This window comes from Vagococcus humatus, assembly GCF_003950325.1.
GTDB lineage: Bacteria > Bacillota > Bacilli > Lactobacillales > Vagococcaceae > Vagococcus_C > Vagococcus_C humatus.
Map to the genome: position 1 here is coordinate 288,358 of NZ_PXZH01000002.1, position 57,671 is coordinate 346,028.

Annotated in this window: 48 protein-coding genes (1 of these 48 running past the window's edge); 36 read left to right on the forward strand and 12 right to left on the reverse strand. The window is 34.6% G+C overall.

From position 1 onward, the window contains the following. Positions 1 to 103 precede the first annotated feature (103 nt). The 12 genes from C7P63_RS06415 to C7P63_RS06470 all read left to right on the forward strand — a co-directional run bounded on the left by C7P63_RS06415 (position 104) and on the right by C7P63_RS06470 (position 12,021). The gene (locus tag C7P63_RS06415; protein ID WP_125943333.1) at positions 104 to 1,300 is read left to right on the forward strand and encodes a quaternary amine ABC transporter ATP-binding protein; all 1,197 of its coding nucleotides are present in this window, start codon (positions 104 to 106) and stop codon (positions 1,298 to 1,300) included. Then, on the forward strand, positions 1,293 to 3,008 hold the full coding sequence (locus tag C7P63_RS06420) for an ABC transporter permease/substrate binding protein (protein ID WP_207852993.1): 1,716 nt from the start codon (positions 1,293 to 1,295) through the stop codon (positions 3,006 to 3,008). The genes C7P63_RS06415 and C7P63_RS06420 overlap by 8 nt, the downstream gene beginning before the upstream one ends. 138 nt (positions 3,009 to 3,146) lie before the next feature. Next, a complete protein-coding gene (locus C7P63_RS06425; protein WP_125943334.1) occupies positions 3,147 to 4,322 on the forward strand; it encodes a hydroxymethylglutaryl-CoA synthase in 1,176 nt (391 codons plus the stop codon). Beyond that, positions 4,323 to 5,489, forward strand: coding sequence for a thiolase family protein (locus tag C7P63_RS10360; protein ID WP_125943335.1), 1,167 nt, complete (start codon positions 4,323 to 4,325; stop codon positions 5,487 to 5,489). Positions 5,490 to 5,514: 25 nt separating this feature from the next. Continuing rightward, entirely contained in the window at positions 5,515 to 6,810 is a 1,296-nt protein-coding gene (locus C7P63_RS10365; protein ID WP_125943336.1) for a hydroxymethylglutaryl-CoA reductase, degradative, read from the forward strand. 317 nt (positions 6,811 to 7,127) lie between these two features. Continuing rightward, positions 7,128 to 7,691 (forward strand): GTP cyclohydrolase I FolE, encoded by a 564-nt coding sequence (gene folE, locus C7P63_RS06440; protein ID WP_125943337.1) that lies wholly within the window; start codon positions 7,128 to 7,130, stop codon positions 7,689 to 7,691. Beyond that, positions 7,692 to 8,522 carry a dihydropteroate synthase gene (folP, locus tag C7P63_RS06445; protein WP_125943338.1) on the forward strand — a complete coding sequence of 277 codons (831 nt, stop codon included), beginning with the start codon at positions 7,692 to 7,694 and terminating at the stop codon, positions 8,520 to 8,522. A 1-nt stretch (position 8,523) separates the two neighbouring features. Continuing rightward, positions 8,524 to 8,895, forward strand: a complete 372-nt coding sequence (gene folB / locus C7P63_RS06450; RefSeq protein ID WP_125943339.1) for a dihydroneopterin aldolase — start codon at positions 8,524 to 8,526, stop codon at positions 8,893 to 8,895. A gap of 35 nt (positions 8,896 to 8,930) precedes the next feature. After that, the gene (gene folK / locus C7P63_RS06455; protein ID WP_125943340.1) at positions 8,931 to 9,419 is read left to right on the forward strand and encodes a 2-amino-4-hydroxy-6-hydroxymethyldihydropteridine diphosphokinase; all 489 of its coding nucleotides are present in this window, start codon (positions 8,931 to 8,933) and stop codon (positions 9,417 to 9,419) included. Between the two features lie 19 nt (positions 9,420 to 9,438). Then, positions 9,439 to 10,032 (forward strand): anthranilate synthase component II, encoded by a 594-nt coding sequence (locus C7P63_RS06460; RefSeq protein WP_125943341.1) that lies wholly within the window; start codon positions 9,439 to 9,441, stop codon positions 10,030 to 10,032. Beyond that, a complete protein-coding gene (gene pabB / locus C7P63_RS06465; protein ID WP_165863790.1) occupies positions 10,022 to 11,353 on the forward strand; it encodes an aminodeoxychorismate synthase component I in 1,332 nt (443 codons plus the stop codon). Before C7P63_RS06460 ends, pabB begins: the two co-directional genes overlap by 11 nt. Further along, positions 11,347 to 12,021, forward strand: a complete 675-nt coding sequence (locus tag C7P63_RS06470; RefSeq protein ID WP_125943343.1) for an aminotransferase class IV — start codon at positions 11,347 to 11,349, stop codon at positions 12,019 to 12,021. Before pabB ends, C7P63_RS06470 begins: the two co-directional genes overlap by 7 nt. Before the next feature lie 38 nt (positions 12,022 to 12,059). Here the strand turns inward: C7P63_RS06470 and C7P63_RS06475 are convergent, their stop codons facing one another. Further along, positions 12,060 to 12,821 (reverse strand): LytR/AlgR family response regulator transcription factor, encoded by a 762-nt coding sequence (locus C7P63_RS06475; protein WP_125943344.1) that lies wholly within the window; start codon positions 12,819 to 12,821, stop codon positions 12,060 to 12,062. Next, complete coding sequence (locus C7P63_RS06480; protein WP_125943345.1) at positions 12,818 to 14,572, reverse strand: sensor histidine kinase; 1,755 nt, start codon at positions 14,570 to 14,572, stop codon at positions 12,818 to 12,820. Before C7P63_RS06480 ends, C7P63_RS06475 begins: the two co-directional genes overlap by 4 nt. A 221-nt stretch (positions 14,573 to 14,793) precedes the next feature. Here C7P63_RS06480 and lrgA point away from each other — a divergent pair, with 221 nt between their 5' ends. The 4 genes from lrgA to C7P63_RS06500 all read left to right on the forward strand — a co-directional run bounded on the left by lrgA (position 14,794) and on the right by C7P63_RS06500 (position 19,073). Continuing rightward, positions 14,794 to 15,231 carry an antiholin-like murein hydrolase modulator LrgA gene (gene lrgA / locus C7P63_RS06485; protein ID WP_125943346.1) on the forward strand — a complete coding sequence of 146 codons (438 nt, stop codon included), beginning with the start codon at positions 14,794 to 14,796 and terminating at the stop codon, positions 15,229 to 15,231. A gap of 3 nt (positions 15,232 to 15,234) precedes the next feature. After that, complete coding sequence (gene lrgB / locus C7P63_RS06490) at positions 15,235 to 15,945, forward strand: antiholin-like protein LrgB (protein ID WP_125943347.1); 711 nt, start codon at positions 15,235 to 15,237, stop codon at positions 15,943 to 15,945. A gap of 112 nt (positions 15,946 to 16,057) precedes the next feature. Then, on the forward strand, positions 16,058 to 18,304 hold the full coding sequence (gene pflB / locus C7P63_RS06495; RefSeq protein ID WP_125943348.1) for a formate C-acetyltransferase: 2,247 nt from the start codon (positions 16,058 to 16,060) through the stop codon (positions 18,302 to 18,304). Positions 18,305 to 18,473: 169 nt separating this feature from the next. Beyond that, positions 18,474 to 19,073, forward strand: a complete 600-nt coding sequence (locus C7P63_RS06500) for a nitroreductase family protein (protein WP_125943349.1) — start codon at positions 18,474 to 18,476, stop codon at positions 19,071 to 19,073. Between the two features lie 75 nt (positions 19,074 to 19,148). Here C7P63_RS06500 and C7P63_RS06505 read toward each other — a convergent pair whose 3' ends face one another. Then, entirely contained in the window at positions 19,149 to 20,564 is a 1,416-nt protein-coding gene (locus C7P63_RS06505; RefSeq protein ID WP_125943350.1) for a C69 family dipeptidase, read from the reverse strand. A 182-nt stretch (positions 20,565 to 20,746) separates the two neighbouring features. Here C7P63_RS06505 and C7P63_RS06510 point away from each other — a divergent pair, with 182 nt between their 5' ends. After that, entirely contained in the window at positions 20,747 to 21,499 is a 753-nt protein-coding gene (locus tag C7P63_RS06510) for a tyrosine-protein phosphatase (protein ID WP_165863791.1), read from the forward strand. 85 nt (positions 21,500 to 21,584) lie between these two features. Here the strand turns inward: C7P63_RS06510 and C7P63_RS06515 are convergent, their stop codons facing one another. After that, on the reverse strand, positions 21,585 to 23,621 hold the full coding sequence (locus C7P63_RS06515) for a urocanate hydratase (protein ID WP_125943352.1): 2,037 nt from the start codon (positions 23,619 to 23,621) through the stop codon (positions 21,585 to 21,587). A 346-nt stretch (positions 23,622 to 23,967) separates the two neighbouring features. Here C7P63_RS06515 and hutI point away from each other — a divergent pair, with 346 nt between their 5' ends. The 3 genes from hutI (at position 23,968) to C7P63_RS06530 (ending at position 29,244) form a co-directional block, all read left to right on the forward strand. Next, entirely contained in the window at positions 23,968 to 25,236 is a 1,269-nt protein-coding gene (gene hutI / locus C7P63_RS06520) for an imidazolonepropionase (protein WP_125943444.1), read from the forward strand. 114 nt (positions 25,237 to 25,350) lie between these two features. After that, the gene (locus C7P63_RS06525; RefSeq protein WP_165863792.1) at positions 25,351 to 26,025 is read left to right on the forward strand and encodes a HutD family protein; all 675 of its coding nucleotides are present in this window, start codon (positions 25,351 to 25,353) and stop codon (positions 26,023 to 26,025) included. A 159-nt stretch (positions 26,026 to 26,184) separates the two neighbouring features. Continuing rightward, positions 26,185 to 29,244 carry an AAA family ATPase gene (locus C7P63_RS06530; protein ID WP_125943354.1) on the forward strand — a complete coding sequence of 1,020 codons (3,060 nt, stop codon included), beginning with the start codon at positions 26,185 to 26,187 and terminating at the stop codon, positions 29,242 to 29,244. 38 nt (positions 29,245 to 29,282) lie between these two features. Here C7P63_RS06530 and glmL read toward each other — a convergent pair whose 3' ends face one another. Further along, positions 29,283 to 30,683 (reverse strand): methylaspartate mutase accessory protein GlmL, encoded by a 1,401-nt coding sequence (gene glmL, locus C7P63_RS06535; protein WP_125943355.1) that lies wholly within the window; start codon positions 30,681 to 30,683, stop codon positions 29,283 to 29,285. A gap of 891 nt (positions 30,684 to 31,574) precedes the next feature. Between glmL and ftcD the strand changes: the two genes are divergently transcribed. The 9 genes from ftcD (at position 31,575) to gltS (ending at position 41,518) form a co-directional block, all read left to right on the forward strand. Beyond that, the gene (gene ftcD / locus C7P63_RS06540) at positions 31,575 to 32,474 is read left to right on the forward strand and encodes a glutamate formimidoyltransferase (protein ID WP_125943356.1); all 900 of its coding nucleotides are present in this window, start codon (positions 31,575 to 31,577) and stop codon (positions 32,472 to 32,474) included. 12 nt (positions 32,475 to 32,486) lie between these two features. After that, entirely contained in the window at positions 32,487 to 33,113 is a 627-nt protein-coding gene (locus tag C7P63_RS06545) for a cyclodeaminase/cyclohydrolase family protein (protein ID WP_125943357.1), read from the forward strand. Between the two features lie 125 nt (positions 33,114 to 33,238). After that, positions 33,239 to 34,915: a formate--tetrahydrofolate ligase gene (locus C7P63_RS06550; RefSeq protein ID WP_125943358.1), complete on the forward strand. Its 1,677-nt coding sequence runs from the start codon at positions 33,239 to 33,241 to the stop codon at positions 34,913 to 34,915. 18 nt (positions 34,916 to 34,933) lie between these two features. Continuing rightward, the gene (locus tag C7P63_RS06555; RefSeq protein ID WP_125943359.1) at positions 34,934 to 35,542 is read left to right on the forward strand and encodes a HutD/Ves family protein; all 609 of its coding nucleotides are present in this window, start codon (positions 34,934 to 34,936) and stop codon (positions 35,540 to 35,542) included. A 309-nt stretch (positions 35,543 to 35,851) separates the two neighbouring features. Beyond that, positions 35,852 to 37,189 (forward strand): APC family permease, encoded by a 1,338-nt coding sequence (locus tag C7P63_RS06560; RefSeq protein ID WP_125943360.1) that lies wholly within the window; start codon positions 35,852 to 35,854, stop codon positions 37,187 to 37,189. Positions 37,190 to 37,253: 64 nt separating this feature from the next. Beyond that, positions 37,254 to 38,795 (forward strand): histidine ammonia-lyase, encoded by a 1,542-nt coding sequence (gene hutH, locus C7P63_RS06565; RefSeq protein ID WP_125943361.1) that lies wholly within the window; start codon positions 37,254 to 37,256, stop codon positions 38,793 to 38,795. 146 nt (positions 38,796 to 38,941) lie between these two features. Then, positions 38,942 to 39,793: a YitT family protein gene (locus C7P63_RS06570; RefSeq protein ID WP_125943445.1), complete on the forward strand. Its 852-nt coding sequence runs from the start codon at positions 38,942 to 38,944 to the stop codon at positions 39,791 to 39,793. Between the two features lie 24 nt (positions 39,794 to 39,817). Further along, entirely contained in the window at positions 39,818 to 40,150 is a 333-nt protein-coding gene (locus tag C7P63_RS06575) for a nitrous oxide-stimulated promoter family protein (protein ID WP_125943362.1), read from the forward strand. Between the two features lie 132 nt (positions 40,151 to 40,282). Then, positions 40,283 to 41,518, forward strand: coding sequence for a sodium/glutamate symporter (gene gltS, locus C7P63_RS06580; protein WP_125943363.1), 1,236 nt, complete (start codon positions 40,283 to 40,285; stop codon positions 41,516 to 41,518). Between the two features lie 94 nt (positions 41,519 to 41,612). Here the strand turns inward: gltS and brnQ are convergent, their stop codons facing one another. Beyond that, on the reverse strand, positions 41,613 to 42,962 hold the full coding sequence (brnQ, locus tag C7P63_RS06585) for a branched-chain amino acid transport system II carrier protein (protein ID WP_207852996.1): 1,350 nt from the start codon (positions 42,960 to 42,962) through the stop codon (positions 41,613 to 41,615). Positions 42,963 to 43,127: 165 nt separating this feature from the next. On the opposite strand from brnQ, the gene C7P63_RS06590 reads away from it, so the two are divergent. The 4 genes from C7P63_RS06590 to dhaS all read left to right on the forward strand — a co-directional run bounded on the left by C7P63_RS06590 (position 43,128) and on the right by dhaS (position 48,034). Further along, on the forward strand, positions 43,128 to 43,826 hold the full coding sequence (locus C7P63_RS06590) for a TetR/AcrR family transcriptional regulator (protein WP_125943364.1): 699 nt from the start codon (positions 43,128 to 43,130) through the stop codon (positions 43,824 to 43,826). Then, positions 43,811 to 45,532 carry an ABC transporter ATP-binding protein gene (locus tag C7P63_RS06595; protein ID WP_125943365.1) on the forward strand — a complete coding sequence of 574 codons (1,722 nt, stop codon included), beginning with the start codon at positions 43,811 to 43,813 and terminating at the stop codon, positions 45,530 to 45,532. Before C7P63_RS06590 ends, C7P63_RS06595 begins: the two co-directional genes overlap by 16 nt. Continuing rightward, positions 45,529 to 47,364, forward strand: a complete 1,836-nt coding sequence (locus C7P63_RS06600) for an ABC transporter ATP-binding protein (protein ID WP_125943366.1) — start codon at positions 45,529 to 45,531, stop codon at positions 47,362 to 47,364. The genes C7P63_RS06595 and C7P63_RS06600 overlap by 4 nt, the downstream gene beginning before the upstream one ends. A 103-nt stretch (positions 47,365 to 47,467) precedes the next feature. Next, positions 47,468 to 48,034 (forward strand): dihydroxyacetone kinase transcriptional activator DhaS, encoded by a 567-nt coding sequence (gene dhaS, locus C7P63_RS06605; protein ID WP_125943367.1) that lies wholly within the window; start codon positions 47,468 to 47,470, stop codon positions 48,032 to 48,034. A 39-nt stretch (positions 48,035 to 48,073) separates the two neighbouring features. On the opposite strand, the gene dhaQ is transcribed toward dhaS, so the two are convergent. The 5 genes from dhaQ to dhaK all read right to left on the reverse strand — a co-directional run bounded on the left by dhaQ (position 48,074) and on the right by dhaK (position 52,501). Continuing rightward, positions 48,074 to 49,066, reverse strand: coding sequence for a DhaKLM operon coactivator DhaQ (dhaQ, locus tag C7P63_RS06610; protein WP_125943368.1), 993 nt, complete (start codon positions 49,064 to 49,066; stop codon positions 48,074 to 48,076). A 241-nt stretch (positions 49,067 to 49,307) separates the two neighbouring features. Further along, positions 49,308 to 50,444, reverse strand: a complete 1,137-nt coding sequence (locus C7P63_RS06615) for a glycerol dehydrogenase (RefSeq protein WP_125943369.1) — start codon at positions 50,442 to 50,444, stop codon at positions 49,308 to 49,310. Between the two features lie 100 nt (positions 50,445 to 50,544). After that, on the reverse strand, positions 50,545 to 50,916 hold the full coding sequence (gene dhaM / locus C7P63_RS06620) for a dihydroxyacetone kinase phosphoryl donor subunit DhaM (RefSeq protein ID WP_125943370.1): 372 nt from the start codon (positions 50,914 to 50,916) through the stop codon (positions 50,545 to 50,547). Beyond that, on the reverse strand, positions 50,909 to 51,493 hold the full coding sequence (gene dhaL, locus C7P63_RS06625) for a dihydroxyacetone kinase subunit DhaL (RefSeq protein ID WP_125943371.1): 585 nt from the start codon (positions 51,491 to 51,493) through the stop codon (positions 50,909 to 50,911). Before dhaL ends, dhaM begins: the two co-directional genes overlap by 8 nt. Positions 51,494 to 51,511: 18 nt before the next feature. After that, positions 51,512 to 52,501: a dihydroxyacetone kinase subunit DhaK gene (dhaK, locus tag C7P63_RS06630; RefSeq protein ID WP_125943372.1), complete on the reverse strand. Its 990-nt coding sequence runs from the start codon at positions 52,499 to 52,501 to the stop codon at positions 51,512 to 51,514. Between the two features lie 292 nt (positions 52,502 to 52,793). Between dhaK and C7P63_RS06635 the strand changes: the two genes are divergently transcribed. The 3 genes from C7P63_RS06635 to C7P63_RS06645 all read left to right on the forward strand — a co-directional run bounded on the left by C7P63_RS06635 (position 52,794) and on the right by C7P63_RS06645 (position 55,713). Beyond that, a complete protein-coding gene (locus tag C7P63_RS06635; RefSeq protein ID WP_125943373.1) occupies positions 52,794 to 54,059 on the forward strand; it encodes a UDP-N-acetylglucosamine 1-carboxyvinyltransferase in 1,266 nt (421 codons plus the stop codon). Between the two features lie 16 nt (positions 54,060 to 54,075). Beyond that, positions 54,076 to 55,371, forward strand: coding sequence for a transcription termination factor Rho (gene rho / locus C7P63_RS06640; protein WP_125943374.1), 1,296 nt, complete (start codon positions 54,076 to 54,078; stop codon positions 55,369 to 55,371). Positions 55,372 to 55,461: 90 nt separating this feature from the next. Beyond that, positions 55,462 to 55,713, forward strand: a complete 252-nt coding sequence (locus tag C7P63_RS06645) for a type B 50S ribosomal protein L31 (RefSeq protein WP_125943375.1) — start codon at positions 55,462 to 55,464, stop codon at positions 55,711 to 55,713. Between the two features lie 46 nt (positions 55,714 to 55,759). Here C7P63_RS06645 and C7P63_RS06650 read toward each other — a convergent pair whose 3' ends face one another. Continuing rightward, on the reverse strand, positions 55,760 to 57,671 hold the 3' portion of the coding sequence (locus C7P63_RS06650) for a fructose-1,6-bisphosphatase (protein WP_243640809.1). The gene runs 38 nt beyond the window's last position; the window shows 1,912 of its 1,950 coding nt (coding positions 39-1,950); its start codon lies beyond the right edge, outside the window — the gene reads right to left on this strand; it ends in the stop codon at positions 55,760 to 55,762.

Below are 57,671 nucleotides of genomic sequence, written 5' to 3' on the forward strand. Positions count from 1 at the left end.
TGACTGTGAATGATCTATTTTTTTAAATAAAGTGACCATTCTTTTTATTATAGAGTGGTCAGTTTATTTTAAATGAAATATGGAAAACAGAAAGGGGAATTGGATGACAAAAGTTCAAGTCAAACATTTAACTAAAATTTTTGGTAAAAAAACTCAACAGGCACTGGAGTTAGTTCAACGTCATGAATCTAAAACAGATATTTTAAAAAGAACAGGGGCGACTGTAGGAGTTTATGATGCCAATTTTGAAGTTAAAGAAGGCGAAATTTTTGTAATTATGGGTCTTTCTGGTAGCGGAAAGTCGACGTTAATTCGTTTATTAAATCGATTGATTGAACCAACTTTTGGTGAAATCTATATAGATGGTTTAAATATTAGTGAATTGGATGCTAAGGAGTTAAGAGAAGTTAGACGGGAAAAAATGAGTATGGTGTTTCAAAATTTTGGTTTATTCCCACATCGCACTATTTTAGAAAATACTGAATATGGTTTAGAGATTAAAGGGATTGAAAAAGAAGAACGAACCAAATTGGCAGAAAAAGCGTTAGAAAATTCTGGTTTGTTGTCCTTTAAGGATCAATATCCTAATCAATTATCTGGAGGTATGCAGCAACGAGTTGGCTTAGCTAGAGCCTTAGCTAATAATCCAGAGATACTATTAATGGATGAGGCATTTTCAGCTTTAGATCCATTAATCAGAAGACAAATGCAAGATGAGTTGCTTGATTTACAGGCTAACTTGAAAAAAACCATTATCTTTATTACCCATGATTTAAATGAAGCATTAAGATTAGGAGACCGAATTGCTTTAATGAAAGACGGTCATATTATGCAAATTGGTACAGGTGAAGAAATTTTAACTAACCCTGCCAATGATTATGTTAAAACATTTGTTGAAGATGTAGACCGGTCAAAAGTGTTAACAGCTGAAAATATTATGATTCCAGCTATTACTACTAATGTAGAAGTAGATGGCCCAAACGTTGCGTTGACTAAAATGCGACAAGAACGTGTCAGTATGTTGTTAGCAGTAAATAAACAACGTGAGCTGGAAGGGATTATTACAGCGGATCAAGCCTTAAATGCTCGGAGAAAAGGACAGAAATTAACAGAATGTGTGGAAAAAAATGTCGTCACTATTCCTAAAGATTTATTGATAAGCGATATTTTTCCTCTAATTCATGATGCTAAAACGCCTTTAGCAGTTACAGATGAAGATAAACTATTAGGGGTAGTGATTAGAGGAAGTGTTCTAGAAGCCTTAGCAGACTCTACAGAGCAGGAGGTAACTTATGCCTAAGATATTAACGACACAATTACCTGTAGCAGACTGGGTTGAAAGCGGAACGGATTGGTTGACTAATCATTTTAGTCGTGGTTTTCATGGGTTACAAGTAGGTGGACAGGCTATAATGGATAGTTTAACTAGTGTATTATTACTAGTACCAGGACTTATTTGGATTGGTTTACTAACAGTAGCCGCTTATAATTTATCCCGAAAAAAAAGCTTAACTTTATTTACTTTCTTTGGGTTATTATTTATTTACAATCAAGGGCTATGGCCAGAGCTGATGAATACTGTGACATTAGTATTTATTGCTAGTTTTTTATCGATTATTATAGGAATTCCTTTAGGGATTTTAATGGCTAAAAGTCAAAAAGCTCAAAGTATCATTACCCCTATTTTAGACTTTATGCAAACTATGCCTGGATTTGTTTACTTGATTCCAGCAGTTGCCTTTTTTGGTATTGGAATGGTGCCAGGTGTGTTTGCCTCAATTATTTTTGCATTACCTCCTATTGTTCGGTTTACGAATTTAGGAATTAGACAAGTACCAAAAGAATTAGTAGAAACCTCTGATTCTTTTGGGGGAACAGCGTGGCAAAAACTAATTAAGTTAGAACTTCCTTTAGCGAAAAAAACTATTTTAGCTGGTATGAACCAAACCACTATGTTAGCCTTATCTATGGTCGTGATTGCTTCGATGATTGGAGCACCTGGTCTAGGTAGAGGAGTGCTTTCTTCTTTACAACGGGCACAAGTAGGAAATGGTTTTGTTAATGGTTTAGCTTTAGTTATTTTAGCCATTATTATGGACCGATTTACCCAAAGTTTAAACCGAGAACCTAGTCACACGCCTAGTCGTTTTTCATGGAAACAAAAAGTAAGTATGAGTTTGTTAGTGATAGCTGTTTTATTTGGGGGAACATTTGGTTACCGCTATATTGCTAAAGAAGAAGCCAAAGGCGAAGTTAATTTGGCTTATGTGGAATGGGATACAGAAGTTGCTTCTACTCATGTGGTAGGTGAGGTATTAAAAGAATTAGGCTATCATGTAAATGTTACGCCACTTGATAATGCGATTATGTGGCAATCGGTAGCCAAAGGTGAAAGTGACGGAATGGTAGCAGCTTGGTTACCTAATACCCATGAAGCACAGTTTAAAAAGTATCAACATCAAGTCGATCATTTAGGTAGAAATTTAAAAGGAGCTAAGGTTGGATTAGCAGTTCCTAGCTATATGAAAGTTAATAGTATTGCTGATTTAAAACAAGAAGCGAATCAAAAAATAATTGGGATTGAGCCAGGAGCTGGTGTAGTAGCAGCTGCAGAGAGAACGTTAAAAGCTTATCCTAATTTAAAAGATTGGCAATTAGAAACTTCTTCATCTGGCGCTATGACAGTGGCTGTAGATAAAGCAATCAAAGAAAAGAAACCCATTGTTTTTACAGGCTGGTCTCCTCATTGGATGTTTGCTAAATATGAGTTGAAATACTTAGAAGATCCTAAACAAGCAATGGGTAGTGGTGAAGAAATTCATACGATTGCAAGAAAAGGATTAAAAGAAGAATTGCCAGAAGTTTACCAAGTGTTAAAGAAATTTAACTGGTCAAAAGGTGATATGGAAAGTGTCATGTTAGAGATTAATCAAGGGAAAGATCCTAAACAGGCAGCAAAAGAATGGATATCCCAACATCCAAAACAAGTGGATAAATGGATAGAGTAACGAAAGAAACACGCTAAAAATTCATTAGCGTGTTTTTTGTTTTAAATAAGTCTAAAAAAAAGAAAAATAACTGCTTAATTAAATAAGGATATGTTACTATTTAGTTACTAAAATTAGATAGAAAGTAGACGTGTGTATATGACAATCGGAATTGATAAATTAAATTTTTATACCCCTAATGTATATGTAGATCAAGTAAAACTAGCACTGGCTCGTCAGGAAGATCCTGCTAAATTTACAATCGGGATTGGTCAAGAAAAAATGGCTATAAACCCGCTAAGTCAAGATATTGTCAGTATGGGAGCTAATGCAGCTTATCCTATTTTAGAAGAGACAGATTTAAATCAAATTGATTTAGTTATTTTAGCAACAGAGTCAGGTATGGATGCTTCTAAATCTGGGGCAACAACTATCCACCACTTATTAAATATTCAACCTTTTGCACGTGCCATTGAAATCAAGCAAGCTTGTTATAGTGCAACAGCTGGTATTATGATGGCTAGAGATTATGTAGCCGCTCATCCAGGCAGAAAAGCTTTGGTTATTGGTTCTGATATTGCTCGTTATGGACTAAATACTCCAGGTGAGGTAACTCAGGGAGCAGGAGCAGTTGCTATGTTAATTAGCGAACAACCAAGAATTTTAGCTTTAGAACAAGCTAGTACTATGTACACTTCTGATATTTATGATTTTTGGCGACCGGTTTATTCAGATACTGCTTTTGTAGATGGAAAATATTCTAATCAAGCCTATGTTCATGTCTTTGAACAGGTTTATCAGAAATATTGTGAGGATCATCAAAGAACTTTGGCAGATTTCTCTGCAATATGTTTCCATTTACCTTATTCTAAAATGGGGAAAAAAGCGTTAAAAGTAATTTTAGAAGAAGTTTCTGAAGCCAAACAAGCTAGTCTTTTAGCTCGCTATGAAGAAAGTATTCAATATACTAAACAAATTGGTAATATTTATACTGGCTCCTTGTATTTAGGACTATGTTCTTTATTAGACAATAGTTCTCAGTTAAAAGCAGGAGATAAACTAGGATTCTTTAGTTATGGTTCAGGTGCAGTAGGAGAGTTTTTTGTAGGAAAACTGCAAGATGGCTACACAAATCATTTAATGACTAACCAGCAGCAAGAGTTACTAGCCAGTCGCCATGAACTAAGTATCCCTGTATATGAGGAGTTATTTGAAACAGCTTTAGTCACAGATGGTTCTCATCAATCCGTTCATTCTGAATTAGATAAAGGGACTTTTCAACTAGATTATTTAGACAATCATCAACGTTTTTATAAAAAGATGGAGGCTGAGTAAATGCCAAAGGAAGTTGTTATTTTAAGTGCCAAGCGCACACCTATTGGCAAGTATCGAGGAGCTTTTAAAGAAGTGTCAGCAGTTGACTTAGGTGTAGTAGCAACACAAGCTGCACTAGCAGAAGCCAAACTTGACCCAAAAGAAGTAGATCAAGTGATTTTTGGACAAGGGTTGCAAGCTGGCTTAGGACAAAATCCTGCTAGACAAGTTCAACTTGCAGTTAATATACCCCAAACCGCTCCTTCTATGACAATAAATGAAGTGTGTGGATCTGGTCTTAAAGCGATTATTTTAGGTCAACAAGTGATTCAGTTAGGAAAAGCTCAAGTAGTGGTAGTAGGAGGAATGGAGAATATGACTCAAACCCCTCTTTATTACCCAAAGGCTTTAAAAAAAGCGGATTTTCAAGCTGATCAATTAGTAGACGGTATGATTCAAGATGGTTTAACTGATGCATTTAATCAGAAACATATGGGATTAACTGCTGAGTTATTAGCAGAGACCTATCATATTTCTAGAGAAGAGCAAGATCAGCATGCTTTAAATTCCCATCAAAAAGCATTCAAAGCACAACAACAAGGTCAGTTTGAACAAGAAATTGCCCCAGTTTTATTACCAGATGGGACTTATTTAAAAGCGGATGAGACGGTAAAAAAACAGTTAACCTATACAGAGTTAGCTGACCTACCGCCAGTGTTTAAAAAAGATGGCTCAGTCACAGCAGGTAATGCTTCTAGTTTAAATGACGGAGCAGCGGTACTAATTTTGGCAGATAAGGAATATGCCCTTAAACAAGGGTGGGATTTTATAGCCAGTTTAGGCGATTATAGCGAAATTGGGAATGACCCTAACTTTATGGGCTATTCTCCAGTTATCGCAATTAAAGAGTTGTTACAGACTACCCAGAAAAAAATAGAAGATATTAACTTATTTGAAATAAATGAAGCTTTTTCAGTACAATCCTTAACGGTTAATCAAGCTTTAGAATTACCGGTAGAAAAAGTGAATATACATGGTGGGGCGGTGGCGTTAGGTCATCCAATTGGGGCTTCAGGAGCTCGGATTATGACTACGTTAATCCATAGTTTAAAAGCTAATCAAACAGGCATTGCCTCAACGTGTATTGGCGGTGGTTTAGGCATTGCCTTAGAGGTGAAAAAAGCCTAAGAACAACAGAGAGAGAGGGAGATAGGTGAAGTCATCACAGATTTCTAAATTTTATCAGTTAAACCGTTTGGAGCGACTGAATTTACTGAAACAACATCAATTTTTAACAGATAAAATTTATAAGTATTTAGAAGAAGTTCAGCTATTAGACTCAGATGTGGCAGAGCATTTGATTGAAAATCAAATTACTCAGTACCCATTACCTGAAGGGGTGGCCTTAAATTTTTTGATTGACGGAAAAGACTATGTGATTCCTATGGTAACAGAAGAACCTTCTGTTATTGCAGCTTGTAGTTACGGAGCTAAACTGGCGAGAGACTTAGGTGGATTTCAGACGGTCAATCAAAAGCGTCACATGATTGGTCAATTGGTATTCCAAGAAGTAGTCGATTGGCAAACATCATTAAAAGCTATTGAGGAACAAAAAGAGGCGTTAATTCAATACGGTAATACGTGTCATCCTTCCATTGTTAAACGAGGTGGCGGTGTGATTGATTTATCTGCTAAATTGCTTGAAAATGAACAGGGGAATGTAGAATTTTTAACAGTCTATGTCACAATCGATGTAAAAGAAGCGATGGGTGCTAATATTATTAATACTATTTTAGAAGGAATGTCTGCTAAAATTAGCTCTCTTGTTTCAGGAGATAATTTACTAGCTATATTAAGTAACTATAGTACAGAATCTTTAGTGACAGTAACGACTCAGATTCCTTTTGAAAGTTTGAAGACGAATGATTTATCTGGTCAACAAGTTGCTTGTCGAATTGAACAGGCGACTAAATATGCTCATCTAGATCCTTACCGAGCAGTTACTCATAATAAAGGCATTTTAAATGGAGTCGACGGGGTGGTATTGGCTACAGGCAATGATTGGCGGGCAGTTGAAGCTGGAGTTCATGCTTATGCCAGTCGTTTAGGTCGCTACCAAAGTTTAACAGATTGGCAAGGAGATGAAACTAATCAGTGCTTAATAGGTAGCTTAACTCTTCCTCTTCATTTAGGAACTGTTGGCGGGGCCATTAGTGTGTTACCTGGGGCTCAAGCTAATTTAGCTTTATTAGGGAATCCTACTGGTGAAAAGTTAGCTAGTATAGTAGCTTCTGTTGGATTAGCTCAAAATTTAGCTGCCTTAAAAGCATTAGTTTCTGAAGGAATTCAAAAAGGTCATATGGGCCTTCAAGCTCGTTCATTAGCTATTTCCGTTGGAGCGAAAGAAGAGGAAATTGAAGCAGTAGCAAAAGAATTACGTCAAGTTAAACAAATGAATGTACAAACAGCTGAAGAGTTGTTAACTAAAATTAGATGTGATAAAAAATAAAAAAGATACTTACTATTTTGCGTAAAATTTAGCAGAATGGTGAGTGCTTTTTTTTGTTCAAAATAAAGTGAAAAAAAATATTTGATAAAAAATGATTAGTTATCTATTAAGTTTGATTAGCAATCAAATAAAAGAATAAAATAGTTTTTTTAATTAAAATATGTTTTTTAATAAAAATGTATTCGGTTTCTTAAAATGTTCAAAATGCTATTGATATAATATAAAATTCGTTGTATTGTTAAATCAAGTACTTCGATAAATAAAGATATGATTGGGTTATTTTAATAAGATGATAAGAAGGTTATGGAGGGTTTACAATGGATTTAGAACGAATTGAAGCGGCAGTAAAAGAAATATTGATTGCAGTGGGTGAAGATCCAGAGCGAACTGGCTTACAAGAAACACCTAAACGTGTTGCACGGATGTATCAAGAAGTGTTTGCAGGTCTTGAAAATGACCCAACAGTACATTTGAAAGTATTTGATGAAGGCCAAGATGAAGAGATGGTTATCGTAAGAGATATTCCACTTCATTCCATGTGCGAACATCATTTATTACCATTTGTAGGAAAAGCACATATTGCTTATATACCTAGAAATGGCAAAATTATAGGTTTATCTAAATTTGCTCGGATTGTAGATCATTTTTCAAAACGACCACAAGTCCAAGAGCGATTAACTTCACAAATTGCTGACTTTTTAGATGAAAACTTAGATCCAGTTGGTGTGGCAGTAGTGATTGAAGCAGAGCATATGTGTATGACAATGAGAGGAGCTAAAGCTGCTGGTTCAGGTACTTTAACTTCTGCTTTACGAGGTTCTATGCGCTCTGATGCCAAAACACGAGCTGAAGTTATGTCATTGTTGAGAGGACGGATATAAATGACTTCTTTTAAAGCAGGAAGTGTTACTTATTCTTTAGAAGAAAAAACGTTAGTAATGGGAATTTTAAATGTAACTCCAGATTCATTTTCAGATGGAGGTAAGTATATGAACCCTGATGTAGCTCTTAAACATGCCAAAGAGATGATCGAAGAGGGAGCAGATATTATTGATATTGGTGCCCAGTCTACAAGACCGGGCTATACTCCGATTTCTTTTGAGGAAGAATGGGAACGTTTAGCTCCTGTGCTAGAAAAGTTGTTACCTACATTAGAAGGAACCAAAATCAGTGTTTCAGTAGATACTTTTTATCCTGAAGTGGCTGAAAAAGCTTTGGCTTTAGGAGTTCATATCATTAATGATGTATCAGGATTTACTCCTAAGATGTGGGAGGTAGTCGCTAAATCTGATTGTGGATGTATTGTCATGCATCCAAGAAGAGAATGGGATTATGAAGATCCAGTTCAGGAAGTCCATGAGTTTTTCTTAAGCAAACAAAAAGAAGCTCATCAATACGGTATTCCTAATGAACGGTTATGTTTTGATCCAGGTATTGGCTTTAAAAAAACATTTGAAGAGAACTTATCTCTGATTACTAATATTGAACAAACTAAAATTTCTACTTGTGCTTACCTAATGGCTACATCAAGAAAACGGGTCGTAGGAGAAGTATGTGGCAATCCACCTTTTGAAAAACGATTAGGGGGAACTATTGCAGCAGATACTTTAGCCATTAATCACGGAGCGAATATGATACGGGTTCATGATGTATACGATAGTGTACAAGCAGCTAGAATGACAGAAGCATTAATGAAAGTTCGGAGGAAATAACATGGATAAAATTCAACTAGTTGGGTTAGAAGTATTTGCCTATCACGGAGTCAATCCAGAAGAAAAACGAGATGGACAAACTTTTATTTTAGATGTGACGTTAAAAACTGATATTTCTAAACCAGGTGCCAGTGATGATTTAAATGAGACAATTAATTATGCTAAAGTGCGTAAAACTATTACTCGTGTGATGACAGAAGAAACTTATGATTTAATTGAAAAAGCAGCTAGTGAAGTGGCTAAAGCTATTTTAACAGAATATCCAGCTGTCAAAAAAGTCAATGTTACATTGAAAAAGCCTGAAGCACCAATGAATGCTACCTTTGATTATGTAGCCGTGTCAATTAGTCGTGAACGTTCAGATTTTGAATAAAGATTAGGAGGGAAAGGGCGAGTTTTCGTGAAAACTTGCCCTATTTTAATATGAAACAAGCAATTATTGCAGTAGGAACAAATATTGGAGACTGTCAGCAAAATATTCAACAAGCAGTTCAAGCGATTAATTTATTACCTATGAATACACAAGTGTTAAAAGAGGCAGCAATTTATGAAACAGAACCTTTTGATGTGCCAGATCAACAGCAAAACTATTTCAATACTTGTTTATTAATTGAAACAGATTTTTCACCTGAAGCGTTATTAGGGGCTTGTCTAGGGATTGAAGTAGGTTTAGGCAGAGTGCGTAAAGTTTGGCATGGTGAGAGAATTATTGATTTAGATCTGATTTTTTACGAAGGAGAAGTAAGAGAAACAAAAGAATTAGTCTTGCCTCATCCTGGATATCAGGAACGCCTATTTGTTTTAGAGCCTATGATGGATTTATGTCCGTCAGGTATTTTTTCTGAGTGGAATTTTTTAAGTGAGTACCAAGAATTAAAAGCCTTAGAGAATCGGTAAGAAGTAGGAGGTACAAGGGATGCGTTTAGTAATGATTGATAACAAAGATTCATTTGTCTATAATTTGGTTGCTTATTTAAACGAACTAAACCAAGAAGTTTTAGTGTTAGATAGTCAAGACTGTTCTTTTGAAAAACTTAATCAGCTGAAACCAGACGGAATTATTATTTCACCAGGTCCTGGTAGTCCAGAAACAAGTTTTTTATCAAAAGAACTCATTTTACATCTATCTAAAAAATGGCCCACACTAGGGGTATGTCTAGGTCATCAATTATTAGCTTATGGATATGGTGGGCAAGTAATATGCGGGGAAAAACCTATTCACGGAAAATTATCTAAGATTAACACCAATCAAACAGGAATATTTAAAGATTTACCAGAAGAGTTTGAGGTAGTTAGGTACCATTCCTTAATAGTAGACCCTGAAACTCTTCCTGAAGAAATTCAAATAGACGGGGTAACAGATGAAGGAGTGATTATGGGGTTAAGTCATAAAACTTATCCTTGGTATAGTGTGCAATTTCATCCGGAAGCCTTATTAACACAATATGGTCACGAAATGTTACAAAATTTTGTGGCAATATGTCAGGAGTGTCAAACTTATGCGAGTTAAGTCTTTAGATTCAAGTATTACGCTAAAAGATGTTTTTCAGGTATTTGCTGGAGAACCTTATCTAGCTTTTTTAGCTTCTTCTTTGCAAAGTGATTTAGGCCGGTATTCTATTTTAGGTAGAAAACCTTATTTACGTTTAAAACAAGTCAAAGGAGAGCTTTATATCAATGATGTTAGACAACCTGATGTAGATTTTGATACATACTTAGAAGAGTATTTAAACACGCACTATGAAAAAAATCTGACAAATCTACCGATAGTATCTGGTTGTTTAGGTTATTTTTCTTATGATTATGCTAGTCACCAGGTCACTGACTTGCCAACTAGTTGTTTAAATTTCTATGATGAATTGTGGGTGGAAGATCATCTTACTCAAGAAGTGTGGTTGATTGAGCAAGGGCAGTTAGGTTCTGAAGAAGAAATGATGGCTTTGTCTTTAGACGCACTAAGAAACAATCAATCTAATTATCAGGTAGAAATAGATCAAAGTGCTAGCTTTAAAGAAGATGTGTCCAAAGAAACTTATCTATCTCAAATAGAAAAAGTGCAGGATAAGATTACTTCTGGTGAGGTTTACGTGATGAATTTAACTCAGCGTTTTCAACTCACTAGTCAGGCAAATCCTATTCAAGTATTTCGTTACTTATATCAGCACAATCCTGCTCCCTTTAGTGCTTATTTAGATGAGGGAGAATTTCAAATTATTTCAGCTTCACCAGAACGTTTTTTTGAAATTCGTAACGGAAAAGCTCAAACGCGTCCTATTAAAGGAACTGTCCCTAGAGGAGCTACTCCTAGTGAGGATAAAGCACTTAAACAGCAGTTGCAACAGTCTGCTAAAGAACAAAGTGAATTGATGATGATTGTAGACATGGAACGAAATGATTTGAATCGTTTTTGTCAACCAGGCACTGTGAAAGTACCACATATGTTTACGGTTGAAAGTTATGCAACTGTCCATCATTTAGTTTCAGAAGTGGAAGGTCTTGTGAAACCTGATGTTAGTGGGTTTGAAGCATTTCGCTATATGTTTCCTGGTGGCTCTATTACAGGAGCTCCCAAGGAAAGTGCTATGTCGATTATTCAAGAATTAGAAGTAAGTCCAAGAGGTATTTACACTGGAGCTATAGGTTATTTTAGTTTAGATGGAGATTGTGATTGGAACATTGTTATACGTTCTTTACTGCATGAACAAGGTCGTTATGAATTAGGGGTTGGGGGAGGAATTACTATTGAGTCTCATCCAGAAGAGGAGCATCAGGAAATTTATCAAAAAGGGAAAGCCTTGTTAGAAGCTTTCGGTTTGGAGACCCCATGTTAATCACCCGAGATGCTGGTTATGATTTTGGTCTAGGACTATTTGAAACGATGCTGATTGATGATAAGGGTAATCCTGAATTTTTAGAAGAACATCTTTTACGCTTAGCATCTGGTTGCCGCTATTTTGATGTGGCTACCACTGTATCAAAAGAGCAAGTATATGAATACATTGCTACTCATCAGTTAAAAAGTTGTGTCTTAAAATTATCTGTTTCTAGTGACAATTTATTATTTAGTACAAGAGAGATAAGTTATCAACCCGCTGATTATCAAACTGGTTTTCGGTTAACTGTTAGTCCTATCCGAAAAAATCCTACTTCTCCTTTTACCTATTATAAAACAAGTAATTACGGAGATTGCCTTTGGGCTAAAAGAATGGCTCAAAGATCAGGTTTTGACGAAGCTTTACTATTAAATGACAAAGGCGAGATTTGTGAAGGAAGTATGAGTAATATCTTTTTTAGAAAAGGGGAAACTTTCTATACTCCGCCGGTTAAGTCCGGTTTGTTAGCAGGTGTTTACCGAGGTTATTTGATTGAACAGCTAGATGTGATAGAAAAACCTTTATTTTTAACTGATTTACCCCAATTTGATTCTTGTTTTATTACCAATTCTGTTATGAAGAAAATGCCAGTAAGATGTATTGATGATTATTTTTTTAAAGATTAATCAAAAAGTTCACGAGTGATATCACTCGTGAACTTTTTTTAGCGGTTTAGTTTTAGTCTATGTTTAAAGCCTTTGACATAAGAACGACTAACTGGAATTTTTTCATCGTTTCTCATAGTGAGTAACATTGTTTGATTGAACCAAGGTTCCATTTCTTTTATGTAGTCTAAATTGACTAAATAACTACGATGAATTCTTAAAAAATTAGGGCTAGTCAACGTTTTTTCTAAAGAAATTAAGGTGTCATTGGTTTCAAATATATGATCTAACGTATGAATGAGTAGTTTTTTATTTTGAGCCTCCAAGTAGTAAATATCTGCTATTGGAACAAAAAATACTTTATCCTCCACTGAAACTGGTAATAAATCTTTAAGAGCATCAGTAGACGGGGCAGCTTGGCTAGTTTGTTGTTGGTTTAAAGCTTGTAAAGCACTAGTTTTAGTTAAGGTTTCTTGGGCTTTAGTGACTGCTTGTTGAATACGTTTAAATTCAAAAGGCTTTAAAATATAATCGACTGCATTTAAATTAAAGGCTTCTATGGCATGTTGATCAAAAGCAGTGGCAAAAATAATAAAGGGAGCATTAGGTACTTGGTTGATTTTTTTGGCTAAGTCTAAGCCGTTTTCATCAGATAGATGAATATCTAAAAATAAAACATCTGGCATTTGCTGGTTCATTTGGCTAAAACATTCTTCAATTGAGTCAGCTTGTTCTACGCTATTAACTTCTGGACATTGTTTTAATAAAAAAGTAAGCTCGCTTCTAGCAAGTGGTTCATCATCTACAATTAAGATATTCATTTAGTTAATTCCTCCTTGGTAAAAGGTAAATTGGCAGAAAATTGACTGCCTTTATCTGATGTTTCAATGGTGAGCTGAGAATGTTGGCCAAAGAGACTAATCAAGCGTTTATTTAAATTTTCAACAGCAGAGCCTGTCCCTGTGGAAGACTTGATTTGTTTTTTCCCTAAATCTTGTAGCACATTAGGGGCTATTCCAATCCCGTTATCAGCAACAGATAAAAACAGCTGATTGTTTTGTTGTTTAGCAGTCACTTGGATGAGATTATGAGATTTACGCCCAACAAAACCATGTTTAATGGCATTTTCTACTAAAGTTTGAATAAAAAAGGGTGGGACAAGAGCTTGTAGACAATCCTCATCAATGTCATAAACCATGCGAAACTTGTCAGGAAATCTAGCTTGTTCAATCGAAAGATAAGCTTCAGTATGTTGGAGTTCTTCTTCTAAGGTCACCAGACTATGCCTGTGACCAGATAAATTAGTCCGAAAATAAGTGCTGAGCTGCAATAATAAGTCTCTAGCTTGATCTGCATTAATCCGAATTAAGGCAGAAATAGTATTAATGGCATTGAATAAAAAGTGAGGATTAATTTGTGCCTCTAAGGATTTGATTTCTGCATCTTTTAAAAGACGTTGATCGATTTCTGTCATCCCTAATTCAATTTGAGTAGAAAAAATATCTCCTAAACCTTTACTTAATTGTTCGTCTACAGAAGTTAACAATTTATCATAATCATAGTAAAGTTTAAAGGTTCCTACCACGGTGTCTTTTTTAAATAGCGGAATGACTATGGCAACTTTTAGTGGACAATTAGGATCACTACAGCCAATTTCTTCTTTGGAGTGAGCGATATGGATTTTGCCTGTTTGTAACACTTCTTTGGATAAATCAGTAATGATTTCTTTAGTAGGAACATGATGATCACTACCTGCTCCAATATGAGCTAAAATACTAGTAGTATCTGTAATGCTAACAGCAGAAACGTGCATATATTGCTGGATGATTTCTGCGGCTTTTTGAGAAGAATTACGGGTGAGTCCTTGTCTAAAATAAGGCAAGGTTTGATTGGCTAGTTCCAATACATCATGAGTTTGAATTGCTTTAGCAGCTTCTTCTTTATTAATAGTAGACGCAATAATTGATAAGAAAATACCTGTTCCTAAAGCATTAGTTAAAATCATAGGAACTGCAATAATCCTGACTAATTCAAGTGCTAAGCTAGTATTTTGATAAAAAATCAAAATACAGATCATTTGAACAATTTCCATTAACGCTCCAAAAAGACTGCCTTTTAACACGTTTAAGTGCCGAATATCGGAAAAATAGTGTTTGCCTAAAATACCAGATAATCCCCCAATAATTAAGGAAGAAATAATGTAAGTATAGGCATTCACACCTCCTTGGAATAACCGAACTAGACCAGAAATAATCCCAACGCCAATCCCTACCAGAGGTCCTCCAATTAATCCAGAAATCGTAATAGGTAGTACCCTAGTATTGGCAATCGAAGTTCCTGTTGGCAAGGTTAAAATCAAACTGGTATTTAAAATATTTTTTTCTTCAATTAGAACCCCGGTAAAGTTACTAATAACAGCAAAAATACCAAAAATAATGATGAGCATCAATTTAGAACGAGTTAAATCTAACTTAGACATGATTTTAGTATAAAAAAAGTTATTCATTAAAATGTTGGCTAATAAAATAATAAGACCAACCCGCTCTAATAAGGTTAACGTTAAAACAAACATACTATTCCCCCTTTCTAATTATCATACAAAAGATTAAGTAAAAACGCATCTAACTTAGTTTGTTTACGGTTTCAATTAATAGTAAGTGACAAAGGAAAAAAAGCATTTCGTCAATGAATATAAGCATTTCATCTAAAAAGCCACTGAAAAAGATAAAAATTAGCTAAGATATAGTCATGGAAAGACAATCAGATGATGATGTTAATTAGGAGGGATTTACCATGAAAAAATATTCAATCATGTATCAAGGAACACTGATTATGGCTATTGTTTTTATCTCGAAGATAATTGAAATGATATTAGCTACTTATCACATAACAGCCCCTGCTTCAGTTGTTGGTTTAGTTATTTTGTTTATAGGTTTAACTAGCGAAAAGATTAAATTAGAACAAGTAGAAGATGTAGGGAATGCCTTGGTAAATAATATTGGTTTGTTTTTTGTGCCAGCTGGTATAAAAGTGGTTAACTCATTAGATATTTTAAAAACAGCACCAGTCTTAATTTTAGGTTTAATTCTGTTGTCTACAGTGATGTTATTAGCCTTTACAGGGTTATTCACTCAAGGGTTAATGAAAACGGCTCGTCGTAGAGAAACTGAAAAAAAAGAACCAGTATTACATGGTTCTGTTACAACAAAAAATCATCTAAAGGAGGCGTAGAAAATGTGGGAAACATTTATAAGTATGTGTAAAAGTACACCGTTATTTGGTGTCTTGCTCTCTGTAGGAAGTTTTTATTTAGGACAATTTCTTTTTAAAAAATCTCACGGATTCTTTTTATTCGCTCCTCTTTTTGTAGCAATGATTAGTGGTATTATTTTTTTAGTCACTACAGGTATTAGTTTTGAGGAATACAATAAAGGCGGACAAGTTATTAGTTTCTTCTTAGATCCTGCTACTGTTTGTTTTGCAATTCCCCTTTATAAACGCCGGGATGTGCTAAAAAAATATTGGGTACAAATTTTAGGAGGATTAACGCTAGGATCGATTGCCTCTATTTTAGGGATTTATGCTGTAGCTAAATTCTTTCATTTAAGTGATACAGTCATTGCTTCAATGTTACCTCAAGCAGCTACGACAGCTATTGCTATGCCAGCAGCTGAAAGCGTTGGTGGTAACGGGGCGATTACTTCTCTAGCTTGTATATTAAATGCAGTCATTATTTATGCTTTAGGAAAACCTTTAGTGAAAATGTTTAAGTTAACTGATCCAGTAGCTAAAGGTATAGGACTTGGAACGGCGGGACATTCTTTAGGAGTATCTACTGCTCAAGATATGGGCGAAGTAGAGGCTTCGATGGCAAGTATTGCTTTAGTTGTAGTAGGGATTATTGTAGTGATAATTCTTCCTATATTAAGCGCTTTCTTATTTTAGAATAATTTTAATAAATTGTAATCATTTAGTTATAGCTATTTTAGCTTTTATCGTTTACAATAAAAGCTCAAATTATAAAAATACTATCTTTTATGACATGGAGGAAAAATGAATGAATGCTTGGCAAGGATTTAAAGGCGACCACTGGAAAAGTAGCATCGATGTAAGAGACTTTATTCAACATAACTATACAGAATATCAAGGGGATGATTCTTTCTTAGAACCAATCGCTCCAAGTACAGATAAATTATGGACTAAACTACAAGAACTATTTGAAGTACAACACCAAAAAAATGGTGTCTATGATATGGATGTTGATATTCCAGCTACGATTACCTCTCACCAACCAGGTTACTTAATTCAAACAGAAGAAAAAATTGTTGGACTACAAACTGATGTGCCATTAAAACAAGCCTTCATGCCATTTGGCGGCATCAAAATGGCCCAAAATGCCTTAACATCAAATGGTTATGAAACAAACGAAGAGATGAGTAAAATTTTTACGGATTTTCGTAAAACTCACAACCAAGGAGTATTTGACGCTTACACACCAGAAATGCGTCTAGCTCGTAAAAACAAAATCATTACAGGTCTTCCTGATGCTTATGGACGCGGCCGAATTATTGGAGATTATCGCCGGATTGCTTTATACGGTATTGACTTTTTAATGGAACAAAAGAAAAAAGATCATGCATTAACTGGTTATAAAGAAATGAATGACGATGTGATTCGTTTACGGGAAGAAATTTCTGAACAGTACCGAGCATTAGCAGATATGAAAGAAATGGCAGCTTCTTATGGCTTTGATATTTCAAAACCAGCAGCTAACGCCAGTGAAGCCATTCAATGGACTTACTTTGGTTATTTAGCAGCAATTAAATCTCAAAACGGTGCAGCCATGTCAATTGGACGTATCTCAGCATTTTTGGATATTTATATCCAACGTGATTTAGACAATGGTGTCATTACCGAGTTTGAGGCACAAGAGTTGATTGATCATTTGATTATGAAACTACGTATGGTTAAATTTGCAAGAACACCTGAGTATAATCAGCTGTTTTCAGGTTATCCAATTTGGGCAACTTTATCTATTGCTGGTATGGGATTAGATGGACGTTCTCTTGTTACTAAAAATGATTTCCGTATTTTACACACCTTAACTAACATGGGACCTTCACCAGAACCTAACTTAACTGTGTTATATTCTTCTCATTTACCAGAAGGATTTAGAACTTATTCAGCTAAAATTGCGAAAGAAAGTTCTTCTATCCAGTTTGAAAACGATGATTTATTACGTGCTAACTGGGGTTCAGATGATTGTGGAATTGCTTGTTGTGTCTCTGCTACTGTTATCGGAAAAGATATGCAATTTTTCGGTGCTCGTGCTAACTTAGCTAAAGCTGTTTTATATGCGATTAACGGTGGAGTAGATGAAAAAACTAAAATGCAAGTTGCTCCTAATTTCCGTCCAATGACAGGAGATACTCTTGATTTTGAAGACTTTATGTCAAAATATACTGATATCTTAGATTGGTTAGCTGAACTGTATGTAAATACTTTAAACATTATCCACTATATGCATGATAAATATGCTTATGAAGCTCCACAACTTGCGTTAATGGATAGCGATTTAAGAAGAACGTTTGCAACAGGAATTGCTGGAATTTCACATGCAACAGATAGTATTATGGCTATTAAACACGGTAATGTTAAAGTTATTCGTGATGAAGATGGTATGGCGATTGATTATGTACCAGCTAATGAGTTCCCAACTTATGGAAATGATCAAAAAGAAGCAGATGATATGGCTAATTGGATTTTAACTTACTTTATGAATCAAATTAAACGTCATCATACTTACCGTAATTCAACACCAACTACATCTCTATTAACAATTACATCAAATGTGGTGTACGGAAAAGCAACAGGAAACACTCCAGATGGTCGTCGTGCAGGAAAACCTTTAGCACCAGGAGCTAACCCAAGTTACCGAGATGGTAAATTCTTAGGAGAAAAACATGGCTTACTTGCTTCTTTAAATTCAACAGCTCGTCTGGACTATACTCATGCGTTAGATGGTATTTCTAATACCCAAACAATCAATCCAAATGGTTTAGGAAAAGATGATGAAACACGTATTAATAACTTACGCAATGTTTTAGATGGCTATTTTGATAAAGGTGGTTACCATATCAATGTCAACGTCTTTACTAACGAGTTATTGTTAGATGCACAAAAACATCCTGAAAAATATCCAAACTTAACAATTCGGGTATCAGGATATGCGGTTAAATTTAGAGATTTAACACCTGAACAACAAGCAGATGTTATCTCTAGAACATCTCATGACTTCATGTAAGTCTTATAAATTAGGATAAATTGTAAAACAAGCTAGTTCTAATATAGAACTAGCTTGTTTTTTTTAATCGATCTAAAAAACTTACTAAAAATAAGATAAAACTCTTTACTTATTAAAAGTAAGTATATATAATAAGTCTATCAAATGATAAACAAAGGAAGGGATTAATATGACATCTCAATTTTTAACAGCATTAAAAAAACGTCGGTCTATTTATGATTTAGGAGATAAATTAAGTATTAACCAACAGGACTTAGTAACATTAGTAAAAGAAGTAGTAAAGGAAAGTCCATCAGCTTTTAACTCTCAAACTCAGCGAGTAGTTTTTCTTTTTGGAGATGCTCACAAGAAGTTATGGGAAATAACAGAAGCTGCTTTAAAACCATTAACACCACCAGAAGCTTTCTCTGGAACCCAAGCTAAATTAGCTAGTTTTGCTAAAGGCTACGGAACATTATTGTTTTTTGAAGATCAAGCTGTTGTTACACACTTACAAGAACAATTTCCGCTATATGCAGCTAATTTTCCTATTTGGTCAGAACAAGCTAGTGGGTTAACTCAAGCGAATGTTTGGACTGCTTTAGCTGAGCAAAATATAGGTGCTAATTTGCAACACTATAACCCAGTGATTGATGAACAAGTCGCAGCTCAGTGGAATATACCAAAAGAGTGGCAATTACGAGCACAAATGGTAGTTGGGTCAATCGAATCTCTTCCTGGAGAAAAAGAATATATGGATGATACGACTCGTTTTTTAAGTTTTGACTAAGGTACATATTTAGATGAAGTGAAAAAAGTCTTGCTGAATAAGAAAAACTTATTCAGCAAGACTTTTTAGCATTAATTACAAGTTAACATCGATATTAAAAGTTAATTTAGATAAATCAATACTATGTTGTACTAATTCTCCAATAAAATGCAAGGTTTTCTTTTCCATTTTATCAACGATAACTTGATTTTGTTCAGTTAAATAATGTGTTAACTGATCATTAGTTAATGTTTGAGCCTGCTCATCTGTTTCTTGGATGAAGCGATGTAATTCTTCCCGGCAATCTTTGAGATAATCAATGTCAGATTGGATTAACTCGCTATAATGCCCTTCAACTAAGGCTGTAACTGTTCGGTACATCCAATAAGCATCTGTGATTTGCCAATGTAAATGAGTATGACTAAAACTTGAATGGACTTGATTGATATTTCCATAAAAAGGTAAGTAAGGCGTATAACTAGGCACTCCTACCGATAACCACATTATCGGAGCTAAATCATCAGGAACATGATTTCTTACTTGCATAACATGAGAGTTTTGCGTTCTATTTAAGGAGATAGGACGGAATAATTTTTTCTCTTTTTCTGTGCCATAGCCATAAGGATCGTAGACCGTTTCATTGTAATGAGAACTTAAAATATATTGTACATCTTCTAAACTAATTTTTTTAGTTGGTTTTCTCAAGAAGGGTAGTTCACTAGACATAGGGTCTTGCTCCACGCTAGGTGTGAGATATTTTTGACCAAACCAAACACGGGGAGTGTTATAGTGCCGATCTTTTTGTGTGTCCGTTCCAAAAATTCGGCGGAAATTCCATCCATTAAAATCAGGATTTAACTGATAGGTTTCTACAAATTCTTGAATTCCTTCTGACCACATGTAGTTAGTCGGATCATTAAAATCAATTTGTTGTTGAGCTACTTGATTAGCAATCACTGCATAAGAATCATCTGGAATTCGTTGGGCTACCCAATGATGGCCTGTAACGATTTCCATATACCAAACTTCCTCTTTGTCGCTAAAAATTACCCCATTGCCTTCAGCAGAACCTAAGTCATGAACTAATTTACCTAAATATTCTACTCCATGGCGAGCTGAATGGATGTAGGGTAACACAAGTAGCATAATCGAATCTTCAGCAATGCCGTTTGAAATCAGTGGATCATGAGCTAATACACGCTCATTAGCATAAACACTTTCTGTTGCACTCATGCCAACATTTTTTTCATTAAAGCCTGATTCTCCGAAAAAGCCTTCTTTTTCAATCTCCACATTAGGGACGATTTGATATCGGTAGCCATTTTCAGGTAAAGTAGTAGTGAGTCCGTTTAGATTGGAAACATAATGAGTATCCGTTAGGGTTTCAGCAGGTTGAATAAAGAAACGTTGAGGATTATAGGGTAAGAAAGTATCGTCATTTCTTGCCATAATAGTTGAACCGTCAATGGTAGCATTTTTCCCAACTAAGACAGTTGTACAAGCTTTTAGCATATAAAACACTCCTTTTTATTGGTTCTGGCAATAAATTTTGTCAGATAGCCTAACTTTATGATACTCCCTTTTATGAACAGGTTCAATGGCAAACAATTTTACGTAAAACATCATACTAAATTAATTTATTTATAAAAAAGCTATGCTATGATAGAAAAAATAGAATGGAATTAGGTGGTAAAATGGAAAAACTAGTCAATTTTAGAGATTTAGGTGGCATTTATACAGGGGATAATCAACAAGTTAAAACAGGTAAATTATTTAGAAGCGGAGAACCGGTTCAGTTATCCGAAGAGGAAAAGAAACGGATTACTGAAACTTATCATATTGAGCGAATTTTTGATTTTAGAAGTGAGGGAGAAATTAATCAACGGCCTAATGATTTTTCTAAGCAATTAAGCTACATTCCTATTGATTTATTTCGTGATAATCAAGAGATTACCTCAAGCTTTTCTCAGTTAATGGCTCATGCTGACTTGGCTGAAGAGTATATGCTGCGGATTTATGAAGAGTTAGTCTTGTTGCCTAGTGCTAAAAAAGGTTATCAAGAATTTTTTGAAGGTTTAGTGGATACCCAACAGGTAAGTTTATTCCACTGTTTTGCTGGGAAAGACCGAACTGGTGTAGCGGCAGCTTTGTTTTTTAGTTTTTTAGATGTTTCTAAAGAAGATATTTACCGAGATTATTTAAAAACTAATCAAGATAGAAGAGAAGCTAATGAACTGATTTTAAAAGAAACTAAGGAGCAAGATCAAGTCAATGAGGAACAACTTAAAAGTTTAGAAACGATGTTGTATGTGAAACCTAATTATTTAGATCATATGTTTACCACAGTCAAGGAGCATTACGGAAGTGTATTAGGATTTGCCAAAGAGGGACTTAACTTGCCTCATAGCTTTTTTGAGGAATTACGTTATAAATATTTAGATAGATAAAAATAAAATAGTGAGCTTCCAAAGTTATAATTGGAAGCTCACTTTCTTTTTATCTATCTTTTTGACAAGATAGGTTTATTTTCTATTATTTATTAAATACTTTAGCTACAGCATCAGATACTTTTGCTTCATCAGCTAAGTAAGGAATAGTAATGTGGTCTGTTCCTTCACGAGTAGCATTGTATTCAATAGATGTTTCAATAGCATGTTCATTACGAGCCCAGCTACGACGAGCTACTCCGCCCATAGTATCCCAAGCAATAGCAGATTTAATGATTTCATCAGCTAATTCACTACCATCTAAAACTAAACCAAATCCACCATTGATAGATTTACCAATACCAACACCACCACCGTTATGAAGAGCAACTAAACTCATACCACGAGCAGCATTTCCTGCATAACATTGTGTTGCCATATCAGCACAAACGTTACTACCATCTTTAATGTTAGAAGTTTCACGGAATGGAGAGTCTGTCCCTGATACGTCATGGTGGTCACGACCAATCATAACAGGACCGATTTTTCCTTCACGAACCATTTCATTAAATTTAAGGGCAACATTTACACGTCCCATAGCATCTTGATAAAGAATACGAGCTTCAGTTCCCACTACTAATTGGTTTTTCTCAGCATCTCTAATCCAGTTGTAGTTGTCACGGTCTTGATAACGACGAGTTGGGTCAATCACTTCCATAGCAGCATGGTCAGTTGCTACTAAGTCTTCGTGTTTACCACTTAGACATACCCAACGGAATGGTCCATAACCGTAGTCAAATAACATAGGTCCCATAATATCTTCAACATATGAAGGCCAAATGAATCCGTCTTTATCATCGTAACCATTTTTAGAAATTTCTTTAATACCTGAATCATAAACAGATTTCATAAATGAGTTACCATAGTCAAAGAAATAAGTTCCTTTAGATGTTAAAGATTTAATTGCTTTATAATGACGTTCAAGAGTTTCATCTACTAATTTTCTGAATGTTTTTTGATCTTCAGCTAGTAAGCGAGTTCTTTCATCAAAGGTAATGCCAGCAGGGCAGTAGCCACCTTCATAAACGTTATGACAAGATGTTTGGTCAGATAATAGATCAACATGAATATCATTTTGGTCAATATACTCAAGTAAGTCAACAATATTACCATGGAAAGCAATAGAAGTTGTTTCTTTTTTATCAATATATTCTTGAGCAAGTTTCATTGTTTCTTCAGGTGTTTCAGTTAGGTTACTAATCCAACCTTGTTCTAGACGAGTATCAATTCTAGATTTATCAACTTCAGCAATAATGGCTACTGAGTTAGCAATTTCTCCAGCTTTTCCTTGTGCACCACTCATACCACCAAGACCAGAAGAAATAAATAATTTACCAGTTAAATCTTCATCATCAGCTAAACCTAGTTTCAAACGACCAGCATTTAGTAAAGTATTGAATGTACCGTGAACAATTCCTTGAGGTCCAATGTACATCCAGCCACCAGCAGTCATTTGTCCGTAGTTAGTTACACCCATTTGTTCAGCAATTTCCCAGTCTTCAATGTTGTCATACTCACCAACAAGTAAGCCGTTTGTAATAACAACACGAGGCGCGTCTTTTTTAGATTTGAACAAACCAAGAGGGTGTCCAGATTCGACTACTAATGTTTGTTCGTCTGTCATAACTTCTAAATATTTTTTGATTAATTGATATTGCATCCAGTTTGCACAAACGGAACCTGTTTCTCCGTAAGTAACTAATTCATAAGGATATAAAGCTACATCAAAGTCTAAGTTATTATCAATCATTACTTGCATTGCTTTAGCAGCAGTACAATTTCCTTTATACTCATCAATTGGTTTACCGTAAACTTTTCCTTTTGGATACCAACGATAGCCGTAAATACGTCCACGAGTTGTTAACTCTTCTAAAAATTCAGGAATCATTTGATCATGGAATTGTTCAGGAACATAACGTAGAGCATTTTTTAAAGCTAGTTTAGTTTGTTCTTCTGTTAAACGGAAACCACGGTCAGGTGCCCGACGAATGCCTTCTTCAAATTTAGGCATTTCTGGTAAAACGTCATCTAATTTGATTGTCATTGCATTACTAATGTCAAGATTGTTAATGTTATAAGTCATTGTTAATCCTCCTAAATAATGTAAATAATAATGTTAGTTGTTAATCATAAGAGAACACTTTTTAGTTGGTTAGAATAAAAAGTGTTCAATTGGTCAGTCACATGCGTTTTAGTATCATAGGTTTTAGGTTATGGCCTAATCATACAAGGAGACAGTCAATAAAGTGTCTATCTCATGAAAAACTTTTTTTTTTTGCTAAAATATAAAGCGCTTTCTTTTTTTGACGTAAATTAGATACCTTTCAGTTATCATTAATTCTAATTAATTATATAATATATAAAGGAAATAAAAAATAAGTATCATCTATTTTTTTATATATTAAAAAAGAATTAGGAAGGTGACTGTGTTGATAGCAGATAAAATTTTAGTTCATTTCAATCAGATTTTTTCTCCCATTGATAAGGGACATCCATTGAGAGGAGAAGAAATGTCTGAAGCTAATATTATTGATGATGGTTACATTGCTATAAAAGATGGCAATATTTTAGCCGTAGGATCAGGTGAACCAGATCAATCTTTAGTAGGGCCTTTAACCAAATTAGTTTCTTATAAAGGAAAAATTGCTTCTCCAGGGTTAGTTGACTCTCATACCCACTTAGTTTACGGAGGCAGCAGAGAGCATGAATTTTCTAAAAAATTAAATGGTGTTAGCTATTTAGATATTTTAAAAGAAGGTGGAGGAATTTTAAGTACTCTAAAAGCAACTCGAGAATCTTCTTTTGAAGAGTTATACGACAAATCAGCTAAACTGTTAGATTATTTTGTAACACATGGTGTAACAACAGTAGAAGCTAAAAGTGGCTATGGGTTAAATTGGGAAGTTGAAAAACGCCAATTAGAAGTAGTAAAAGCCTTAAATAATAGCCATCCAATGGACTTGGTTTCTACATTCATGGCAGCTCATGCTGTTCCACCAGAATTTAAAGAAGATAGAGAAGGATTTATTCAACTAATAATAGAAGAAATGCTTCCAAAAGTTGCTGAAGAAAACTTGGCAGATTTTTGTGATGTTTTCTGTGAAACAGGGGTATTTACAGCAGAAGAGTCTCGTCAAATTTTAGAAGCGGCAAGAGAAGTCGGCTTGAAATTAAAAATTCATTCAGATGAAATCGATGCAATTGGCGGAACGGAGTTAGCTGGGGAACTACAGACAACTAGTGCTGAGCATTTAATGGCTATTACAGATACTGGAATTGCTAAAATGCGAGAAGGCAATGTGATTGCCAATATTTTACCAGCAACTACTTTCAGTTTAATGAAAGATACTTATGCACCTGCTAAAAAAATGTTGGAAGGTGGTTTAGCTGTTGCTTTATCAACAGACAGTAACCCAGGAAGTTGTCCAACAGCAAATATGCAATTTATTATGCAGTTAGGCTGTTTTGCTTTACAATTAACACCCATTCAAGTATTTAACGCTGTAACCATTAATGCTGCTTATGCAGTAGCACGAGAAAATAGCATTGGTAGTTTTGATCAAGGAAAACAAGCAGATATTACAATATTTGACGCACCAAATATTGATTATCCACTGTACTTCTTCGCTACTAATTTAGTAAGTGAAGTCTATAAAAATGGTGAGTTAGTCGTTAAAGATCGTCAAGTTGTTCGGTAATTTATACTAAATTATAGAAAAGCTAGATAAGAAAGTCTCTTAGCGATTAATTTAAAATTAGTCGTTGAGAGATTTTTTATTTACGGTATAATGAAAAAGGTAGGGATTTTTCGTATGTCATATATAAAATTAAATCCAAAGGTTTATCCTGCTGATACTTGGTATGGTGGGGATAGCTTTGAAGTCATACGGTTCCCAGTTTCATCGACGTTTGACCAACAAAATTTTGATGTAAGGGTATCAAAGACAGTGTTATATAATCACTCTTCTTTTTTTACACAACTACCTAACTATCAAAGAACATTTGTCACGTTAGCCAATCAAATGACGTTAAAACAACAAATTAGGAACCAATCACTTGTGGATCAGTTACGACCTTTTCAAGTTCTTCAGTTATCTGGCGAATCTTTAACTGAGATTGAAGGAATTGGCTCTGGTTTTAATTTAATTCACAGAAATTTTGTTCATTGTCAGTTGCGTTTGTTTAGCCATAAAGATTGTTGTGCTTATCAGCTAACCAAGCAACAAGTCTTATTGATCGTGTCTCTTAGTCCACTTGTAGATGTTGACCTAACGCCAAGTAATAAGTATTTAAAAGAATGTATTACCTTACAAGAAAGTGAAACCCTTTTAATTTGGGATGAAACCATTGAATTAAGCTATTTTAAAGCAGTCATGGATCCTAGTTCCAACTATTTATGTTTGGGTTGCTTTATTGATTTTAGCTATGATGAGGCTATGTTTCATCAATTTATTAAACATTATCAACAATTTGATAGTTATATTTAGTAACTTGTTTTTTTAAAAGGCTTACAAAAACGAGTGGATGGTAGTTAACTAGTTGTTGTTTAACACACAACAGCTGTGCCCTTTTTCTTTATTTAGGTTAGAATTAGGTTTGTTTGAAGGCGTTTTTTTAGTATAAGGAAAAAAGATAAGGATGATTTTATGAAGAATCAAGTATTTTGTCAGTTATTTGGAAATCCACAAGTTAGTTTAAATGGAGAACCACTTATTTTCTCATTTTCTAAAATCAATGCATTAATTTACTATTTAGTCGTGAATAAAACAGTGAGTCGGGATGAAGCAGCTGGGCTACTTTGGCCTGATAAAACGGAAAAAAATGCGAAGAAAAATTTAAGAAACACCATTTACCAAGCTAATAAAATGTTAGGAGATGACTTTATCAGCTCTCCTAATAAAGTGTTACTTGTATTAAATGAAGAATTAGATATTACTAGCGATATTGATTGCTTTTTAAAAAATCCAAGAGAAAATTTAGATTACTATCAAGGGGAATTTTTAAAAGGCTTTTTTGTAAAAGAATCTGAAGATTATGAGCTTTGGACTGTTAAAATGCGTAATTTCTATGAAAAAAAGTTTGTGCGAGAATGTTTTAGAAAAGTCGAAGAAGACATTGAGATGAACCAAGTTAGTGATGTGGAAAAAAACATTCAAAAATTAATTACCATTGATGAATTTGATGAACGAAATTATCAACTGTTAATGCAATTTTATCAAGATCAAGATCGAAATGGTAAGGTCATCGAAACTTATTACTCTTTAGCTAACTTATTAAAAGTAGAGTTAGGAATTAATCCAGGCGTACAAACACGAGAAATTTATGAGCACTCTTTAGAAATTATTAATCAGCATACTTATATGGAGATTAACCGATTTACTTCATTGTTTTATGGTCGTGCGAAAGAAATTAATTTCCTAGAACGAAATTTTGCCCGCTTTTTCAAAAATCAGCCGTATCAATCTGTGGTGATTACCGGAGATGCAGGAGTTGGGAAAAGTTCGTTAAGTAACCGGGTGTTGGATAATGTCCAAAGTGATTTTTTCATTTTAGAAACTCAGTGTTATCAAGCGGAACAACGACATGCCCTAAGACCTTGGAAACAAATTATTGAAAAGTTGTCACAAATTATAAAAAATGAAGAAATGATTCAACCTAAGCTATGGCAAGAAGTTATTTCAAAGGTATTTCCAGATTTTGATGATCATCTACCAGATATTACTTTTCTAGAAAATCAGGAGCTAGTTAAATTAAGCTTATTAGAACAAGTGATTATTGAAGCAATAAAAAAAGTGTCAGAGGTAAAAAAATTAGTCATTATGTTCGATGATATTCAGTGGCTAGACTCGACTAGTTATTCATTATTAACTAGTGTGATGTTACATTTAAATTCTAATGAAGCATTATTTATGTTTACAGCACGGAATGAATCTAATGAAAGCATGGATAGTTTTTGTGCTTCTATGAGTTCTTATGATAAGTTGACTACACTTAAACTAATGCCTTTTACAATGGAAGAAACTAAGGAATTTATTCAAAAAAAATTACCGAAATTAGAGTTGACAGACACGCTAATTCAAAATATTTTTGCTCACACAGAAGGCAATCTATTCTTTTTAATTGAGTATATCTCTTTATTAGAAACCAATGCTAAGTTTGACGTGATGACAGTAAAAATGCAAGATGCTTTGAGAAAACGTTTCATGTATCTAACTCCAGATGAAAGAGAAGTGGTGAGTGTCGCTTCGTACTTTTACGATCAAGCACCTCTTAAAGTATTATCAGATATCTTAGGGAAAGAGCAAATTGATATTGTCAATATTGTTGAGGATTTGGTAAATAAAAATATCTTAAAAGAATACATGGAAAATGACCAAATCTTTGTTAAATTTACCCATGCTAAATTAAGAGAGTATATTTATCTTAATCAGTCTTTAGCTAAAAAGCGGATTTTCCATGGAAAAGTTGCTGAAGTTTTAGAGAATAATCTGCAAACTAATGGCTCTAATCAAGATATTTTAATGTATGCTAAAATTGCTCATCACTATGAACAGGCTAAAAATGATTTACGAGCCCTAGATTTTCAGTTACGCTATTTGCATAATTATTTAGGTTTTCAACATGAGTTATTTCCTGTTTATAATAAATGTTACTTACCAGTGGAAAATAGTACCGGAATTGATCAAGTGACGATTTTTGATCAGTTTGATAGTTTAAAACAAAAATTAACTAGTTTAGAAGAAGAGTATCAAAGCTCAGAAGATTTTCAACTACTTATTATTAAATTTTTGTATTTAGAAGGTCGTTACTTTATTCGGTACGGAGAATACGAGCAAGGTATTAAGGATATTGAGCGCGTGATTGATAAGGCGAAAGAATTTAATAATGAAGAGTATTTGTTATCTGGCTATAAACAGTTAGTTTATTATTGCATTCAAGTAGATGATGCAAAAGAGATGTCTAAATATATCGAACTTGCCTTAGATGCAGCTATTATGGCTAATAACCATGAGTCTATTGGTATTTTATTACGGCTAAAAGGTTTGTATTATATGATGATAGGTAATTTCACTTTGGCAGACAAATTATTAAAAGAGTCAATTAATACCTTTACTCTAACAGAAGAAATTATGAAAAAATATTCAATCAACATTGCAGCTTCTTATAATTATTTAGGAGAGATTGAACATATTCAAGGGAATTATTTAGCAGCTTTAAAGATGTACCAAAAAGCGATTGATTTGTGCGAAGATAAAGGATCCTATTCTAGTTTATCTGTTTTTTACATTAATACCGGTGCAAGTTATTACGCTTTAGCTAATTATGAGCAAGCTAAAAAATACTTAAAAAAAGCTTACGCTTTATATGAAAATTTCTCTTCTTTATGGAAAAGACCTCAATTAGATGCTTACATGTCTCTTGTTTACTTGGAAGAGCAACGCTATGATAAAGCTTTTGATTGCATTGTCAGTTCTAAAAAATATTCTGATTCCTTATCTAATCCAAGAGATTTAGGCACAGTTTATTATGCAGAAGCTATTATTAGTAATGAACTAAGCCAAAAAGATTCTTTACAGGAATTGTTACACACTGTGATGGATCAAGAGCCGATTGAGTATTACAAGCAAGCAATATCTCATCTAAATCCTTATTGTGATGTGTTTGAAATTAATAAATTGCAACATATTTTTGGTGTAGTTAATTAAAATGAAACTCCCTCAGAGTTTAATCTGAGGGAGTTTTTTTATAAGTGAATCAAATATTTTTTCATTAATTGTAAAGCTTCTTTTGGATAGTGATCTCCTAGTAACCCCATGGCAGATAAAATATAAGTACGGTCTACATAAAAATCAGGAGCTTTCGGTTTTAAACTATGGAGTTCACTAGCTTTTGGTTGACAAGCTTTTAAAATAGATTCGGTAACTAGGCTATGGACTAAGACTCCACCTGTTCCAATAACTGCCTTAATACCACTTAAATCTTTACCGTTTTGATAATAAATAAAACGAGTAGGAGTTTTTTCTTGGCGCAAATGTCCAACATGACGTGAAAAAGCTAAGTCAGTTGCGATTTTTGCCATTGCTTCATCAATTTGTCTATCTACAGGAGAAGTAGGAACAAACCAAGGATCTTGACTTCGTTTTTGACAGGCTGTATGAAGTAAGTCTTTAGACAAATCTGTAGTTGTATCTAAATAATAGTGAAAAAGTTCAGTGGGAGTTGCTTCGTAAAGACTTAGAGCTGAATAACGCATCCCTAAATCTCCTTCTACAGTTCTTTTTTCCACTGGTTCCTGTAGACCTTCTACCCGAATACTTGGATTAGTAGGTTTACCAGTAGCGATAGAGTGAAGGTCAGTAGTAGCACCGCCGATATCTAATACAACTAAATCCCCTAAGCCTTTTTCTTCCTCATAGCCTTTTGACAGTAAAGATGCAGCATGTAAGACAGCAGTAGGAGTAGGTAAAATAGGTTCTTCAGTTAATTGATAAACATCTTGCAAACCCTTTGATTCAATAATTTTTTCCATGAAAATTTGACGCAAAATATTACGAGTAGGTCCAGCATGTAGCATATTAATTTTAGGCATCACATTTTCAGTATAAAAAACAGATAAATGGCTTTCTTTAAAAATAGTTTGAACTTCAGGAATAGCAAATTTATTTCCAGCAAAAACAATAGGAATAGTAGAGGTTAGTTCTGTCAGTTTTTTAGCATTATAAGTTAAAAAGTTAATATTTCCTCCATCGGTTCCTCCTGTCAGTAAGATAATATCAGGATCTAAATCGTTCATCTCCTTTATATCGTCATCAGACAATCGGTAACTATAAGTTTTTAAAATCCGCGTGCCTGCTCCTAGAGCCGCTCGTTTAGCAGCTTCGGCAGTTAAATCTTGAGTTAAACCAATGGCTACCATTCTAAATCCACCTCTAGCAGAAGAGCAGACTAATTGCTCATCAAAACTAATCGGTTTAGGTAATTTTTCTTTTAATAGGGCTAATGCTGCATGAAATCCTTCCATAATATTACTGGTAACAGTAGTAGTACTTTTAGCAGTAGCTAGAATGTTAGTTTCTTTTAAATCTACTGCAGTTAATTTGGTAAAGGTACTACCAAAATCGATTAATAAAACATATCTTTTCATATCATTCACCTCATAAGAATATAGTAATTGATTGTTTTTTTTTATAAAAACAATCAATGGTATTAGAATTAACCTAAAATTAAAACTTTCTCATTTTAATAAATATTTTTTTTGTTTTTTTTAACAGGTATAAAAAATAAAAAATGAATCTATTAAACGTCAAATTTGAGTTTTATTTGTTAATGATCTCTAGTTTATTTCTTTTGTTTAAGCAAACTCAAGAATGAGCTGCTGCAACAAAGACAAATTTGTCATTAGAGAAAAAAGTAAAAGTAATTGGCTATAAGTTAATATAAACCTATTTGTCTTCATAAATTGACTTAGTTATAAAAAATCAAACATTAAAATATGTAGCGCTTACAATGCTAAATTATAACTATAAGGTTGTTCCGTCAAACAAGTGTCAAAAAATAAATATCAGAATAAGTAGTAAAAAATTAAAGCAATTTTCCAAAATAAAATAGTTTGAAAAAAGTATGATAAAAAAATTGATAAATAATTGAAGAAAGATGTTTTCATTAATTTTAGGCGTTGACAGTGTATAGGTGCAATGTTATTCTTAACTCAGTTGAAAGCGTTACCTAAACGTAAATAAAGAACAACTAAGAAATGGAGGAATTTTGGAATAAGTCATAACAACTGAATAAAAGTTGTACGTTTAAAAATTTAATAACAATAATTTTTTTATGTATAGAGTGATTTTAGCTTATAAAGTATGAAGGAAAACTATAAAAAATGGTTAAACAAACACCCAATCATATCTGTTTATCGAAGATCATTTACATTTATAGAAAGCGCTTACTTTACATGTAACTGGAACATTTTATACAAAAATTTAATAAGTGTTAAAAACTTTAAAAAGAAAAAATAGATGAAGGGACGTATCAAATCATGGCAAGATTAATCGAATGTATTCCAAACTTTAGCGAGGGACAAAATCAAGAAGTTATCAATGGCTTAGTTGAAACTGCAAAAAGTGTTAATGGGGTTACTTTGTTAGACCACTCATCAGATGCAAGTCATAACCGTAGTGTTTTTACATTAGTAGGGGATGAAGAAGGCATTCAAGAAGTTGCTTTTCGTTTAGTAAAATATGCAAGTGAAAATATTGATATGACTAAACATCACGGGGAACATCCTCGTATGGGAGCAACAGACGTTGTACCTTTTGTACCTATTAAAGATATTACGACAGAAGAATGTATTGAAATTTCTAAAAAAGTTGCTAAACGTATTAATGATGAATTAAATATTCCAATCTTCTTATATGAAGAATCAGCAGCAACTCCAGCTCGTAAAAACTTAGCTAAAGTTCGTAAAGGTCAATTTGAAGGAATGCCTGAAAAATTACAACAAGAAGAATGGGCGCCAGACTTTGGTGAACGTAAAATTCACCCAACAGCTGGAATTACAGCAGTTGGTGCAAGAATGCCATTAGTTGCCTTTAACGTAAACTTAGATACAGATGATATTACTATTGCTAATAAAATTGCTAAAATCATTCGTGCTTCAGGCGGCGGATTTAAATATTGTAAAGGAATTGGCGTAATGCTTGAAGATCGTAACATTGCTCAAGTTTCCATGAACATGGTTAACTTCGAAGGAACTCCTTTATATAGAACATTTGAAACAATTCGCATGGAAGCTAAACGTTACGGCGTTAACATTATTGGAAGTGAAGTAATTGGTTTAACTCCAGCCAAAGCATTAATTGATTGCGCTGAATACTACTTACAAATTGAAGACTTTGATTATGGTAAACAAGTACTAGAAAATCACTTATTAGGATAGGAGAATTTACCAATGAAATTAGTTGATATGCAAATTACAGAATTTATGCAAACATTAGGCTCTGATGCTCCAGCACCAGGTGGAGGTTCAGCAGCAGCTTTATCAGCTTCTATGGGAGCATCTTTAGTTATGATGGTTGCTCAACTTACTATAGGAAAGAAAAAATATGCTGAGTACGATGCAGAAATGAAAGAAGTCTTAAAAGATGCAACAGATGCTCAGGATTGGCTATTAAAAGCTATCGATAAAGATACAGAAGCATTTAATGATGTATCAGCAGTTTTCAGCATGCCAAAAGAAACAGATGAAGATAAGGCTAAAAGAAGAGAAGCTATGCAAGTAGCTTTAAAAGGAGCAGCTAAATCTCCATATAGTATGATGGAAGCAATGCTTGAAATGTTAAGAATTACAGATCGTGCAATTGGTAAATCTAATACAAATGCAGCTAGTGACTTAGGTGTTGCAGCACTTTCTCTAAAATCAGGCTTACAAAGTGCTTGGTTAAATGTTTTGATTAATTTATCAAGTATTAAAGATGAAGAATTTGTTAAAGAATACCGGACTGAAGGAGAAGTTATCTTAAAAGAAGGTTGTGCTTTAGCAGATAAAATATATGAAGAAATTTTAGAAATTGTTTAATCAATGAATTGGTAATATTCTGATTGTTTTATGCAATTATTTAGTCACACATAATAGGTAGAAGTTTTTAAGGTTAAGGTTTTAAGGTTAAATTAGGAGACTAAAGAAAGCAGGGAATAGAAACAATGGCACATTTATCAGATATTGAAATCGCAAGTAAAGCAGAAATGAAACCAATTGAAGAAGTAGCAGCAACTCTAGGAATCGAAAAAGATGAACTAGATATGTATGGTAAATACAAAGCTAAATTAAATGTGAATCAACTGAAAAAACTAGAAAATGAACCAGATGGTAAATTAATTTTAGTTACAGCTATCACACCAACTCCAGCCGGAGAAGGAAAAACAACTACTTCTGTAGGATTAGCAGATGCATTCACTAAGATTGGTAAAAAAGCAGTACTTGCAGTTCGTGAACCATCTTTAGGACCAGTTTTTGGTGTAAAAGGTGGAGCAGCTGGTGGAGGATATGCCCAAGTAGTTCCAATGGAAGATATTAACTTACACTTTACAGGTGACTTCCATGCAATTGGAGCAGCTAATAACCTATTAGCTGCAATGTTAGATAACCATATTCATCATGGTAATGCACTAGGCATTGATAGCCGTAAAATTACTTGGAAACGTGTAGTTGACATGAACGATCGTCAATTACGTCACATTGTGAATGGTTTACAAGGCCGAGTAAATGGTGTGCCAAGAGAAGATGGTTATGACATTACAGTAGCTTCTGAAATCATGGCAGTATTATGTTTAGCAAATGATATTACTGAATTAAAAGATAAATTACGTCAAATGATTGTAGCTTATACTTTTGAAGGAGAACCTGTTACAGCAGGTGATCTAAAAGCAGAAGGAGCTTTAACAGCTTTATTAAAAGATGCTATTCACCCAAATATTGTTCAAACATTAGAACATACACCAGCTTTAATTCATGGTGGACCATTCGCTAATATTGCTCATGGTTGTAACAGTGTTTTAGCAACAAAAATGGGCTTGAAATATGCAGACTACGTTATCACAGAAGGTGGATTCGGTGCTGACTTAGGAGCAGAGAAATTTATCGATATTAAATGTCGATTAGCTGATTTGAAGCCATCAGCAGTTGTTTTAGTAGCAACTATTCGTGCTCTTAAAATGCATGGTGGCATTCCTAAGAAAGAATTAGGGCCTGAAAATGTTGAAGCAGTACTAAAAGGTCTACCAAACTTAGAAAAACACTTAGAAAATATTCAAGATGTATATGGACTTCCAGTAGTTGTGGCAATTAATAAATTCCCAACTGATACAGATGCTGAACTTGAAGCTGTTTATAAAGCTTGTCAAGAACGTGGAGTAGATGTTGTCTTATCTGATGTATGGGGTAAAGGCGGCGAAGGCGGTGTTGAACTAGCAGAAAAAGTGGCTGAGTTAGCAGAAAAAGAAAATAATTTCAGTTTTGTTTATGATGAAGAAGATAGTATTGAAGAAAAATTAAATAAAATTGTTCAAAAGGTTTACGGAGGTAAAGGTGTTGAGTTAACTAAAGCTGCTCGTAAAGAATTAACTGAATTAGAGCGTTTAGGCTTTGGCAACTATCCAATTTGTATGGCTAAAACTCAATACTCATTCTCTGATGATGCGACTTTAGTAGGTCGACCAACTGACTTTACTATTACTATTCGTAATTTAAAAGTTTCAGCAGGAGCTGGATTCATTGTAGCGTTAACTGGAGCAGTTATGACAATGCCAGGTTTACCAAAAGTTCCAGCGGCAGAAAAAATAGATGTGGATGAGTCAGGAGTCATTACAGGGTTATTCTAGAAAAGGAGTAAAACTGAAATGAATATACGTCGACTTACCGAAGAGGATTATCACGTAAGTACTTGGAGTGGTGGAGAGACAAGGGAACTTGTTCTCTCACCAGCTTCAGGTGATTATAACAATCGTCAATTTGATTACCGTCTATCCTCAGCAACAGTGGAGTTAAATGAAAGTAACTTCAGCGATCTGACAGGGTTTAACCGAGACATTATGATTTTAGAAGGGAATGTCACCCTATTTCATGATGAGCCAACTGGGCAGCGAGTTGTAGAACTTGGACCACTGGAACAAGATAGTTTTCAAGGGAAAAATCCAACTAAAAGTATTGGGACTTGTGTGGATTTTAACTTGATGTATCAAGAAGGGTATGAAGGTAGTTTAGAAGTACTTACGCAAGTATTAGAACAGCAATTAGAACCAAATCAAGATTATTTATTTTATTCGTTAGAAGATTTTATTGATGTCTCCGTGTGTCAACATGGTAAAAACAGCAGTTATAAGTTAACTAAAGGGGATAGTTTGTATTTATCAGAGTTATCTGAACCGGTTACCCTTACTTTAGCGCCAAATATGACATCTATACACAAACCTCTAGCAATAAAAGCCAGCATAAGATTAAAAAATTAAAGAAACACAGTTGTTTTTCGCGGATGTTTTTATGATTGATGCACTTTTTCTAGCAGTGAATAACTTGTTGAATGTTTAAAAAGTACAGATAAAAACCGCTTGTTGGCTTTTTATGAATTTGAAAAGAGTAATGTTAAAGATTGCTCTATCAGGTTAGAGGATTTCATTTGTGGATAGTGTTATCTATAAGAATGATGTCCTACTTGTCTAAGAATCAAATACAGTCACTAGTTTATAAAAGCCAGTTGCATGACTTGAATAAACTTTTAACAAGTACCCAAAACAAGGATTTGGAGAGGAGATTCTCAAATGAGTCAGGAAAATGAAAAGGCTAAATTTAGTCTAACCGGTGCAACACTATACGGAATTAACGCAGTTATTGGATCAGGAATATTTCTTTTACCTCAACGTATTTACGATGGAATGGGGCCGGCATCTATTGTAGCTCTATTAGCCGATGTGCTATTGGTATTATTACTTGCTTTATGTTTTGCGGAAGTGGCAGGATATTTCAGTAAAAATGGTGGTGCTTTCCAGTATTCTAAAGCAGCCTTTGGTGATTTTATTGGATTTAACGTTGGATTACTTGGTTGGATTGTAACGGTTATTGCTTGGTCAGCTATGGCAGCAGGATTTGCTAAGTTGTTAGTAGCTTTGTTCCCTCAAGTAGCTGGAAAAGAAACTATGGTAAGTATTTTACTGTTGATTGTTCTATCAGTTATTAATAGTTTTGGGGTGAAAACTTCTAAAACATTTACAGTGGTTATTACCGTTGCTAAACTGATTCCAATTGTGGCATTTTCAATTTGTAGCTTATTCTTTATTAAATATGGATTCCAACATGGGCATTTTACCCCATTCTTACAATTAAAACCAGGTGTTAGTCTATCTCAATCTATGGCTTCTACCTCATTAATCGTATTTTATGCCTTCATTGGATTTGAAGCTTTACCAATTGTGGCTGGTGAAATGAGAAATGCGAAGAAAAATGTACCTAGAGCAATTTTAATGTCAATTATTGCAGTATCATTCTTCTATTTTATTATTTTAGTCGGAACAATTGCAATGCTTGGACCAAGCATTATGAACGGAGTATCACCAGTTCAAGATGCCTTCATGAAAATGATTGGACCTGCTGGTAAGTACTTAATTGCGATTGGTGCATTAGTTTCTATTGGTGGATTGAACATGGGAGATTCTATGATGGTTCCACGTTATGCAGCTTCAATTGCAGACGAAGGATTATTACCTAGCGTGATTGCAAAACAAAATCGCCGGGGAGCACCAATTGTGGCTATCGTTGTATCTGGTATTTTAGCAGGTATGCTTGTATTAAGTGGTTCATTTGAACAATTAGCTGAACTAAGTGTGGTAATGCGTTTCATTCAATACATTCCAACAGCTTTAGCAGTCATTGTTTTACGTAAAAAAGATATGGGAGTTAAACCAACCTTTAGATTACCATTTGGACCTGTTATTCCTATTTTAAGTGTAGTGGTAAGTATTTGGATGGTGTCAGCTACAGCTAAAATTAACTTGATCTTTGCTGGAGTTGGTATTGTCGTTGCAAGTATTCTTTACTTTGTTTTAAATGGTAAAGGGAAAGCAGATAAAGCACCAGAAACCCCAAACAAAGCAGCAGAATAAACATAAATAAATCAGGAACCATAAACAGATAAAAGAATTTGGAGAATAGTAGGAGGAGTTCATTATGTCAAAAAATATTATTTTAACTGGTAACGATTTAACTTTAGAAAACGTAGTAGAGGTTGCACGCCAAGGTGCTACAGTTGAATTATCTGATGGAGCAATTGAAGCAGTAAACGCTGCTCGTAAAATTATTGATGATATTGTAGAGAACGAACGAGTAGTTTACGGTGTAACAACTGGATTTGGTTCATTATGTAACGTAAGTATTGATAAAGATGATTGTACACAACTACAAGAAAACTTAATCAGAACTCACTCAAGTGGTTTTGGTGAACCTTTAGCTGAAGATGTGGTACGTGCTGTTATGTTAATCCGTATTAACTCATTACTTAAAGGTTACTCAGGTATTCGTTTAAGCACTATTAACACATTAATGAACATGTTAAATAAAGGCGTTGTTCCTCATATTCCTGGTAAAGGATCATTAGGAGCTTCAGGAGACTTAGCACCATTATCTCACATGGTTCTTCCAATGTTAGGTTTAGGCCGTGCTTATTACAAAGGTGAATTAATGACAGGGAAAGAAGCAATGGAAAAAGCTGGCGTTCCAGTTATTCAATTAGTAGCAAAAGAAGGCTTAGCATTAATTAACGGTACAACTGTATTAACAGGTATTGGAGCATTAGCAACTTATGATGCTATCCAATTACTTAAATTATCTGACGTAGCAGGAGCATTATCATTAGAAGTTCACAATGGTATCTACAATGCCTTTGATGAAGATTTACATATTATCCGTCCTCAAAGCGGACAATTAGCTACTGCACGTAACATTCGTCACCTAATTGAAGGTAGTACATTAACTACACCAGCAACTCGTGAACGTGTACAAGATCCTTATACATTACGTTGTATCCCTCAAATTCATGGAGCAAGTAAAGATAGTATTGCTTACGTGAAAGAAAAAGTTGAAATTGAAATTAACTCTGTAACAGATAACCCAATTATTACTCGTAGTGGAGATGTTATTTCAGGTGGTAACTTCCACGGAGAACCAATGGCACAACCATTTGACTTCTTAGGAATTGCTGCTTCAGAAATCGGAAATGTATCTGAACGTCGTGTAGAACGTTTAGTAAACTCACAATTAAGTGGTTTACCATCATTCTTGGTTAAACACCCAGGATTGAACTCAGGTTTCATGATTACACAATATGCTGCTGCTTCATTAGCATCAGAAAACAAAATCTTGTCTCACCCAGCAAGTGTGGACTCAATTCCATCTTGTGAAAACCAAGAAGACTTTGTAAGTATGGGAACTACTGCAGCACGTAAAGCATTAGAAATCGTTAAAAACTCTCGTCGTATTGTTGCAACTGAAATTATGGCTGCTTGTCAAGCTTTAGACTTCCGTTTAGAAAATGGTGACTTAGGTAAAGGAACTAAAGCAGCTTACGAAACATTCAGAAAATCTGTTGACTTTATCGAATTAGATAAAGAAATTGAAATGTACGATGAGTTAGAAAAAGCAACTGCTTTATTAATAGATGGTTCTTTATTAGAAGCTGTTGAAAAAGAAGTAGAATTAGATATTCAATTCTAGTCTACTCACAAACAAGAGGATTCCCTTAGAGACTGAGATTGTTGCTCAGTCTCTTTTGTGCTATCTTAAAGATAACAGTTAAAAGGAGAGAAATTATAGAATAGAACGGAAGTGGTTGAGTGTTAAATGTATTAAATCAAGAGTGGATGCGCAAAAATGCAACGAAATTAACTGTTGTCACAGTCTATGCATTTTTATATGCGATAGCCTTAAATTTCTTTTGGCAAACAGCTCATATTTATGCTGGAGGATTAACAGGGATTTCTCAAATATTTACAACGATTATGGACAGATGGTTTCAGGTAAGTATTCCAATATCAGTTATTTATTACATGCTAAATTTACCTTTACTGGTGATTGCGTGGATTAAAATTGATCATAAATTAGTTGTATACACTATTATAAGTGTAACCTTTGCCTCATTAGCAGTTCATTTTGTACCAACGGTTGTCTTGATTAAAGATCCAATTATTTGTGCTATTTTTGGTGGGGCAATGAATGGCTTATCTTTAGGCATTGCTTTAAAGCATGGAATAACAACAGGTGGTTTAGATATTGTTATTATTGGGCTGAGAAAGTTAACAGGTAAAAGTGTGGGAGTTATTTCTATGGTGATCAATGGTACCATTGTATTTACAGCTGGCTATTTATTTGGTTGGCCATATGCCTTTTACAGTTTATTATCTATTTTTGTAAGTGGTAAGGTCACAGATTTAGTCTATACAAAATATAAAAAAGTCCAAGTCATGATTGTGACTAAAAATCCAGATGTGGTAATTCCTAAAATTCAAGAGCAATTGACTCGAGGAATGACAGTTATTAGAGATGCTGAAGGAGCGTATAACCATCAAAATCATGCAATTATTATTGCCGTAATCACTAATCATGAAATGGAAACGTTAGAAGAAATTATTAATGAAGTGGATCCTAATTGTTTCGTCAGTATCTCCCAAGATGTGAAGATTTTAGGAAATTTTGAAGAGATGATGTTTTTATAAAAAAATGAAAAAGGGGCTGAAAGGATGGTTCGAAAAAATATAGGACCTGTTATTCAAGAAGAAAAACAAACAGTGATGTATATGTTAGATATTTACTATAGCTATCCTAGACATCAAGGCCGACAAAAAGAAAAACAAGCATTAGAAAAATATGTGATGACTCGCTTAGACTTTTGCCGATTTGGAGATAAGAAACCTACTTGTAAAACTTGTCCGAAACATTGTTACCGGCAAGATTATCAAGATAAAATTCAAGAAGTTATGCGATTTTCAGGGCCGCGTATGTTAATGAAACATCCTATTTTAACTTTTAAACATCTAATAAAAGAAAAGCGAAAAACAGAAGGTGTCCATTGACTCCTTCTGTTTTTTATTTCATTTAATAATAGCGCTTTCAAAAACGTAGGAATAATAAAACAAGTATAGTATAATGAAAAGTGAATATAGGGGGAACCTTATACGTTTTTATGAAAAAGGAGGGTTTTAGAGATGGATGTGCAAATGATCGACGGAGTCAGAACCATGCAAGTAGATATGATTACAACAGTGGCGGTGGCAGGATTACTCTTGATGCTAGGTTACTATATTAGACGTAAAGTTCCCATTTTAGAAAGAATGTGTATTCCTGCTCCAGTTATTGGTGGTTTTATTTTCGCTAATTTGGTTTGGTTATTACGTGGAACTAATTTATTAGTAATCGAGATGGATGTGACGTTACAACTGCCATTTATGCTAGCTTTTTTTACCTGTGTTGGTTTTGGCGGAAGTTTCAAACTTCTTAAAGCAGGAGGAAGATTATTAGTTGTTTACTTAGTTTCTTGTTGGATTTTAGCTGTCATTCAAAATGTTGTGGGAGTTGGGTTAGCTTCTGCTATGGGACAAAATCCAATTATGGGAGTTATGGCTGGAACAGTATCATTAGTAGGTGGTCACGGGAATGCGGCAGCTTTTGGGCCGGTAGCTGAGAAATTAGGGGTGGAAGGAGCAACTACAGTAGCAGTGGCTTCAGCTACTTATGGTTTAGTAGTGGGAAGCCTGGTTGGAGGTCCTTTAGCAGACTATTTAATTAAAAAATATCATATAAAAATTGAAACAGATGAATCTGGTTTAGATATGGATGCGTTAACAGAAAAAGAAAGCACGCAAATCTTTTCTAGTCAAAACTTTATGGCCCATCTAACCTTAATTTTTGTATTTATGGTTGGCGGGATTATGTTTTCTAAATTTATTGAAGGATTAGGGATCCAAAACTTTGCTATACCTAACTATGTAGGTGCGATGTTTATTGCTATTATATTTCGAAATATTAATGACAAACATGAAATATTTGAACTGGATCAAAAAGTTATCGATTTAATTTTAGATATTGGTTTAGGTTTCTTTTTAACTATGGCGATTATGACCTTAAAAATCTGGCAATTAGCTGATTTAGCGGTGCCATTAATTATCATTTTATTAGTTCAAACAGTGATTCTATTTTTATTCTCTCGCTTTTTTGTTTTCAAATTACTTGGTAAAAACTATGACGGAGCAGTGATGACTGGTGGTTTTATGGGTTGGGGCTTAGGTATTGCTGCGACGGCAGTCGTTTGTATGAGTGCTGTTTGTGAAAAATACGACAAGCGTTCCACAAAAGCCTTTCTAATTGCTCCGCTATGTGGCGCGGTATTTGTGGATGTGGTAGCTATACCTACTATCATTTTCTTTATTACTAAATTTGCTTAAAGAGAATGATAGAAGATTAACGAATAAAAAGCGCCTGACCTTTTAATTTTAAAAGGTCAGGCGCTTTTTTAGTTCACATTAAAGGTTCATAGATTTAATGAGAGTTGGCTACCTGTTTTTTATAAAGGATTAAACCGATCAATAAACCTAAAAGCATGGGACAAATCCATCCCATATTAATAGAAGAAAATGGTAAATAGTGATAGATATTTCCGTCAATCCACTGAACGAAAGCTGATTGACTGATTGCAGCAGGAGCACTTTTAAATCCTTCAATTAAACTAATAAGGAAAGTAAAGCCAATTGTCCATCTATAAACGATAGATTGATGTTTAAATAATGGCGATAAAAAGGCTAGTAAGATAATAGCGATAGCTAATGGATATAAAAACATTAACACAGGAATAGAAATGGAAATAATCGCTGTTAAACCAAGGTTAGCAATCATACAGCCTAATAGACTGAATATGATAACAAATTGGATGTAAGAGATTTTAGGAAAAATTTGGTGGAAAGTTTCACTACAGGCAGTGATAAGACCGATGGCTGTTTTTAAACAAGCTAATGTAATGATGATAGCTAGTAAAATTTGTCCAAAGGTGCCAAAGTAGTGGGTAGCAATTTGAGATAAAGTAATCCCACCGTTTTCTCCAGTTTCGAATAACGCAAGACTAGTAGCTCCCATATAAGCTAAGCTACCATAAATAACACTCATCAGAACAAGCGTAACGATCCCTGATTTCAAGGTGTCTTTAGCAATGTCTGTAGGTTTGGTTACACCAAGTTCTTTAATAGCTTGAACAATAATAATCCCAAAGGCTAAGGAAGCTAGAGCATCCATGGTGTTATATCCTTCTAAGAAACCAGTGAAAAAAGCTTGCTGGTTATAATTTTGTTGGGGAATACCAGTTGAGATGGCTCCCATTGGTTTAATAAAACTAACCAAGATTAAGACCCCTAGAAAAATTAAAAACAAAGGATTTAAAACTTTCCCAATCCAAACCATGATTTTAGAAGGTTTTAAAGAAAATAGAAAAGCTAAGATAAAAAAGGCTAGAGAAAAAATAAGTAAAGCAAGTTGTTGTTTAGACTCACTTAATTGAGGAGCAATCCCTACTTCAAAGGAAACGGTAGCAGTTCTAGGCATGGCAAAAAATGGGCCAATAGTTAGATACAATGCTAAGGTGAAAAATAGTCCAAAGGGTTTAGACACACGGCTAGATAATTCTAACAGTCCATTACTTTGAGAAAATCCAATGGCTAATACACCTAAAAAGGGAAGTCCAACGCCAGTTACAATAAAACCTAGGGCTGCCAAGGGGCTATTAGCTCCTGCTAATTGACCTAAGTGGACAGGAAAAATTAAGTTACCTGCTCCAAAAAATAAACCGAATAAAAGGGAGCCGACAGCAAGGTAAGATGACATTGACAATTTTTTGTTCACGATAAGTACCTCTCTTTATAAAATATTACTCTGATTATTTCATAGTTTATAAGGTAAGTAAATAATGTTTAAAAAAAAATCAAAGTTTTTTTCTTGAATTATGACATGTTGTCATTATATAATGACAACATGTCATAAAAGGTTAGTGAAGGAAGGAGGAGAAAGATGCCAAAGGAAACATTTTTCAGATTACCAGAAGATAAACAAAAGCGTTTGCTTCAAGCGGCTAGGAAAGAGTTTGAAAGAGTCCCCTTACAAGAAGTATCCATTGCTAATATTGTAAGAGAAGCCAAGATTCCAAGAGGTAGTTTTTATCAGTATTTTGAGGACAAGGAAGATCTTTACTATTTTTATCATAAAAAATTAAAAGAGGAAGGTCATTTTGATTTTGAGTATTTTTTAGTGGAAAATCAGGGAGATTTATTTAAGGCGACTGAAACCTATTTTTACCGAATGTTACCAGAGTTTATTGAAGGCCCTCATGCTGAGTTCTATCAAAATTTCTTTATGTTTATGGACTATCATGGCACAAGTAAGTTATCTCCTGAGTTAACGAAGGAAGTGGCAGAAATTGAACGTAAAAAATCCTGGCGACATCAAGAGCACGTGAAACACGGTAAACGGTTATTAGATAGAATTGATGCTTCTAAGCTAAAATTTAAAGATGAAGCTTCCCTAGTTTCGTTAGCTCGATTACTAGCTTCTATGGTGCTAAATTCAGTCAATCATGCTTATAAATTAAAACTACGAAATGAGTCGATTGATTTAGATGAAATGAAGCATGGATTTTCCCGTAAATTAATTTGGTTGAAATACGGGGTGTATCAAAGTGAAGAAGGTGAAAATGAATGGGAAAATTATTAAAAAAAATGTCGTTTTTTTCTGTATTAATGGCGATTGTTTTTATGTTTGTACAAGTTTTAAGTGATCTATATTTACCTACTTTAACCTCTGATATTATTAACAATGGTGTTAGTAAAGGAGATGTTAAGTATATTTGGTCAGTAGGGTTAGTGATGTTAGGTTACTCAGTTATTAGTATTTTAGCTTCAATTGGAAATACATTTTTTGCTACAAAAGAGTCACAAAAATTAGGTAAACGTCTGCGCTCAGAGATTTATCAAAAGGTAGAGTATGCGTCGTTAGATCAATTTGACCAGTTTGGGACAGCTACGTTGATTACTAGAACTACCAACGATGTGAACCAAATTCAAATGGTTACGCAAATGGGGTTAAGAATTATGATGATGGCCCCTATTACCTTAATTGGTGCTAGTATTATGGCTTACCGATTAGATCATCAGCTAACTAAAATATTTTTATACGTTATTCCTATTTTAATGGTTTTTCTAGGTGTGGTAATGTATTTTGCTGTTCCTTTATTTAAAAGTATGCAAACGAAGACAGATAAACTGAATTTGATTTTTCGAGAAGGTTTAACTGGGGTTAGAGTTATTCGAGCTTTTAACCGAGATGATTATGAAGCAAAACGATTTGATACAGCCAATCAAGATTTTGTGAATACGGCGATTAAAGTGAATACGATTGTGGCTTTTTTAATTCCAATCGTGACCTTAATTATGAGTGGAACGAATATTTTAATAGTTTGGCAAGGAGGTCATTATATAGCCAATATGGAGATGGATGTTGGTAATCTTATTGCCTTTATGACTTATGCGACTCAAATTTTAATGAGTTTCATGATGTTATCGATGATTTTTGTGTTTGTGCCTCGAGCTCAAGCATCAGCTGAACGGATTAATGAGGTCTTAGATATGAAAGATGATATCCTAGATCCTGAAAAGCCAGTGGAGTTAACAGAGGCTTCTCCTGAATTAAGTTTTCAACAAGTGGACTTTAGATATGCGGGAGCTGAAAAATGTTCTTTACAACAGATTGATTTTACCGCTAAAAAAGGGGAAACAGTGGCTATTATTGGTGGAACTGGTTCTGGTAAAACCACGTTAGTCAATTTAATTCCTCGTTTTTTTGAGGTAGAAAATGGTAGCATTCAAATGAATGGGACAGATATTAGAAGCTATCGGCAACAAGATTTACGTAGTCGGATAGGTTTTGTCCCTCAAAAAGCTCGTTTGTTTAAAGGAACTATTCGGGATAATATGTTGTACGGAGATCAACAAGCAACAGATGAACAAATATGGAAAGCTCTAGAGATTGCTCAAGCTAAAGACTTTGTTTCTCAGCTACCAGAGGGCTTAGACAGTAGGGTTGAACAAGGTGGCGGTAATTTTTCTGGAGGTCAAAGACAAAGGTTGTGTATTGCAAGAGCGTTAGTTAAACAGGCAGATGTGTATGTGTTTGATGACTCGTTTTCAGCACTAGATTTTAAAACTGATGGACAATTACGTCAAGCCTTAAAAGAAAATGTTACCGATAGTATTGTCGTTTTAGTTGCTCAAAGAATTAGTACGGTAGTTGATGCAGATATTATTTTGGTATTAGATGAAGGGAAATTGGTAGGAAAAGGAACCCATCAAGAGTTAAAAGAAAATTGTACAACCTACCAAGAAATTATTAGTTCCCAATTAAGAGAGGAGGAGATTGCATGAGAGGACCACATGGCGGAAATAAACAAGTAGTTAAACCAAAGAACTTTTGGCAAACCACTAAACGGTTGGTTCGCTACATGTCTACACGTTCCTATTTAATTGGATTAGTATTTATTTTGGCGATTGCGTCAACTGTGTTTCAAATTAGAACTCCAAAAGTATTAGGGAGAGCTACGACTGAAATATTTGAAGGGATTAAGCAAGGCGCTAAATTAATGATGGCTGGAGAAAAGTTAGAGCAGTTTCCTGTTAACTTTGACAAAGTGGCACATATTTTATTAATCGTCTTAAGTATGTATGCTATCTCCTCAGTTTTTAGTTTTTTACAACAATTTATTATGACACGAGTGTCTCAGAGAACCGTCTATCAAATGCGTAAAGAGCTAAAAGAAAAAATGAACCGAGTGCCTATTAGTTATTATGATACTCATTCCAATGGGGATATTATGTCCCGAGCAATTAATGACATGGATAACATCTCTGGTACACTCCAACAAAGTTTAACGCAGCTTGTAACAAGTTTAGTAACCTTTGTAGGGATTTTAATTATGATGCTATCGATTAGTGTTAAGTTAACTTTAGTGGCAGTTATTACGGTGCCTTTAAGTTTAATTGTTGTGATGCTTGTTGCGCCTAAATCTCAAAAATATTTTGGAGAACAGCAAAAGAGTTTAGGTCTTTTAAACAATCAAGTAGAAGAGAGCTATGCAGGTCAAGTTGTAATCAAAAGTTTCAACTATGAACAAGAAGCCATCCAAGTGTTTGAAGAACAAAATGAGAAGTTGTTTAAAGCAGGGTGGAAAGCTCAGTTTATTTCAGCGATGATTATGCCTTTGATGAATTTTATTAAAAATATTGGGTATATCTTAGTAGCTGTTTTAGGCGGAATAAAAGTAGCCAATGGTCAGTTACCAATTGGAGATGTGCAAGCTTTCTTACAATACTCTAACCAATTTGCTCAGCCGATTTCTCAAATTGCTAACTTACTAAATACTATTCAATCTACTATTGCTTCAGCTGAACGGGTATTTGAAGTGTTAGATGAAGCTGAAATGTCGAATGAACCATCTGGGGTCCCAGTCATCGAAACAGATAAAAAAGTTATTTTTGATCAAGTTCAATTTGGTTACGAAGACAGTGAACTATTGATGAAAAACTTTAATCTAGAAGTAGATGAAGGGGATATGGTTGCTGTAGTTGGGCCAACTGGTGCAGGTAAAACTACCTTAATCAATTTAATTGAACGCTTTTATGATGTAAAAGGCGGTAGTATTAAGTATAACGGGGTAGATATCCGAGATGTATCAAGAGAGACTTTGAGACAAGAATTTTCAATGGTGTTACAAGATACTTGGTTATTTACAGGCACAATTTTTGATAATATTCATTATGGAAACGAACAAGCAACTGAGGAACAAGTTTACCGAGCTGCTAAAGCTGCTCGAGTAGATGATTTTGTTAGACGATTACCTGATGGATATCAGACTATCTTAGATGAAGAAGCTGGGAATATCTCTCAAGGACAACGTCAATTAATTACCATTGCTAGAGCCTTTTTAGCTAATCCACAAGTGCTTATTTTAGATGAAGCTACAAGCTCAGTGGACACAAGAACTGAAGTATTAATTCAAGAAGCTATGGCAGAGTTACTTAAAAAACGAACCAGTTTTGTAGTGGCTCATCGTCTGTCTACTATTCGAGATGCTGATACGATTATTGTGATGGATCATGGAGATATTATTGAAACAGGTAACCATGATGAACTGATGGCGAAAAATGGCTTTTATGCAGATTTATACAACAGTCAATTCTCACAAAGTGTGGCAATTTAAGAAAGAGAAAAAGTATTGTCAGTTAAAGCTGGCAATACTTTTTTTATGAAGAATATCTAAAACATGCTATAATAAATAAGACTAATAAAAAGGAGGCGCTTGTGTGGAAGGGTCTTTAATTACAAAAAAAGTGATTGCATATTCACTAAAAAAACTCATGCAAGAGACGCCTTTTCAAAAAATTACGATTAGGCAAATTATGTCCGAAGCTGAAATTCGCCGGCAAACTTTTTATGATCATTTTCAAGATAAATATGAATTATTAGCTTGGATTTATAGTCAGGAAATTTCTGAGAATATTCAAGACTTTTTAGACTATGAGCATTGGACAAAAGTAGTTAGACGAATTTTAGAATATTTTCAAGCCAATCAAACCTTTTATGTGAACGCTTTATCTGTCTCTGAACAAAATTCATTTGATAAATATTTTTTCAAGCATACAAAAGAATTGCTGCGAACAATTGTTGGAGATATTTTAGCAGAGCATCAATTTTTTATTACCGAAGAAAAAATTGACTTTGTGTGTATGTTTTACAGTCATGCTTTTGTTGGTCTAACGAAAGATTGGTTATTATCTGGCTGTGAGGGATCGGTTAAAACCTTGAGTCATGACATAGGATTAATGTTAGAAGACTCAATTATAGCTAACCTAAAGAAATTTAGTTTATAAAAAGAAACGTATATCTATTGAATAAGATATACGTTTCTTTTAGTTATTCCAAGCATAGGTTTGAACAGGTTCTTCTAAAAAATCTAGCCAGGCTTCATCTTTTATTTCTAAAAAGGTTAGTGAAACACCAGCCATATTGGTAGAGGTCATATAGTTTCCAACTTTAGAGTAGGCAATATTTAAATCAGATAAGGCCATAAGTTGTCTGACATCATTGGCAAAGATATAAAGTTCCATTAAAGGAGTGCCGCCTAAACCATTAATTAAAATAGCAAATTGTTTATCTGGTGCTAGGTCATAGTGAACTTTTAACTTATTTACTAATTCATTGGCTAGTAGCTCAGATGAATACAAAGGCTCTGTTCGGTAGCCACTTTCTCCGTGAATACCAATACCAAAAGAAATTTGGTCATCTGTTAAGGTGAAGAGTGGCTGATCTTTACCAGGAATCGAACCAGGATACAGTGCTACCCCAAGTGTATTCATAGAGCGGACAACGTCCATTCCTAAAGTTTCTAGTTCTTCTAGGGAGTAGCCCTTATGAGCTGCAGCACCTAATATTTTATGAACGAAGACCGTTCCAGCCACGCCGCGACGACGTTTTTTAAAGTTATATTTATCAATGGAACAATCATCATTAACAATTACGTGTTTAACTTGATGGCCCTTTTCTATAGCAAGTTGTTCTGCTTTTAAAAAACTAGCCACATCTACATCAAAATTTTTAATAATCAGCAACACACCGGGACCTTGGTCACTTTTTTCAATGGCTAGTAAAATTTCTTCTGGAGAAGGGGGAACAAAAATAGGTCCATTTACACTAGCAGCTAGCATGCCTTTTCCTAAGTAACCAGAGTGGGCAGGTTCATGTCCAGTTCCGCCCCCAGCGATTAAAGCTACTTTGTTTTCTTGATACTTCCGTAACAAGACACCTGTTTTCGGTATTCTAGTTAATAAATCACTATGAGCAAAAGCAATTCCATCTAGTAACTGTGAAACGGCTTGTTTAGGTTGATTGATAATTTTTTTCATTAGGTTGTCACCTCGTTTCCCTTAAAAAAGTAGTTTATACTTTTATGCAATCATTACCGTATTAGTGTAACATAAATCCCTATGTTTTGAGCAGAAAAAAGAAAAAACTCCCAGGATTTTAAAGGAGATTAGAAACGGTTGGCTAAGGAGTTTATCTCATTAACAAGTGAGTCGTTTCTTACAATCCAATAAAACGGGAATTTTTTCTTTTGGCTATATAGTTAGATAGAATGAGGAAAGACTATCCTAACATCTTTTCTTTGTAGTCACGCCCAATTTGGTCAGCTGCGATGATAGCAGAAGCGACATCTTCTACTTTTACTGGGAATGGCATAGAGTGAACAGATTCTTCAGGAATACAAGCTTTTTCTGCTACTTCAAGTGCTTGATCAAAAGTAATGCTATCTACTCCAATGTCTGGTAAACAAACAGGTAAACCAATAGATAGACAGAAGTCTAAAACTTCATGTAATTCTTCTGTTGGAGCATTTTCTAACACTAATTGACAAATAGTACTGAAAGCCACTTTTTCACCGTGGAAGTAACCATGTGCTCCTTCTAAAGCAGTTAAACCATCATGGATAGCATGAGCTGCAGCTAAACCACTACTTTCAAAGCCTAATCCTGATAGTAAAATGTTTGTTTCAACAATGTTTTCTAAAGCAGGAGTAACTAAATTATTGTCACAAGCAATTTTAGCATTATAACCATTTTCCAATAGTGTTTCGTAACATACTTTTGCCATAGTTAAAGCAGCAATAGTGTTTTTAGCAGGTTCAGTTTCTTTGGTTAAATAACCACAAGGAAGGCCAGCATTCACGTTTGCATAAGCATTTGCTGTAGCACGTGCTTCAAACCAAGTAGCAAGCGCATCTCCCATACCTGATACTAAGAAACGAGTAGGAGCGTTAGCGATAATTTTAGTATCTACCATAACCACACTAGGACTTTGTTTAAAGTAAGCATAGTCATCAAATTCTCCATCTTCCGTATACATAACAGCAGAGTGGCTAGTAGGAGCATCTGTTGCGGCAATCGTTGGTACAATGATTAAGTTTTCACCTTGGGCAACACATTTAGAGGTATCAATTGCTTTACCTCCACCTAAACCAATAACACAGTCAGTATGTTGTTCTTTAGCTACTTCTTGTAGACGAGCAATTTCTTCCCGAGTACACTCTCCTTTGAAACTGCTTTCAACAAATTGGATATCAAAACGGTTAGCGGTTTCATCTAACTGTTTACGAACACGATTAATATCATCTTGATGGGCAATCAATAGAGCTGATTTTCCAAATGTTTTAACAAAGTAACCTAAATTTAATAGTTCATCTTCACCTTGAACATATTTTGTTGGACAAATAAGAGCTTTTCTCACAATAAATTCCTCCTAAATTTAAAAAACTGGGTGATTCACCTTATATAATAAACTGCAGCTACGACTAAGTAGCCGCAGTTATTACCGACCTATAAATTAATTATTTAACTTTTAAAGGTTGAAGCTGTGCATCTATCATGTCAAATGCTGCACCAGCTTGAACTAAAGCAGCAGCAGTATAAGCACTTTCTACAAAAGCTGTATCATAAAGGACAACTTCTTTATCCGTCATTTCCATAGCCATTTCTAAATTCATTTTAGCACTGCCTAAATCATAAAAAGCTAATAGTTTTTCGCCTTCATTTTTCTCAAAAGCTTCTTCGATTTTAGCGAAACTTGTGCCGATTTCATTATCGTCAGTTCCACCAGCAATCGTGATAGAAACATCTTTAGCGACTTCATTTAGTAAACGAGAAATACCGTAAACTAATTCTGGAACATGGGAAACCATAACAATTCCTAATTTACTCATTAATAACACCTGCCTCAATCATTGTTTCAAATAAGTATTGACTAGATACAGAACCAGGATCTAAGTGTCCAATTGATCGTTCACCTAAATAAGAAGCCCGTCCTTTAGTTGCTTGCATATCAATAGTAGACTGTGCTGCTTGTTCAACGACTTCTTTAGTTAATTCGTTAGCTTTAACAGCAGCGATAACTGGAACCCAAGTATCAATCATTGTTTTCTCACCAGCTACAGCTTTCCCTCTTTTTTGAATACCTTCTAAACCAGCTTCTAAAATAGTTGCTAGATCATCTGAATCTTTAGCAGCTTTAGCCATACCTAAGAAAGCAGAGCCATATAAAGGACCAGAAGCCCCGCCAACTTTACTGACTAACTGCATACCTGCTAATTTAAAAATATCCATTAAGGTATCAGGTTGTTTTTCTTCCAATGCTTTTTGCATTTCTGTGGTGCCTCGAGCCATATTCATTCCATGATCTCCGTCACCGATAGCACTATCTAAATCACTTAAATATTGTTTATTGTCATTAATTTTAGCTGCAAATAATGCTAGCCATTTAGTTGTTTGTTCTACGTTCATTATTTTTTAACTCCTTTTTTACCAAGCAATAGTATTGACAGCATAGTTTAAATTATCTAACCAAGCTTGTTCTTCTAAATGAATCATTGTTAGAGATAAGCCAGCCATATCAATAGCTGTCATAACATCGCCAACTTTTTTAAAGGTAATGTTAAGACCTTCTTCTTCTAATAAAGCTTTAACGTCATTCATAAAGACAAATTGTTCCATCAGAGGAGTCGCACCTAAACCGTTAACTAACACACCGTATTGGTCGCCTTTTTTCCAGTTGAATTGTCCTTTTAATTTAGCAACAATTTCTTTAGCTAATTCTTTAGAAGGAGCAATTTTTGCTCGGCGGTAACCAGGTTCTCCGTGAATACCTACTCCAAATTCAATTTCGTCTTCAGGTAATGTAAAGCCAGCATGTCCTACTTCAGGAACAGTTGCACCGCTTAATGCTACACCTAAAGTTTTAATATTAGGGACGATTTTGTCTGCTAAGGCTTTAATTTCATCTAATGAAGCGCCTTGATCAGCAGCAGCACCTAAAATTTTATGAACTAAAACTGTTCCAGCAACGCCACGTTTACCAGCTGTAAAGGTACTATCTTCTACTGCGATGTCATCATCAACAATAATAGTTTCTACTCGAATATCTTCCATATCTGCCATATCTTGTGCCATTTCAAAGTTCATCACGTCACCAGAATAATTTTTAATAATTAAGAAAACGCCAGCACCTTGATCAGCTGCTTTAATAGCTTCAAATACTTGGTCTGGTGTAGGAGATGTAAAAACAGGTCCACAAACGGCAGCGCTTAACATTCCTTGACCAACGAAACCAGCATGAGCAGGTTCGTGACCGCTTCCACCTCCGCTAATTAAAGCGACTTTGTTGTCTGCTAGATGATTACTGATGATAACACCGCTTTCATCTAATCTTGAAACTAACTCGCTATAGGCATAAGTTAAGCCGTCTAACATTTCATCTACAACATTTTCAGGTTGGTTAATAATTTTTTTCATTTGTCTAACACGCCTTTCTTTTTGTCTTTCCTCTTTGCACTTTTAATATACCTTGAAAAGGTTTTCTTTAACACGGACAATTTTTTTAGTTTGTCCGTTAGTGTTCGATTTATGATGTTAGAGTAAATCAAAGTAGAAAAATTTAAAGAAGTATAAAGTAGAAGTTAGTTAAAGAAGTCTGCCTTTTTTATTAAGGTAAAGTATGGTAAAATGATGACGGTTTATTGACTATTTGTTAATAAACGCCATCAAGACTTAAATTGATGAAAGATCTTAAGGAATGAGTGAAAATATGAAAAAATTTGTCATAAATGGTGGCCGACCTTTAAAAGGAGAAGTGACCATCAATGGAGCTAAGAATAGTGCAGTAGCTTTAATTCCTGCAGCTATTTTAGCTGATTCCCCGGTTATCCTTGAAGGTGTCCCCGATATCAACGATGTTTATTCTTTGAAAGAAATTTTAGAATTAATGGGTGTATCTGTTACATTTAAGGACAACACCATGATTATTGATCCGACTCACATGATTTCTGTCCCAATGCCAAGTGGAAAAATTAATAGTTTACGTGCTTCTTATTACTTTATGGGAGCTTTATTAGGTAAATTTGGTGAAGGTGTGGTAGGACTTCCAGGTGGTTGCTACTTAGGGCCTCGTCCTATTGATTTACACATTAAAGGATTTGAAGCTTTAGGAGCAGATGTAAAAACTGAACACGGAGCGACTTATTTAAAAGCACCAGAAGAAGGTTTAGCTGGAACTCGTATTTTTATGGATATGGTATCCATTGGTGCGACAATTAATGTCATGTTAGCAGCTGTTAAAGCAAAAGGTAGAACAGTGATTGAAAATGCGGCGAAAGAGCCTGAAATTATTGATGTAGCGACTTTATTAAATAATATGGGAGCTAAAATTAGAGGGGCAGGTACGGATGAGATTAGAATTGATGGAGTGGAAACACTTCACGGTTGTAGACATTCTATTATTCCTGACCGAATTGAAGCAGGGACCTATCTTTCTTTAGCAGCAGCTTTAGGTGAAGGTGTTTTAGTTAAAAATGTGATTCATGAACACATTGAAAGCTTCTTATCTAAATTAGAAGAAATGGGTGTGCCAATGGACATTGGAGAAGATTCTATTTATGTTCATCCAGCATCTGAGTTAATTGGAGTAGATGTTAAAACCTTCCCGTATCCTGGTTTTGCAACAGATTTACAACAACCTATTACTCCTTTGTTGTTAAAAACCACAGGAGATAGTGTCATTGTAGATACTATTTATCAAAAAAGGATTAATCATGTGCCTGAATTGGCAAGAATGGGTGCAGATATTCGGACAGAAGGTAACATGATTATTATGAAAGGGCCAAATAAACTTCACGGAGCAGAGGTTAAAGCAAGTGATTTAAGAGCAGGAGCTTGTTTAGTCCTGGCAGGTTTAATGGCTGAAGGAACAACTAAAGTCTCTAATATTGAATACATTTTGCGAGGTTATGATCAAATTGTAGAGAAATTAACTGCATTAGGTGCAGACATTCGCATGGTTAATGAAGACGAATAAGAATAGAGGATTGTCTATGAAAGATTATTTAACGATGAGTGAGTTAGAAAATAGCACACTGAAAGAAATTTATCAGTATGCTCGTGAATTTAAAATTCCCTACTATAGTCAAATGAATAAAAAAGAACTTTCTTTAGCAGTCATTCGAGCACAGGCAGAAAAACAAGGATTCTTCATGATGGAAGGGATTCTGGATATTGTCACAAATGAAGGATATGGTTTTTTACGCCCAATTAACTATTCTCCAAGTCAAGAAGACATTTATATTTCTTCTTCTCAGATTAGACGATTTGGTCTAAGAAATGGAGACAAAGTATCAGGTAAAGCTCGTCCACCTAAAGAGTCGGAAAGATATTATGGTTTAATGCACGTAGAGGCAGTTAACGGAAAAAATCCAGAAGAATCTAAAGAACGGCCTCACTTTCCAGCCTTAACTGCTCTTTATCCAAATAGACATATGATACTAGAAACAACGCCCAATCGTTTGAGTACACGGATGATGGACTTGTTTGCTCCAGTTGGTTTTGGACAAAGAGGGTTGATTGTAGCACCACCAAAAGCAGGGAAGACTTCTGTAATTAAAGAAATAGCCAACGGGATTACTGAAAACTATCCTGAGATTGAGCTGATTGTGTTACTGATTGATGAACGACCTGAAGAAGTTACAGACATTGAAAGAAGTGTTAAGGGAGACGTGGTGTCTTCTACATTTGATATGATGCCACAAAACCATACTAGAGTAGCAGAACTTGTGTTAGAGAGAGCGATGAGATTAGTAGAAGATAAACGAGACGTAGTTATTTTGATGGATAGCATTACTCGTTTAGCTAGAGCCTATAACTTAGTCATTCCGCCTAGTGGTAGAACTTTAAGTGGAGGGATCGATCCAGCAGCTTTTTATAAACCAAAACGTTTCTTTGGAGCAGCTAGAAATATTGAAGAAGGTGGCAGTTTAACCATTTTAGCTACTGCCTTAGTAGATACAGGAAGTCGAATGGATGATGTGATTTATGAAGAATTTAAAGGAACTGGTAATATGGAACTTCATTTATCTCGGGATTTATCTGAACGTCGGATATTCCCAGCTATCGATGTGAAAAAATCTGGTACGCGAAAAGAAGAGTTATTGATGGCTCCAACTGCTTTAGAAGAAGTTTGGAAATTGCGTCATAATATGACAGGAGACGCTTTAGAGTATACTGAGCAACTGTTAAAATTTTTAAAACGCACAAAAAATAACCAGGATTTTTTTGAAAGTTTTAAAGATGTTTCTTTTAACCGAGGTTCTTATATAAAAAGTTCAAAAAGATGATTGTCATTGATTTTAAAATATGTTAACATTAGACCGTTACAAAAATAAACTCTGAAGCAGCAAATGGTTCAGGGCAAAGGAGAGAAAAACATGAAAGCAAATATCCATCCAGATTACCGTCCAGTAGTTTTCATGGATACAACTACAGGATACAAATTCTTATCAGGTTCTACAAAGAACACTGCAGAAACAATTGAATGGGAAGATGGTAATACATACCCATTACTACACGTTGAAATCAGTTCTGATTCACATCCATTCTATACAGGCCGTCAAAAATTTACACAAGCAGACGGACGTGTGGATCGTTTCAACAAAAAATATGGTCTTTCAGACAAATAAGCTTATTAAAAAAAACCACTTCTTGGAAGTGGTTTTTTTGTTTAGATTAAGAGTGTTCTAAAAAGTCAAAGTCTTCTCTATGAGTTAACAAGCTTTCTAAAAAGTCGATTTCTGCTTGAAGGTGTTTGCCTGTGTTAGTATCTTTTACTTTTTTACGATGTAATACTCGGTCTACTAATCGTTTAGTAGAAATAATATCTGTTCGTTTACAAATAGCATCTTTTTTCGTGTAGAAAGGCTGATGGGCAACTAACTGCATACCATAGGAGTTATAAACAAGGGTATACCCAGCAATTCCTGTAGTGGAATGATATGGCTTTGAAAAGCCACCGTCGATGACGATCATTTTCCCACCTGCTTTAATTGGATTTTCTCCGTTAATTTCTTTGACTGGTGTATGACCGTTAATAATATGGCCGTCTTGAGATTTTAAGCCAAACTCATGCAAGATTTTTCGACAAACATCCTCTTGATTTCGCAAAGTAAAGTAAGGATTTTTTTCTTCTTTATGTGTGGTTTTATCTTGAATGAAGTAGCGTTCAAAGGTAGTCATTTCATTTTTACCAAATAAAGAAGAAGATTCTCCTGTCCATAAATACCACACTAAGTCTTTAGCTAAATCATTGTGAGTATGAGGATGGGTATAACTAAGCCGTAAAGCTTTTTCAAACATATCTAGTAAGGCTTTTCCTTTCAGCTGCTTTTCTTTGATGGTTAAAGACTTAAAGTCACCTGTTTCAGTCATAGGGATACATCCATGAATTAAAAGATTATTGTTATAAAGGGTGTAGATTTCACCTTTTTCCATGATAAAGCGAATATGTCGCTGTAGTTTTTCTGATTTTAAAAAGACTTTCAATAAGTGATTAATGACACTTTGCTCTTCTTTCGTTAACTGATCTGGATTAGCTGGATCAATGGTTTGAAAACAAGTATGTTCAAGTGGATAAGTGTTTCCTTTTAAGTGAATCTGTTGGGTGTCCCAGTCGATTTGCTGTAAAAGGAGTCGGTGATCCATGTTAAACTCAGGTCGCCGTTTAATCAGTTGAGATTCTAGTTTAAACTGCATAATAGCTACCGCTTGATGCATTTGGGTAATCTGTAAGGATTCTTCTGGGGATAGCTTAGCTCCTTTAGCCACTTTTGGTCTAAAAGCTGGATTATCTTGATAAGTTTTTTCAGCAAAAGTTAGTAAAGGTCTTAAATTAATCCCGTAAGTGTCCTCAATAATTTCTAAATTATTGTACCTAGCAGAAATACGTAAGACATTCATGATACAAATGTCTGAGCCTGAAGCTGCACCAATCCAAGTAATATCGTGATTTCCCCACTGAATATCTACTGAGTGATGATCAATTAAGGCATCGATAATTTTATCTGGGGCAGGGCCTCTATCAAAAATATCTCCTACAATATGTAAATGGTCTACTACCAAACGTTGAATAGAATAGCATAAACCAATCATCATATCATTGGCTCTTCCTAGACGAATGATTTCATGAATCAGTTCATCGTAATAATCTGATTTGTCTTCATCATTTTTTTGCCGGTATAATAATTCTTCAGTAACGTATTCAAAGCCTTTTGGTAAAGCCTTTCGGACTTTTGAGCGAGTATATTTTCTTGAAACAAAAAGCATTAGTTCAATGAGACGTTCAATGGTTTGATAATACCATTGTTTCAATTCTTCTGGGGATTTATGTTCTTCCTGTTCTTTAATGATTTCTTCAGGATAGTAAACTAAAAAAGCAAATTCATTTTGCTCCATTTGATTGAGACAGTGATTAAATGTATAGCGAATTTTTTCTTTAATGCTTCCCGAAGCATTTCTTAATACATGCTGAAAAGCATCGTATTCTCCGTGAATATCACTGATAAAGTGTTCTGTTCCTTTAGGTAGATTTAAAATCGCTTTCAAGTTAATGATTTCTGTCATGATTTCTGATTTTGGAGGAAGG

Excerpts from the sequence above, each read along its gene's own strand:
- C7P63_RS06545 (WP_125943357.1), top strand. The coding sequence starts at position 32,487 with ATGAAATTAGTTGATATGCAAATTACAGAATTTATGCAAACATTAGGC.
- dhaK (WP_125943372.1), bottom strand. The coding sequence starts at position 52,501 with ATGAAAAAAATTATTAACCAACCTGAAAATGTTGTAGATGAAATGTTA.
- gltS (WP_125943363.1), top strand. The coding sequence starts at position 40,283 with ATGGATGTGCAAATGATCGACGGAGTCAGAACCATGCAAGTAGATATG.
- C7P63_RS06500 (WP_125943349.1), top strand. The coding sequence starts at position 18,474 with ATGACATCTCAATTTTTAACAGCATTAAAAAAACGTCGGTCTATTTAT.
- C7P63_RS06420 (WP_207852993.1), top strand. The coding sequence starts at position 1,293 with ATGCCTAAGATATTAACGACACAATTACCTGTAGCAGACTGGGTTGAA.
- C7P63_RS06425 (WP_125943334.1), top strand. The coding sequence starts at position 3,147 with ATGACAATCGGAATTGATAAATTAAATTTTTATACCCCTAATGTATAT.
- C7P63_RS06525 (WP_165863792.1), top strand. The coding sequence starts at position 25,351 with ATGTCATATATAAAATTAAATCCAAAGGTTTATCCTGCTGATACTTGG.
- C7P63_RS06460 (WP_125943341.1), top strand. The coding sequence starts at position 9,439 with ATGCGTTTAGTAATGATTGATAACAAAGATTCATTTGTCTATAATTTG.
- hutH (WP_125943361.1), top strand. The coding sequence starts at position 37,254 with ATGTCAAAAAATATTATTTTAACTGGTAACGATTTAACTTTAGAAAAC.
- C7P63_RS10360 (WP_125943335.1), top strand. The coding sequence starts at position 4,323 with ATGCCAAAGGAAGTTGTTATTTTAAGTGCCAAGCGCACACCTATTGGC.
- glmL (WP_125943355.1), bottom strand. The coding sequence starts at position 30,683 with ATGAAAAGATATGTTTTATTAATCGATTTTGGTAGTACCTTTACCAAA.
- C7P63_RS06505 (WP_125943350.1), bottom strand. The coding sequence starts at position 20,564 with ATGCTAAAAGCTTGTACAACTGTCTTAGTTGGGAAAAATGCTACCATT.
- dhaQ (WP_125943368.1), bottom strand. The coding sequence starts at position 49,066 with ATGAAAAAAATTATCAATCAACCTAAACAAGCCGTTTCACAGTTACTA.
- rho (WP_125943374.1), top strand. The coding sequence starts at position 54,076 with ATGAAAGATTATTTAACGATGAGTGAGTTAGAAAATAGCACACTGAAA.
- C7P63_RS06470 (WP_125943343.1), top strand. The coding sequence starts at position 11,347 with ATGTTAATCACCCGAGATGCTGGTTATGATTTTGGTCTAGGACTATTT.
- dhaM (WP_125943370.1), bottom strand. The coding sequence starts at position 50,916 with ATGAGTAAATTAGGAATTGTTATGGTTTCCCATGTTCCAGAATTAGTT.
- C7P63_RS06600 (WP_125943366.1), top strand. The coding sequence starts at position 45,529 with ATGAGAGGACCACATGGCGGAAATAAACAAGTAGTTAAACCAAAGAAC.
- lrgB (WP_125943347.1), top strand. The coding sequence starts at position 15,235 with ATGTGGGAAACATTTATAAGTATGTGTAAAAGTACACCGTTATTTGGT.
- C7P63_RS06515 (WP_125943352.1), bottom strand. The coding sequence starts at position 23,621 with ATGACTTATAACATTAACAATCTTGACATTAGTAATGCAATGACAATC.
- ftcD (WP_125943356.1), top strand. The coding sequence starts at position 31,575 with ATGGCAAGATTAATCGAATGTATTCCAAACTTTAGCGAGGGACAAAAT.
- lrgA (WP_125943346.1), top strand. The coding sequence starts at position 14,794 with ATGAAAAAATATTCAATCATGTATCAAGGAACACTGATTATGGCTATT.
- C7P63_RS06550 (WP_125943358.1), top strand. The coding sequence starts at position 33,239 with ATGGCACATTTATCAGATATTGAAATCGCAAGTAAAGCAGAAATGAAA.
- C7P63_RS06590 (WP_125943364.1), top strand. The coding sequence starts at position 43,128 with ATGCCAAAGGAAACATTTTTCAGATTACCAGAAGATAAACAAAAGCGT.
- C7P63_RS06555 (WP_125943359.1), top strand. The coding sequence starts at position 34,934 with ATGAATATACGTCGACTTACCGAAGAGGATTATCACGTAAGTACTTGG.
- folB (WP_125943339.1), top strand. The coding sequence starts at position 8,524 with ATGGATAAAATTCAACTAGTTGGGTTAGAAGTATTTGCCTATCACGGA.
- C7P63_RS06415 (WP_125943333.1), top strand. The coding sequence starts at position 104 with ATGACAAAAGTTCAAGTCAAACATTTAACTAAAATTTTTGGTAAAAAA.
- C7P63_RS06645 (WP_125943375.1), top strand. The coding sequence starts at position 55,462 with ATGAAAGCAAATATCCATCCAGATTACCGTCCAGTAGTTTTCATGGAT.
- C7P63_RS06480 (WP_125943345.1), bottom strand. The coding sequence starts at position 14,572 with ATGTTTGTTTTAACGTTAACCTTATTAGAGCGGGTTGGTCTTATTATT.
- C7P63_RS06530 (WP_125943354.1), top strand. The coding sequence starts at position 26,185 with ATGAAGAATCAAGTATTTTGTCAGTTATTTGGAAATCCACAAGTTAGT.
- C7P63_RS06475 (WP_125943344.1), bottom strand. The coding sequence starts at position 12,821 with ATGAATATCTTAATTGTAGATGATGAACCACTTGCTAGAAGCGAGCTT.
- C7P63_RS06560 (WP_125943360.1), top strand. The coding sequence starts at position 35,852 with ATGAGTCAGGAAAATGAAAAGGCTAAATTTAGTCTAACCGGTGCAACA.
- C7P63_RS06595 (WP_125943365.1), top strand. The coding sequence starts at position 43,811 with ATGGGAAAATTATTAAAAAAAATGTCGTTTTTTTCTGTATTAATGGCG.
- pflB (WP_125943348.1), top strand. The coding sequence starts at position 16,058 with ATGAATGCTTGGCAAGGATTTAAAGGCGACCACTGGAAAAGTAGCATC.
- pabB (WP_165863790.1), top strand. The coding sequence starts at position 10,022 with ATGCGAGTTAAGTCTTTAGATTCAAGTATTACGCTAAAAGATGTTTTT.
- folP (WP_125943338.1), top strand. The coding sequence starts at position 7,692 with ATGACTTCTTTTAAAGCAGGAAGTGTTACTTATTCTTTAGAAGAAAAA.
- C7P63_RS06635 (WP_125943373.1), top strand. The coding sequence starts at position 52,794 with ATGAAAAAATTTGTCATAAATGGTGGCCGACCTTTAAAAGGAGAAGTG.
- C7P63_RS06510 (WP_165863791.1), top strand. The coding sequence starts at position 20,747 with ATGGAAAAACTAGTCAATTTTAGAGATTTAGGTGGCATTTATACAGGG.
- folE (WP_125943337.1), top strand. The coding sequence starts at position 7,128 with ATGGATTTAGAACGAATTGAAGCGGCAGTAAAAGAAATATTGATTGCA.
- C7P63_RS06570 (WP_125943445.1), top strand. The coding sequence starts at position 38,942 with ATGCGCAAAAATGCAACGAAATTAACTGTTGTCACAGTCTATGCATTT.
- C7P63_RS06575 (WP_125943362.1), top strand. The coding sequence starts at position 39,818 with ATGGTTCGAAAAAATATAGGACCTGTTATTCAAGAAGAAAAACAAACA.
- dhaL (WP_125943371.1), bottom strand. The coding sequence starts at position 51,493 with ATGAACGTAGAACAAACAACTAAATGGCTAGCATTATTTGCAGCTAAA.